The 57,671-nt window shown below is 36.4% G+C and carries 57 protein-coding genes, 3 pseudogenes and 1 riboswitch (1 of these 61 running past the window's edge); of the genes and pseudogenes, 22 read left to right on the plus strand and 38 right to left on the minus strand.

The window, feature by feature from the left end; translation table 11 throughout:
* Window positions 1–17 precede the first annotated feature (17 nt).
* The 5 genes and pseudogenes from CLV62_RS11485 to CLV62_RS11500 all read right to left on the minus strand — a co-directional run bounded on the left by CLV62_RS11485 (window position 18) and on the right by CLV62_RS11500 (window position 1,471).
* On the minus strand, window positions 18–428 hold the full coding sequence (locus tag CLV62_RS11485; RefSeq protein ID WP_110310932.1) for a PcfK-like family protein: 411 nt from the start codon (window positions 426–428) through the stop codon (window positions 18–20).
* A gap of 5 nt (window positions 429–433) precedes the next feature.
* Window positions 434–625, minus strand: a pseudogene (locus tag CLV62_RS11490) (fusion protein); the annotation flags it as partial.
* Window positions 626–702: 77 nt separating this feature from the next.
* Entirely contained in the window at window positions 703–828 is a 126-nt protein-coding gene (locus CLV62_RS22165) for a hypothetical protein (protein ID WP_262509959.1), read from the minus strand.
* 66 nt (window positions 829–894) lie between these two features.
* Window positions 895–1,197, minus strand: a complete 303-nt coding sequence (locus CLV62_RS11495; protein WP_110310933.1) for an SLOG family protein — start codon at window positions 1,195–1,197, stop codon at window positions 895–897.
* Window positions 1,198–1,207: 10 nt separating this feature from the next.
* Window positions 1,208–1,471, minus strand: a complete 264-nt coding sequence (locus CLV62_RS11500; RefSeq protein ID WP_146212732.1) for a hypothetical protein — start codon at window positions 1,469–1,471, stop codon at window positions 1,208–1,210.
* A 439-nt stretch (window positions 1,472–1,910) separates the two neighbouring features.
* On the opposite strand from CLV62_RS11500, the gene CLV62_RS11510 reads away from it, so the two are divergent.
* The 4 genes from CLV62_RS11510 to CLV62_RS22255 all read left to right on the plus strand — a co-directional run bounded on the left by CLV62_RS11510 (window position 1,911) and on the right by CLV62_RS22255 (window position 6,940).
* Window positions 1,911–2,771 (plus strand): hypothetical protein, encoded by an 861-nt coding sequence (locus tag CLV62_RS11510; protein ID WP_110310936.1) that lies wholly within the window; start codon window positions 1,911–1,913, stop codon window positions 2,769–2,771.
* A gap of 45 nt (window positions 2,772–2,816) precedes the next feature.
* A riboswitch (cobalamin riboswitch) is annotated at window positions 2,817–3,024 on the plus strand.
* Between the two features lie 305 nt (window positions 3,025–3,329).
* The gene (locus CLV62_RS11515; protein WP_110310937.1) at window positions 3,330–4,871 is read left to right on the plus strand and encodes an acyl-CoA carboxylase subunit beta; all 1,542 of its coding nucleotides are present in this window, start codon (window positions 3,330–3,332) and stop codon (window positions 4,869–4,871) included.
* A gap of 17 nt (window positions 4,872–4,888) precedes the next feature.
* Window positions 4,889–6,391, plus strand: coding sequence for an acetyl-CoA carboxylase biotin carboxylase subunit (locus CLV62_RS11520; protein WP_110310938.1), 1,503 nt, complete (start codon window positions 4,889–4,891; stop codon window positions 6,389–6,391).
* Between the two features lie 12 nt (window positions 6,392–6,403).
* A complete protein-coding gene (locus CLV62_RS22255; protein WP_110310939.1) occupies window positions 6,404–6,940 on the plus strand; it encodes an acetyl-CoA carboxylase biotin carboxyl carrier protein subunit in 537 nt (178 codons plus the stop codon).
* 86 nt (window positions 6,941–7,026) lie between these two features.
* Here CLV62_RS22255 and CLV62_RS11530 read toward each other — a convergent pair whose 3' ends face one another.
* From CLV62_RS11530 to CLV62_RS11565, 8 genes are all read right to left on the minus strand, one after another.
* Window positions 7,027–7,902, minus strand: coding sequence for an aldo/keto reductase (locus tag CLV62_RS11530; RefSeq protein ID WP_110310940.1), 876 nt, complete (start codon window positions 7,900–7,902; stop codon window positions 7,027–7,029).
* 72 nt (window positions 7,903–7,974) lie between these two features.
* Window positions 7,975–8,571 (minus strand): MarC family protein, encoded by a 597-nt coding sequence (locus tag CLV62_RS11535; RefSeq protein WP_394337204.1) that lies wholly within the window; start codon window positions 8,569–8,571, stop codon window positions 7,975–7,977.
* A 70-nt stretch (window positions 8,572–8,641) separates the two neighbouring features.
* Window positions 8,642–9,091, minus strand: coding sequence for a hypothetical protein (locus CLV62_RS11540; protein ID WP_110310942.1), 450 nt, complete (start codon window positions 9,089–9,091; stop codon window positions 8,642–8,644).
* A gap of 95 nt (window positions 9,092–9,186) precedes the next feature.
* A complete protein-coding gene (gene rfbD, locus CLV62_RS11545; RefSeq protein ID WP_110310943.1) occupies window positions 9,187–10,140 on the minus strand; it encodes a dTDP-4-dehydrorhamnose reductase in 954 nt (317 codons plus the stop codon).
* Between the two features lie 61 nt (window positions 10,141–10,201).
* Window positions 10,202–10,744 carry a DUF4924 family protein gene (locus CLV62_RS11550; RefSeq protein WP_110310944.1) on the minus strand — a complete coding sequence of 181 codons (543 nt, stop codon included), beginning with the start codon at window positions 10,742–10,744 and terminating at the stop codon, window positions 10,202–10,204.
* 113 nt (window positions 10,745–10,857) lie between these two features.
* Window positions 10,858–11,751, minus strand: a complete 894-nt coding sequence (locus CLV62_RS11555; protein ID WP_110310945.1) for a glycosyltransferase family 2 protein — start codon at window positions 11,749–11,751, stop codon at window positions 10,858–10,860.
* On the minus strand, window positions 11,748–12,296 hold the full coding sequence (locus CLV62_RS11560; RefSeq protein WP_110310946.1) for an RsmD family RNA methyltransferase: 549 nt from the start codon (window positions 12,294–12,296) through the stop codon (window positions 11,748–11,750). The genes CLV62_RS11555 and CLV62_RS11560 overlap by 4 nt, the downstream gene beginning before the upstream one ends.
* The gene (locus tag CLV62_RS11565) at window positions 12,293–13,117 is read right to left on the minus strand and encodes a DUF3822 family protein (RefSeq protein WP_110310947.1); all 825 of its coding nucleotides are present in this window, start codon (window positions 13,115–13,117) and stop codon (window positions 12,293–12,295) included. Before CLV62_RS11565 ends, CLV62_RS11560 begins: the two co-directional genes overlap by 4 nt.
* 310 nt (window positions 13,118–13,427) lie before the next feature.
* On the opposite strand from CLV62_RS11565, the gene CLV62_RS11570 reads away from it, so the two are divergent.
* The 11 genes from CLV62_RS11570 to CLV62_RS11620 all read left to right on the plus strand — a co-directional run bounded on the left by CLV62_RS11570 (window position 13,428) and on the right by CLV62_RS11620 (window position 23,023).
* The gene (locus CLV62_RS11570; RefSeq protein WP_110310948.1) at window positions 13,428–14,843 is read left to right on the plus strand and encodes an ATP-dependent DNA helicase; all 1,416 of its coding nucleotides are present in this window, start codon (window positions 13,428–13,430) and stop codon (window positions 14,841–14,843) included.
* Between the two features lie 179 nt (window positions 14,844–15,022).
* Window positions 15,023–15,571: an RNA polymerase sigma factor gene (locus tag CLV62_RS11575; RefSeq protein WP_110310949.1), complete on the plus strand. Its 549-nt coding sequence runs from the start codon at window positions 15,023–15,025 to the stop codon at window positions 15,569–15,571.
* Window positions 15,568–16,893 (plus strand): porin family protein, encoded by a 1,326-nt coding sequence (locus CLV62_RS11580; protein ID WP_110310950.1) that lies wholly within the window; start codon window positions 15,568–15,570, stop codon window positions 16,891–16,893. Before CLV62_RS11575 ends, CLV62_RS11580 begins: the two co-directional genes overlap by 4 nt.
* A gap of 127 nt (window positions 16,894–17,020) precedes the next feature.
* Complete coding sequence (locus CLV62_RS11585; protein WP_110310951.1) at window positions 17,021–17,806, plus strand: hypothetical protein; 786 nt, start codon at window positions 17,021–17,023, stop codon at window positions 17,804–17,806.
* Between the two features lie 362 nt (window positions 17,807–18,168).
* Window positions 18,169–18,624 carry a 50S ribosomal protein L13 gene (gene rplM, locus CLV62_RS11590; protein ID WP_110310952.1) on the plus strand — a complete coding sequence of 152 codons (456 nt, stop codon included), beginning with the start codon at window positions 18,169–18,171 and terminating at the stop codon, window positions 18,622–18,624.
* Window positions 18,625–18,629: 5 nt separating this feature from the next.
* On the plus strand, window positions 18,630–19,016 hold the full coding sequence (gene rpsI, locus CLV62_RS11595) for a 30S ribosomal protein S9 (RefSeq protein WP_050710317.1): 387 nt from the start codon (window positions 18,630–18,632) through the stop codon (window positions 19,014–19,016).
* A 193-nt stretch (window positions 19,017–19,209) separates the two neighbouring features.
* On the plus strand, window positions 19,210–20,052 hold the full coding sequence (gene rpsB / locus CLV62_RS11600) for a 30S ribosomal protein S2 (protein ID WP_110311027.1): 843 nt from the start codon (window positions 19,210–19,212) through the stop codon (window positions 20,050–20,052).
* Between the two features lie 195 nt (window positions 20,053–20,247).
* Window positions 20,248–21,072: a translation elongation factor Ts gene (gene tsf / locus CLV62_RS11605; protein WP_110310953.1), complete on the plus strand. Its 825-nt coding sequence runs from the start codon at window positions 20,248–20,250 to the stop codon at window positions 21,070–21,072.
* A gap of 93 nt (window positions 21,073–21,165) precedes the next feature.
* On the plus strand, window positions 21,166–21,633 hold the full coding sequence (locus CLV62_RS11610) for a hypothetical protein (RefSeq protein ID WP_110310954.1): 468 nt from the start codon (window positions 21,166–21,168) through the stop codon (window positions 21,631–21,633).
* 1 nt (window position 21,634) lies between these two features.
* A complete protein-coding gene (gene pdxH / locus CLV62_RS11615) occupies window positions 21,635–22,273 on the plus strand; it encodes a pyridoxamine 5'-phosphate oxidase (protein ID WP_110310955.1) in 639 nt (212 codons plus the stop codon).
* 156 nt (window positions 22,274–22,429) lie between these two features.
* Window positions 22,430–23,023: an RNA polymerase sigma factor gene (locus tag CLV62_RS11620; protein WP_110310956.1), complete on the plus strand. Its 594-nt coding sequence runs from the start codon at window positions 22,430–22,432 to the stop codon at window positions 23,021–23,023.
* Here CLV62_RS11620 and dinB read toward each other — a convergent pair.
* From dinB to CLV62_RS11640, 4 genes are all read right to left on the minus strand, one after another.
* Window positions 23,004–24,104: a DNA polymerase IV gene (gene dinB, locus CLV62_RS11625; RefSeq protein WP_110310957.1), complete on the minus strand. Its 1,101-nt coding sequence runs from the start codon at window positions 24,102–24,104 to the stop codon at window positions 23,004–23,006. The genes CLV62_RS11620 and dinB overlap by 20 nt on opposite strands.
* A gap of 132 nt (window positions 24,105–24,236) precedes the next feature.
* On the minus strand, window positions 24,237–24,650 hold the full coding sequence (locus CLV62_RS11630; protein ID WP_110310958.1) for a DUF2752 domain-containing protein: 414 nt from the start codon (window positions 24,648–24,650) through the stop codon (window positions 24,237–24,239).
* Window positions 24,607–24,978 (minus strand): TM2 domain-containing protein, encoded by a 372-nt coding sequence (locus CLV62_RS11635; RefSeq protein ID WP_110310959.1) that lies wholly within the window; start codon window positions 24,976–24,978, stop codon window positions 24,607–24,609. Before CLV62_RS11635 ends, CLV62_RS11630 begins: the two co-directional genes overlap by 44 nt.
* A 55-nt stretch (window positions 24,979–25,033) precedes the next feature.
* Entirely contained in the window at window positions 25,034–25,375 is a 342-nt protein-coding gene (locus CLV62_RS11640) for a TM2 domain-containing protein (RefSeq protein ID WP_050710309.1), read from the minus strand.
* A 223-nt stretch (window positions 25,376–25,598) separates the two neighbouring features.
* On the opposite strand from CLV62_RS11640, the gene CLV62_RS11645 reads away from it, so the two are divergent.
* Entirely contained in the window at window positions 25,599–28,214 is a 2,616-nt protein-coding gene (locus CLV62_RS11645; protein WP_110310960.1) for a valine--tRNA ligase, read from the plus strand.
* 75 nt (window positions 28,215–28,289) lie between these two features.
* Here CLV62_RS11645 and CLV62_RS11650 read toward each other — a convergent pair whose 3' ends face one another.
* The 5 genes from CLV62_RS11650 to CLV62_RS11670 all read right to left on the minus strand — a co-directional run bounded on the left by CLV62_RS11650 (window position 28,290) and on the right by CLV62_RS11670 (window position 33,911).
* Complete coding sequence (locus CLV62_RS11650) at window positions 28,290–29,225, minus strand: glycosyltransferase family 2 protein (RefSeq protein WP_110310961.1); 936 nt, start codon at window positions 29,223–29,225, stop codon at window positions 28,290–28,292.
* Complete coding sequence (locus tag CLV62_RS11655; RefSeq protein ID WP_110310962.1) at window positions 29,218–30,258, minus strand: glycosyltransferase; 1,041 nt, start codon at window positions 30,256–30,258, stop codon at window positions 29,218–29,220. The genes CLV62_RS11650 and CLV62_RS11655 overlap by 8 nt, the downstream gene beginning before the upstream one ends.
* 88 nt (window positions 30,259–30,346) lie before the next feature.
* On the minus strand, window positions 30,347–31,030 hold the full coding sequence (locus CLV62_RS11660; protein WP_110310963.1) for an acylneuraminate cytidylyltransferase family protein: 684 nt from the start codon (window positions 31,028–31,030) through the stop codon (window positions 30,347–30,349).
* Between the two features lie 74 nt (window positions 31,031–31,104).
* Complete coding sequence (locus tag CLV62_RS11665; RefSeq protein ID WP_110310964.1) at window positions 31,105–32,664, minus strand: aldolase catalytic domain-containing protein; 1,560 nt, start codon at window positions 32,662–32,664, stop codon at window positions 31,105–31,107.
* Window positions 32,661–33,911 carry a hypothetical protein gene (locus tag CLV62_RS11670; RefSeq protein WP_110310965.1) on the minus strand — a complete coding sequence of 417 codons (1,251 nt, stop codon included), beginning with the start codon at window positions 33,909–33,911 and terminating at the stop codon, window positions 32,661–32,663. Before CLV62_RS11670 ends, CLV62_RS11665 begins: the two co-directional genes overlap by 4 nt.
* A 533-nt stretch (window positions 33,912–34,444) precedes the next feature.
* Between CLV62_RS11670 and CLV62_RS11675 the strand changes: the two genes are divergently transcribed.
* The gene (locus tag CLV62_RS11675) at window positions 34,445–35,080 is read left to right on the plus strand and encodes a hypothetical protein (protein ID WP_110310966.1); all 636 of its coding nucleotides are present in this window, start codon (window positions 34,445–34,447) and stop codon (window positions 35,078–35,080) included.
* Between the two features lie 10 nt (window positions 35,081–35,090).
* On the opposite strand, the gene CLV62_RS11680 is transcribed toward CLV62_RS11675, so the two are convergent.
* Together CLV62_RS11680 and CLV62_RS11685 are read right to left on the minus strand one after the other, a co-directional pair.
* Window positions 35,091–36,353, minus strand: a complete 1,263-nt coding sequence (locus tag CLV62_RS11680; protein ID WP_110310967.1) for a metallophosphoesterase family protein — start codon at window positions 36,351–36,353, stop codon at window positions 35,091–35,093.
* A 16-nt stretch (window positions 36,354–36,369) separates the two neighbouring features.
* Window positions 36,370–36,609 (minus strand): hypothetical protein, encoded by a 240-nt coding sequence (locus CLV62_RS11685; protein WP_110310968.1) that lies wholly within the window; start codon window positions 36,607–36,609, stop codon window positions 36,370–36,372.
* Between the two features lie 359 nt (window positions 36,610–36,968).
* On the opposite strand from CLV62_RS11685, the gene CLV62_RS11690 reads away from it, so the two are divergent.
* Together CLV62_RS11690 and CLV62_RS11695 are read left to right on the plus strand one after the other, a co-directional pair.
* Window positions 36,969–38,519, plus strand: a complete 1,551-nt coding sequence (locus CLV62_RS11690) for a glycoside hydrolase family 10 protein (RefSeq protein WP_110310969.1) — start codon at window positions 36,969–36,971, stop codon at window positions 38,517–38,519.
* Between the two features lie 93 nt (window positions 38,520–38,612).
* A pseudogene (locus CLV62_RS11695) lies at window positions 38,613–39,764 on the plus strand (THUMP domain-containing class I SAM-dependent RNA methyltransferase); the annotation flags it as partial.
* Window positions 39,765–40,081: 317 nt separating this feature from the next.
* Here CLV62_RS11695 and CLV62_RS22365 read toward each other — a convergent pair.
* The 4 genes and pseudogenes from CLV62_RS22365 to CLV62_RS11715 form a co-directional block, all read right to left on the minus strand.
* Window positions 40,082–40,765, minus strand: a pseudogene (locus CLV62_RS22365) (AbiH family protein); the annotation flags it as partial.
* On the minus strand, window positions 40,690–40,950 hold the full coding sequence (locus CLV62_RS21940; protein ID WP_146212733.1) for an AbiH family protein: 261 nt from the start codon (window positions 40,948–40,950) through the stop codon (window positions 40,690–40,692). The pseudogene CLV62_RS22365 and the gene CLV62_RS21940, both read right to left, overlap by 76 nt.
* A gap of 106 nt (window positions 40,951–41,056) precedes the next feature.
* Window positions 41,057–41,962 carry a sugar phosphate nucleotidyltransferase gene (locus CLV62_RS11710; RefSeq protein WP_110310971.1) on the minus strand — a complete coding sequence of 302 codons (906 nt, stop codon included), beginning with the start codon at window positions 41,960–41,962 and terminating at the stop codon, window positions 41,057–41,059.
* Window positions 41,963–42,116: 154 nt separating this feature from the next.
* Window positions 42,117–44,240 carry a Tex family protein gene (locus CLV62_RS11715; protein WP_110310972.1) on the minus strand — a complete coding sequence of 708 codons (2,124 nt, stop codon included), beginning with the start codon at window positions 44,238–44,240 and terminating at the stop codon, window positions 42,117–42,119.
* A 247-nt stretch (window positions 44,241–44,487) separates the two neighbouring features.
* Between CLV62_RS11715 and fldA the strand changes: the two genes are divergently transcribed.
* Both fldA and CLV62_RS11725 read left to right on the plus strand, forming a co-directional pair.
* On the plus strand, window positions 44,488–44,988 hold the full coding sequence (fldA, locus tag CLV62_RS11720) for a flavodoxin FldA (protein ID WP_110310973.1): 501 nt from the start codon (window positions 44,488–44,490) through the stop codon (window positions 44,986–44,988).
* Window positions 44,989–45,122: 134 nt separating this feature from the next.
* Window positions 45,123–45,464, plus strand: coding sequence for a DUF2023 family protein (locus tag CLV62_RS11725; protein WP_110310974.1), 342 nt, complete (start codon window positions 45,123–45,125; stop codon window positions 45,462–45,464).
* Window positions 45,465–45,564: 100 nt separating this feature from the next.
* Here CLV62_RS11725 and CLV62_RS11730 read toward each other — a convergent pair whose 3' ends face one another.
* The 6 genes from CLV62_RS11730 to CLV62_RS11755 all read right to left on the minus strand — a co-directional run bounded on the left by CLV62_RS11730 (window position 45,565) and on the right by CLV62_RS11755 (window position 52,527).
* Window positions 45,565–46,065, minus strand: coding sequence for a hypothetical protein (locus tag CLV62_RS11730; protein ID WP_110310975.1), 501 nt, complete (start codon window positions 46,063–46,065; stop codon window positions 45,565–45,567).
* A 92-nt stretch (window positions 46,066–46,157) separates the two neighbouring features.
* The gene (locus tag CLV62_RS11735; protein WP_110310976.1) at window positions 46,158–46,868 is read right to left on the minus strand and encodes a hypothetical protein; all 711 of its coding nucleotides are present in this window, start codon (window positions 46,866–46,868) and stop codon (window positions 46,158–46,160) included.
* Between the two features lie 96 nt (window positions 46,869–46,964).
* The gene (locus CLV62_RS11740; RefSeq protein WP_110310977.1) at window positions 46,965–48,017 is read right to left on the minus strand and encodes a CDP-glycerol glycerophosphotransferase family protein; all 1,053 of its coding nucleotides are present in this window, start codon (window positions 48,015–48,017) and stop codon (window positions 46,965–46,967) included.
* Between the two features lie 10 nt (window positions 48,018–48,027).
* Window positions 48,028–48,759, minus strand: coding sequence for a phosphocholine cytidylyltransferase family protein (locus CLV62_RS11745; RefSeq protein ID WP_110310978.1), 732 nt, complete (start codon window positions 48,757–48,759; stop codon window positions 48,028–48,030).
* Window positions 48,756–49,829 carry a pyridoxal phosphate-dependent aminotransferase gene (locus CLV62_RS11750; RefSeq protein ID WP_110310979.1) on the minus strand — a complete coding sequence of 358 codons (1,074 nt, stop codon included), beginning with the start codon at window positions 49,827–49,829 and terminating at the stop codon, window positions 48,756–48,758. The genes CLV62_RS11745 and CLV62_RS11750 overlap by 4 nt, the downstream gene beginning before the upstream one ends.
* Window positions 49,830–50,160: 331 nt before the next feature.
* Window positions 50,161–52,527, minus strand: coding sequence for a glycoside hydrolase family 3 N-terminal domain-containing protein (locus tag CLV62_RS11755; RefSeq protein WP_221409242.1), 2,367 nt, complete (start codon window positions 52,525–52,527; stop codon window positions 50,161–50,163).
* A gap of 182 nt (window positions 52,528–52,709) precedes the next feature.
* Here CLV62_RS11755 and CLV62_RS11760 point away from each other — a divergent pair, with 182 nt between their 5' ends.
* The gene (locus CLV62_RS11760) at window positions 52,710–53,255 is read left to right on the plus strand and encodes a hypothetical protein (protein ID WP_110310981.1); all 546 of its coding nucleotides are present in this window, start codon (window positions 52,710–52,712) and stop codon (window positions 53,253–53,255) included.
* Window positions 53,256–53,341: 86 nt separating this feature from the next.
* On the opposite strand, the gene CLV62_RS11765 is transcribed toward CLV62_RS11760, so the two are convergent.
* From CLV62_RS11765 to CLV62_RS11780, 4 genes are all read right to left on the minus strand, one after another.
* Window positions 53,342–54,463, minus strand: a complete 1,122-nt coding sequence (locus CLV62_RS11765; RefSeq protein WP_110310982.1) for a TlpA disulfide reductase family protein — start codon at window positions 54,461–54,463, stop codon at window positions 53,342–53,344.
* 31 nt (window positions 54,464–54,494) lie between these two features.
* The gene (locus tag CLV62_RS11770) at window positions 54,495–55,607 is read right to left on the minus strand and encodes a TlpA disulfide reductase family protein (protein WP_110310983.1); all 1,113 of its coding nucleotides are present in this window, start codon (window positions 55,605–55,607) and stop codon (window positions 54,495–54,497) included.
* 436 nt (window positions 55,608–56,043) lie between these two features.
* On the minus strand, window positions 56,044–57,147 hold the full coding sequence (locus CLV62_RS11775) for a TlpA disulfide reductase family protein (RefSeq protein ID WP_110310984.1): 1,104 nt from the start codon (window positions 57,145–57,147) through the stop codon (window positions 56,044–56,046).
* Window positions 57,148–57,357: 210 nt separating this feature from the next.
* A protein-coding gene (locus CLV62_RS11780) for a cryptochrome/photolyase family protein (protein WP_110310985.1) crosses the window boundary here: on the minus strand, window positions 57,358–57,671 show its 3' portion. 1,000 nt of this gene lie beyond the right edge of the window; 314 of the gene's 1,314 nt are visible here — the last part of the coding sequence; the start codon falls outside the window, past its right edge; it ends in the stop codon at window positions 57,358–57,360.

A 57,671-nucleotide genomic window follows, 5' to 3' on the forward strand; every position in this document is an offset into this window, starting at 1 on the left:
TTCATATTGCGGTCATTTTAAAAGTCAAATAGACTTGGTTGGTTATTCATTTCTACTCGTTTGGCTTTCTTCTTGGGTTGCATCGCTCGGTTATAGGCTTCGTTATGTGCTTTTTGGATAGCTTCTTGCCGTGCCTCTTCCTTTTCCTCTACTGTCAGTTCTACCACATGGTTTACAGTAATTTGAGCATGAATAGGATTGCCTACCTCTATATTATCTGTCGTATAATAATCTTCGGCTATTGAAAATATCTCATTATCGTGGAAGCCATTACAACCACTTTTTTGAACTTGGTTCAAAATAAAGAGACAACATTGGTCAATGTCCTTATCGGGGTTAGCAAAGGATTGGGCGAATAATGTATTTGTTTCGGCTTTTTGCTCTAAGTGTGTCAATATGGTTCTTGTAAAATAGGCTGTTGATTTCATAACTGTTATTTGTTTAGGTTTAATACTGTGTTTAGTTCGTCTCTCTTGGTCTTGGAAAATATCCACCCAGCTTGCTTCTCATCATTGTGGCTCAATCGTGGATTGAATTTGCCACCCATAGCTTTGAGTAAATCTTTGATTTCTTTGGTGTCTCCGAAAAGGGCGATTGCTTTCTCTGAATAATCCACTATCTCAAATTGGAGGTTATCGGATTTTAATTCTGTATCGGTGTTTGTTCGTGCGAATAATGAATATAATTTAGTCATGGTACGTATTATTTGATGTTATATAAATTAATTACAGGTATTGAACTGGCTTTTGTCCTGCGGACAGTGTAAGCCGTTCCGCTTCTGTATGCTCCATCGTGGTAAGCAATAAGCAATGATGAATTGTTTATCATGTAGTCGTTACGGCGGAGGAAACAACTGTCAAAGTATTTATCTGAAAGAGTGATATTTACTGTGGCTCATTCTGTTATGTCCGCAAAGCGTTGTTTATCTTGTTCATCGAACCCTCTGTGATGCCCTGCATATGGAACGACACAAAAGAGTTGTATGTCGGAATATATCTTTTGTAATTCCAATACTGCTTCTGCTGCCAACAAATCGAAGCCTTGTGCCATGCCAACAAAGAATGTCTGATACTTTTTACTGTATAGCTCTATGAGAATAGTTGCTAATTCTTCTTTTAACAATGCTGTATCTTGGTTCATTTTGCGATGCCCTGTAAAGGCTACGGAGGTGTTTTTGTCTATATTTATGATATTCATGGTGTAAGTTTTAAAGGATAAATGCTATTATAATGGCTATAACTGCTACAAGGAAAATGATAGAGAGTAATGAAAATATCACTTTGATAGACAAACGGATGATTTTAAGCACGCTACGGATAAGTATATATATTCCCACCACGGACACTACTGATACTCCTATTTTGCACACACACCACACGCAAACACCCAACAGAGCTATTCTACAAACCAATATTATGTTAATTCCGGCAGGAGCGTCATTTTGTTTCATTATTTGTTTTTCGTTTCTCATAATCATGACTTTTTTTTCTTCTGCGGCATCCGACAGGTCGGTCATTTTGTTTCATAGAGCAACAAGAGGTATTGTGATTTTTGACAGGGATATTTTTTAGGGATAAATACGCTCGCCCAAAGGGAAAGAGGAAGATTTTCACGAAAAATGCGAAGCGGAATATTCCTGACAAAAACACCATCATATCTTTGCTCGATGAACAAATGACCGACTTCAGGATAAAGGAAGAATTGAGGAATGATTATTGGAGAAATGAAAAAAAAATGCAAGATTCAATTATTTCAAAAAATATGGTTCTCAAACCATAAAAAGTAACAAAAGTGACAGTTTTTTACGAGTCCTTTTTTCCTTGTCTACCTGTTCACTGATCCTTACATAAATAGATAAAATAATTCAACAACTGATTCGCATTATTACTTAAAATAACTTTAGTAACACAATGAAAAAAATAATAGTATTGGTATTGGCATGTGTCTTGGTAATAGCCTGTAAAGAGACCTCAAAAACGGAGAACGGAAATAATATTCAGATAACAGGAGATACTCTGGTTGGAAAAGACAATATTGCGAGTCCTGATTCCATACATAATATGGAGTGGATAGATGAGGAGCTTTATCCTAAAAGCAAGGATTTACCTTTGTTCGTATTATCGACAGGTATTTTTCATGGAGATGAAACGTCTCCCGAAATGATAAATAAAGGATGGTTTGGTATTTTTCAGGATAGGGGGCGATATTATATTGCACCTACCACTCTTAGTATTCAAAAAACTTTTGATGTTATATCGGATGAAGAAGGAGATGAGAACAACTCTTCGAAATGGACAGGATGGGAGGTGAAGACTTCACATATTGATACTTCTTTGGTCTTGATAAGTAGTTCGCCTCGTTTATCATCTCATGAGATAAATACAATACCATTAGACAAAGATTTTATTGATCCGAACGAGAAAATGACATTTGCATATAATGGTTCATCTTATACACTGTATTCAACAGGCGATTTAAAACCTGCTGAGTACAATAAAGATGAAATGATTATAAGTAAATATAAACTATATATCAAAGGATATAAAGACGGAAAAGAACTAAATCAATTATTGGCATCTACCTCTACTTTTGAAGATGCTATATTTAGGGTACTGTTAATAGGTGATATTGATAATGATGGATTTCCTGATCTAGTACTGAATACAAGTTACCATTATAACCTTTATAGACCAACGGTTTATCTGTCGTCATTTGCCGATAAAAATCAATTGGTAAAGGTGGTTGCTTTGCATGAAAGTGTGGGATGCTAAAATAAAAACACACTAAGAAAAGATATAGATAAAATAAATCGCTTATATTTGTTTCATCGTTTTGGTGTTATTCGGTCACTTTGCTGAAAGAATAATGAAAAGGGAATCCTGTGAAAATCGGGAACAGACCCGCTGCTGTAAACTTCATAAAGAGTCTCTAAATAACACTCTATACCACTGTTTCTTAATGCGAACGGGAAGGATATTTAGGGATGAAGTAAGTCAGAAGACCTGCCAAAATATATAAATTCGGATGCTTTCGGGAAACAAGGCAAAGAATCTTGACCATAGATGTTTACAATTAGTAAATATTTAGTCGGTTTTTTTACATATTGTTATTTTATTAATAAGAAGAGAATTATGTTTTTTCTTTTTTATAACTTGTGCCGCTAATTTTAGATAAAACAGGGTGAAGCTAAGGTGTGAGATGTTTTATTGATAGAAGATTAATGATATTAGTAGATAAAAGAATTTAATGATATATTTAGGATTATAACAATTGATCGTTGTTATACTTGCCAAAGTATTAAATAGGTCTTAGACCTTTATAGTAATAAAATGAGAAAAATTTACGAACAGTTTGTAGCCCGCGAAAACTTGCTAAATAAGCAGTATGATGAGGCGTACTATAAGAAACAACATCAAAGAGGGAAGTTAACCGCCCGCGAACGTATTCTATTATTGTTTGACGAAGGAACATTCGAAGAAACGGATGCTTATACACCTCCCGCAACAGCATCTTTCGGCAAAACCGTAGAAGCTTTCGGTGACGGTGTCGTTACAGGATTTGGTTCTGTAAACGGGCGTTTGGTATACGCTTTCTCTCAGGATTTTAGTGTGCTTGGAGGTTCTCTGGGAACGGTACATGCCGCTAAAATTGTGAAAATACAGGATATGGCCCTTAAAACAGGAGCACCTGTAGTCGGTCTGATTGACTCGGGTGGAGCACGTATTCAGGAAGGCGTAAGCAGTTTGAATGGTTATGCCGATATTTTCAAAAGAAACGTAATGTCGTCGGGAGTAATCCCTCAGATTTCGGTAATAATGGGACCTGCTGCCGGTGGTGCAGTGTATTCTCCTGCTCTTACCGATTTTATATTTATGACGGCAGATACCAGCTATATGTTTGTAACAGGTCCTAATGTCGTAAAAGAAGTTCTGAATGAAACAGTATCTACCGAAGATCTAGGTGGAGCATCTGTTCACGGGACTAAATCGGGTGTTGCAGACTTTGTTTACAATGACGATGAAAATACAATTTTAGGAGTAAAGAAGCTACTGTCTTATTTACCATCCAATAATATGGAAAATCCTCCGCTGATACAATCGGAAGATCCTGTCAGTAGGGTAGAGGAGAGCTTGAGGAATATTGTACCCGATGATCCCGATAAACCTTATGATGTAAAAGATATCGTAAGACTGATTGTCGACAAAGGTGAATTTCTTGAAGTTGCCGAAAACCATGCAGCCAATATATTTACAGCATTTGCCCGTCTGGATGGTCAGGTGGTAGGTATTGTAGCCAATCAACCTAAAGTGATGGCTGGAACATTGGATATTGATTCATCTATAAAAGCGGCTCGTTTTATTAATATTTGCGATTCGTTTAATATACCTATTATAACACTGGAAGACGTTCCCGGATTTTTACCCGGAACCGATCAGGAGCACGATGGTATTATCCGTCATGGAGCAAAACTATTATATGCTTATACTTATGCAACAGTACCTAAGATTACCGTAATCTTACGTAAAGCTTACGGTGGTGCATACATTGTAATGAATAGTAAGGGTATTGGCGGTGATTTTAGTTTTGCTTGGCCTACAGCCGAAATTGCGGTAATGGGACCCGATGGAGCCATTGCCATCCTTTACAGAAAAGAATTGAAAGAATCTGAAAATCCGACAGTACTTAAAAAAGAACTGACTCAGAAATACCGTGAAGAAGTTACCAATCCTTACATTGCAGATGAAAAAGGGTTTGTAGATGAGGTTATTGATCCCGCTCTGACTCGTCACAAAATAATCAGGTCTTTAAAAACTCTGGAAAGAAAAACCGAGTATAAGCCAAAACGCAAACATGGTAATATGCCTCTTTAATTTGGATAAGAATCAAGATGAAACAAAAGAATAAGATAAAATCAATATTAATAGCCAACCGTGGAGAGATAGCTATTCGTATAGCTAAAACCGCTAAAATAATGGGGGTTACGGCTGTAGGTATTCGTACACTTAAAGAACCTAATGCACTTTATTTATCGGCTGTTGACAAAGTGGTCGATTTCCCCGATATAGATAACGGTGGTATTCCTGAATTTCTGGATATAGAATCATTGGTGTTATTAGCCAAAAGAAATAATATAGATGCCATTCATCCCGGATATGGTTACCTGTCTGAAAATGCACAATTTGCAACACGCTGTACTGAAGAAGGTATTATATTCATAGGGCCTTCGCCACGTGTTATTCAGAACATGGGTGATAAGGTAATTGCCAAAGAAATAGCTGCAAAGAATAATGTTCCCATGTTGGGAGGTAGTAACGGAAGCGTTGATACACTTGAGGACGCTTTGGATGTTGCCGAAAAAATAGGATTCCCACTTATCATAAAGGCTTCTGCCGGAGGTGGTGGACGTGGTATGCGTGTAGTTTACAAGAAATCGGAAATGAAACGGATGTATTTCTCTGCGTCATCCGAGGCGCAGAATGCATTTAATAATCCATCGGTATTTATCGAACGCTTTTTGGAGAACCCTAAACATATTGAATTCCAAATAGTAGGTGATTCACACGGAAATGTAATCCATCTGGGAGAGCGTGAATGTTCTGTACAACGCAAACACCAGAAGTTATTAGAGGAAGCTCCATCACCGGCCCTTTCCGAAGAACTTCGTGAGAAAATGGCAACTGCTGCTGTTTCTCTAGCAAAAGGTGCAGGATATGTAAGCTTGGGAACGGTTGAGTTTCTGCTTGATAAACAAGGCAACTTCTTCTTTATGGAGATGAATACCCGAGTACAGGTAGAACATCCTGTTACGGAAATGATAACAGGTCTTGATTTGATAGAATTGCAGATACGTATAGCTAATGGTGAAAAATTACCCATTACTCAAAGTGATGTGAAGCTAAACGGATGGGCTATAGAGTGTCGTATTAATGCCGAAGATGTACAATCGGGATTTTCACCCTGTACAGGAATCATTAAAGGATTAAGAACTCCCGAAGGCGAAGGTATAAGAGTGGATAAAGGAGTTGTAACAGGCTCTGAAATTACTCCCTATTTCGATTCGATGGTTGCCAAATTAATTGTACATGCAAAAGACCGTCCGACGGTTATCGAAAATACATTGAAGGCGTTGAATGATTTTCATATTAAGGGAATCAAAACAACCATTCCATTCTGTAAAGCTGTTCTTCATAATGAAGTTTTCAGAGGAGGAAGTTTCGATACTTCATTCATTGAAAAAGATATGGATTCTCTGGTTCATCACGAAAAAGACGAGGCTCTATTTGGTGCTCTATTAGCGATAACTAATCATCGTAACGAGAATGAGCCAATCAAAGAAGAAAAGCAGGTATTGGATATGTGGTCTTTGAGAAATAGAATTAATAATATGTAATCAGGAATGATAATGAACAAGCAAAATACAACTCAAAAACAACTGGTTGCTCTCGATTTAGATAATTCTAAAGAGTATGAGTTTCTTATTGGAGACAATGATACATACACAATTGGGGATAAAGAACTAAATGCTCATTTGGAAGAAACTCCCGACGGATTTACTTTTATGAATGTCAACGGAGTGAGTTACCCCGTAGAAATAGTTGCTCAGAAGCAAAATGAATATGAGATTCTGATCAATGGTATCAGTTATTGCTTTTCTGTCGAAACTCCATTCTCATTGCAAAGAAGAAAAATATTGAGTTCGCAGGCAAACGAGTCCAGTACTATTTTACTTAAAGCGCCTATGCCCGGTAAAATATTGGATGTGCTGGTGAAAACCGGTGACACTGTAAAAGCCGGAGATACATTAGTGATCTTGGAAGCCATGAAGATGCAAAATGCAATCTTAGCAAGCACCAAAGCGATTGTTAAGAAAGTAGTCGTGAAAGTAGGCGATACTACCAGCAAAAGCGATCTGTTGATAGAATTGGAAAAAGATAATTAAAAAGCTACCGATCTTATATAAGAATAAAGCACGAATCAGAGATTCGTGCTTTATTGTTTTAGGATATAAAGACCCAATATGAATATTTACTCCCACTCAGGAAACTGACTGGTGTTCAAGTCTAATTTAGAGATTTGCTGCATATCAGAGGCATCAAGCTCGAAGTCAAAGATATTTATATTTTCTATCATGTGTTCTTTGCTCGATGTTCTGGGAATGGCTACTATCCCCCTTTGTATAAGCCATCGCAATGTAACTTGTGCAATACTTTTATTGTATTTTTTTCCAATCGCAGCTAGTGTCTGGTTACTGAAAAATCCGTTACGACCTTCAGCGAAAGGAGACCATGCTTCCACCTGTACACCCAATTTTTCATTGGCAGCCTGAGCTTCGTGTTGCTGAAAAAATACATTGGTTTCTATTTGATTGACCATAGGTTTAATCTTAGCATACGCAATCAAATCGGTAAGTTGGTCAGGCTCAAAATTACTTACTCCAATGGCTTTGATTTTACCTGCTTCGTAAAGTTCTTCCATAGCTTTCCAGGTACCTTTTATATCACCTCTTGGGCGGTGAATAAGATAGAGGTCTATATAGTCTAAACCTAATTTATTCATAGATTCCTCAAAAGCCTTTTTAGTATTTTCATATCCCATGTCGCTAACCCAAACCTTCGTTGTCACAAAAAGTTCTTCTCTTTTAATACCACTCTTTTTGATTCCCTTTCCTACAGCTTCTTCATTTCCATAAATTCTACCTGTATCTAAAAGACGGTAACCGACAGAAATAGCTTGTGCCACGCATCTTTCACCTATCGAGTCTGTAAGATATAAAGTCCCGAATCCGAGAATTGGCATTGAAACTCCATTACTAAGAGTTTGCTCTGGTACCGACCGACCAATCTGAGAGTAAATACTAATGGATAAAATACTGAATATACAGAGTATTAAATATTTCTTCATACACTTTAAATATTAGTTTATGTAACAATTATAGTCTTAATCTGTAAGGTTGCGGGAGAGTTTGTATTTATCTTATTGAGAAAACGATTGCAGTAAAATGTGCAGATTAGACGTAAATAGTTTTACTGCAATTCCCATAAGGATAATACCGAAGAATTTACGCATAACATATACTCCGCCTACACCAAGAAGTCGCTTTACAAATTTTAGATTTTTCAGAACCAAGAATACGATTATCATATTAAAAAGAAGTCCGATAATGATATTGCTGACCTGAAATTCGGCTCGCATGGATAATAATGCCGTAAATGTACCCGGACCTGCAATCAGAGGAAATACGATGGGTACTAAAGTGGTAGACCCCGGAGGAGCATCATTTCTGAAAACTTCTATCCCAAAAATCATTTCTACAGATATAATAAAGATAACTAATGCTCCTGCGATAGCAAACGAAGATACATCGACATTAAATAAATGTAATATAAGTTCACCAACAAAAAGAAAAGCAGTCATTATAACAAACGAATATACGGCTGCCTGTTTAGGGTTTACATCTTCCCCCTTTTGTTGAAAGTTGAGGAAAATAGGAACTGACCCTAAAACGTCAATCAGTGCAAATAATACAACAAAGACACTTAGTATCTGAGTGAAACTTATACCCATGGTAATTCAATTTAAATACAAAAATATATCATAATAATCATCTTATTTTATCTTTTAAGGATAAAGCACTTGGAGTTTATTTAGTTTCTATTAGAATTATTCCATTAAGAGCTCTTGTCCCATATATAGCTGCAGTAGACGGGATATCTCCAGATAGCACTGTGATTTTCGTTGTCTGACCGTATTCTATATTATTTAGATCTTTTAGATAACGTGCTTGATTATCAACTACTATCAGAGGAAATTTAGAGTGGGCAGTTTTTTCGTCAATGCTCAATTCTTCTCTCATTCTTTTTTCAATGTAAATATAAAGAGATGATTTGGGAGTATTCTCAGGCAAGAATTCATCTTCTCTAATAACTGTGCTATTCCTGCGTAGACTCGATTCTGAGTGTTTGTGATATTTGAGTTGGTTGGACTCTATGTTTAATGTCGAATCCTTGCTATTAGTTGAGGTTTCGATTGTTTCTTTACAGTTTCCAATAAGAGGAATTAAGGCGAAAAACAATATTATAAGATATCTCATATATGATCTGGATTAGGGTAAATCAGAGGAGAGTGCAATATAATAAAAAAGGTTACACGAATGGTGCAACCTTTATATTTATTTATGCTGTAATTTTACTTAATTAGTTCATTTACGCAAATTTTAAGACTGTCTTCCCATTGAGGAGTTTCTACTTCGAAAGTGGTCTTTATTTTAGTTTTATCTAAGACACTGTATTGAGGACGACTTGCTCTCGTTGGATATTGATCAGTAGTTATAGGGCTTACTTTGCAGCTTGTAATACCTGCATATTTATGAATAGCCACAGTGAAATCGTACCAGGAAGTAACCCCTTCGTTTGTATAATGATATATACCTGCTTTGAAGTGATTGTATGACTCGCTATGATCTAATACCTTTACGATGGCTTTTGCTAAATCAGCAGCATTAGTAGGGCTACCTGTCTGATCGGCTACTACATTCAGAGTATCTTTTTCTTTACCTAGCTTAATCATTGTCTTAACAAAGTTGTTACCGTAAATAGAGTACAACCATGCTGTGCGGATAACTATCGAGTCGGGACACACTTCAAGTAAAGCGGCTTCACCTTCTTGTTTCGATTTTCCGTATACCGATTTTGGATTTACCGGATCGGTTTCCAGATAAGGGCGATTTCCTGTGCCGTCAAATACATAGTCGGTAGATGTATGAATAACCTTAGCTTCATTGTTAGTTGCTGCGATACCCAGATTGCGTGCTGCATCTTTATTTATTTTATAACACAACTCAACATCATCTTCCGCCTTGTCTACAGCTGTATAAGCTGCACAATTGACAATGTATTTGATATTGTTGTCTTTTACAAATTGCTCAACAGCTTGTAGGTTTGTAATGTCTAATTCGGCAACATCAGTAAAAATAAAATTAAGATTCGCTTCATGATCTGCGGTTGCACGTTTAAGCTCGCTCCCTAACTGACCGTTAGCACCTGTAACCAATACGTTTTTGGGAACTAATTGAAATACGAATATATTTTTTGCTGATTTGTCTTCATCGTCAGCTTGTTTGTTTCCTGAAAAAAATGCCATTATCGCTAGTTTTTATTGTTGTTTCTATTTTTATAATTGATAGCAGAAAGAATCGGAGACCTTATAGTTCCAATTTACCTTCTTTATCCAGGTGGTACCTGTTCGATAACATCCTTAGAAAAGAGCTTATCTGGGATATTGCAGCTTGCGTCTCTCCCGAAATTTCCTTTTGCTGCAAGCGCAACAATAAGAATCCGTATAAAGCAGAGAAACAAGTTTCCAGTTCAGGGATACTTTTATCTTCTGATTTTGCTCTCAACTCTACAATGAATGGTAAGGTTTTGTAATAGCTTGAGATATATTCGGGTTCTTTGGGCGATTTAAGTAGTCTTAGATGAAGGTCGGTCAGGTCGATAATTACATTCTTATTGATTTGAAGATGCCCTTTTTCGGTAATACCTTCCAATTTCATCATTTCTGTTAAACCTTCGTACCAGTCTGTTATTTCTTTTCTTATTTTAGCAGGCTGTTCAAACTTATCTATGATATTTTCTTGAATAGAGTTAATATCCAGTTTGTGTGCTCTGATAATATCTTCTACCTGCCACATATATAGCAGATACTCAGCAATATTTTCGGTCTTCTTTTTTTTCGCTATGAGCATTCTTTTTCGATTAAGTAAGATATTTAAGTAATTTCGACTATCTGTTGCTACATCTTAGATTGTAGCAGCCTCGGGTTATTACATCAGCCAAAGCAATAAAAAACTCTGAGAGCTTATCGTTTTGAATAATTACAAAGATAACCGAGTTTATACAGATCGAGAATAAATAAGCTGGGTTTCTTTCCTAAAAGATTCTTAATGAAGCTGTTTTTTAGTAATCTGAATAAAGCTGAAACGGCTCCTGTTAGTTTGAAATAATCAATTCTATTCTTCATTTTTAGTAGTTTGAGAGTATTCTCTAAATCAGCTTTACGTCCTCTTTCTTTTTGTAGTAAGTATAAGTTTCTAAGGGCTGACTCTGTTCTTTTTAAAAACTCTTCATTTGAAATAAGGCCTGTATGAATAAGCGGATTATTAACCTGAGTGATATGATGTCCTTGTTTTATTATCTCGGTATGAAATACAACGTCCTCATATCCGTATTCTTCTATGTTTTCATCAAAGGGGTGGAGTAATACAACCCGCTTATCTATCATGAAATTGAAAGTCGAAAAATATTCATCCGGATTTACCTTTCGTTTTTCTATCGGGATTGCTTCTCTATGAACCCCGAAAAGCCAACGTAATGAATACTGATTGTCTTTACAAGATAAGTATTCGCATCCGCCATAACACACTATGCCCGGAGAGCGCATTTTTATGTAAGTCGATATATAATGTGGCGAGCAGACCTGAGCGTCATTATCAACATAAATAAGATAAGGATGTGCTGCTTTTTGAGGGAAAAGATTACGGATCTTCGCCCTGCTGATATTAACAGGAAGTTCTTTGTAATGTATATTATCCAGTTTCGATAATTCTCTGTTGACAGTTTGAAAAGATAAGTCCGAAGCATCATCAATCAGCAGTATCTCATACGGAGCATCCAAAGCCTCGCATTGCAGATGCAGCTCTGTTACCAGATTTGTAACATCAGTATTATATATCGGGATACATATTGAGATCATTCAACGCCTTCCTCATTTTCGAATATCGAAAAGTTGACACTTCCATACACTCTTCTCTCTTTAAATAAAGGAGCTGATGAGAAGTCATCCGATTTTGAATGTTCCATCACGAATACACCTCCCGGTTTGAGGAGATTCTTTTCAAAAATAAGCTTAGGTACTTCTTTGAGGAAAGGGAGGTCATAGGGTGGATCGGCAAATATAAAATCGAACTGATCTTTAGAAATGTCCAGGAATTTAAAAACATCCATCTTGAATATTCTTAATTCCTTGGCATCAAGTAATTTTTGAGTCTTTTCTATAAATAAATAATTGGGAGCTAGCTTTTCTACGCATGTAACCTGAGGGCATCCTCTCGATACAAGTTCGAAGCTAATGCTACCGGTTCCTCCAAATAGATCCAATGCTTTTACATCTTCCCAATCTATCGAGTTGCTTAGTATGTTGAATAAATTTTCTTTCGCAAAATCAGTTGTCGGTCTTGCTTTAAAGTTTTTAGGGAGGTCTAATCTACGTCCTTTATATCGTCCGCTAACAATTCTCATATAGTTGCTAATATTAATAAATCAAGGGGGGCCCTTCTGCTGTCAGCACCCATAAATTCTACTTCACTTGGTACTCCGACTGTTTCTATACGTTTAATATAATCGCGAAGAAGCGGAACAACAAATTGATCCGAGCCTGCAAAATTTTCGAGTATATACAGATAATCCTGATTCTGGTCAAAGTTAGATTTATCCCAGATATTCAGAATGAAATAGATCAGATTGTGTCCATTCTCATGTTGAAAAGTAATTGCATGAAGTAAATTGGATGCCGAGTCATAACACAGTACATCCAGAAATTCGTTATGGAAATTAAGGTACATTTTCGAACGCTTTTCAGCTATTCTATTTTTACCGTCAATATATTTCATCAACAAGTTAGAATGGTGAAAGAAAGTAGGATTATATAAGCTGCGCATCAGAAATTTATAAATCTCTTTATCGGCATTAAAAATTGTAATGTTTTCCTGAATCGGATCGGGACTAATCAGAACTTGTTCTACCTGTTCCTGATGTGTAAAGTTATATAATGCTTCCTTTTTGTTCTTTTCAAATAAGTAATGCGGGGCAATATCGTATTCCCTCGAAACAAAGACTACATTTGTTTGCTTGAAAACCTGTGTCAGAAAATTATAATCGAAGATAATACGTTGAATACTGCTAAGCCTGTCCGATTCGTTCGAAAAAGAAGTTTCCCGATAACAATAATTACCTCCCATACGTGGCTCGTGTATAGAGAACGCTAAACCATTGGGTGTTATACGAATTGTCAGAATGTATTTTTCTGATTTTCCGAGATCAATATTGTCAGGTAAAAACATAAGTAAATCAAAGTATTTAATGATATATTTTCGAGTTATAACAGGCTATAGCTGTTAAATTTGCCAAAGCAATAAATAGGTCTGAGACCTTAATATCTTATTTAATGTTTACAAATTTAGAAAAAGAAACTTTATGTACTATTTTTATACCCTGTTTAAATTTCTGGAAATGATCGTAAAGAATCATGAGAGAGAAACGTAGGGTAGTATAATTATACTCCCAATCGAAACAATGGGTGAAACTTTCTCACTCCCACGTATGCTGTCTGCTAATTTTAAATAGGCTCTTATTTCTAAATAACCTCATACAATGTCTCTAAATAGTTTTTTTCTCGAACAGATCAAAAAGAATTTCCAATTTGAACCGACCAGTGAGCAGGCATCTGCTTTGGATCTGATAACTGATTTCCTGTTTTCGCGAACCTCGGATAGTATTTTTCTGCTCAAAGGATATGCAGGAACCGGTAAATCTTCATTAATCGGGGCTTTGGTAAAAACGATGACTGATTTTGAGCAAAAAACGGTCTTGCTGGCTCCTACCGGACGTGCCGCGAAAGTTTTTTCGAGCTATTCCAGCCATCCGGCATTTACTATCCATAAAAAAATATACAGGCAAAAACGCTTCTCAGGCGAAGCTTCGGGTTATGTTCCTATGGATAATCTACACAAAGATACTTTATTTATTGTAGATGAGGCGTCGATGATAAGTAATGATGGTATCGATTCTTTTAGTTTTGGTTCGGGGCGGCTTTTGGATGATTTGATTCATTATGTATATGGTGGTGAAAATTGCCGCTTATTACTTTTGGGCGATGAGGCTCAGTTACCCCCTGTAATGCAGGAAACCAGTCCTGCATTACAGGCGGACCTATTGCAGGGATATGGGCTTGAAGTGTCGAGTACTACTATGACTCAGATTGTACGGCAAGCCGAGAATTCGGGTATACTATTTAATGCTACTCATATACGAAATGCTTTATTGGAAAATACGACTGAATTATTTCCTAAATTGAAACTGGATGGATTTGATGATATCCGTAAGGTTTCAGGGGAAGAACTGATCGATGAAATATCGGCAGCTTATGATAGGGATGGTATCGAAGAAACGATGATTGTATCACGTTCTAACAAAAGAGCTAATATATATAATGAGGGGGTTCGAAACAGAATATTGTATAGGGAAGAAGAATTGTCGTCGGGAGATATGCTCATGGTCACTAAAAATAATTACTTTTGGACTGAGAATATTGAACAGATTGACTTTTTGGCGAATGGCGAATTACTCGAAATTCTAAGGGTCAGACGTACACAAGAGATATATGGTTTCCGATTCTGTGATGTCTTGGTTAAGCATCCCGACTATGACATGGAATTGGAAATTAAGATATTAATAGATACCTTACATTCTGATGCAACCGGATTATCTCAGGAAAAAAATGCAGAGCTATTCTATAATATATTGGAAGATTATGGGGATGTTACAACAAAGAATGGCAAAATGCAGAAAATGAAAGTCGATCCTTTTTATAATGCGGTGCAGGTAAAGTATGGATATGCTGTTACTTGTCATAAAGCACAAGGCGGAGAGTGGGCAAATATCTTTCTTGATATAGGATATATAACCGAAGAACATTTGGGTGTAAATTTTTATCGGTGGTTATATACTGCCTTAACTCGTGCCTCGAAACGACTTTATTTGGTAAATTTGCCGGATGAATTTTTATAAGTAGCAAATAGGCATTTACAGAAGCCATTCAATAATGGCTGAAAATTGTATTTGTTCTTTGCCAAAATAAATAGGTCTCGACTTTAATTCTTAATATTTTGTTAATTAAATTAAAATACAACAGAAGAAAGCAACATTCTGACGTTGTATTCATCTAATAATTGAACCTAAAAATCCGGATGGAAGAGTTGCAGCTAATAGAGGGATGCAAGAAACATGATCGTAGGTCACAGCAAATCGTTTACCAACGGTATGCCCGTGTGATGTATGGTATATGTCTGCGGTATTCGTCGGATGCGGATTCTGCACAGGATTTATTACATGACGGGTTCATAAAAGTTTTCGCACATATTCCTTCGTATGAAGGGAAAGGCTCCTTTGAAGGGTGGATGAAAAGGGTTTTTATAAATCTGGCATTGGAGACCATTCGTAAGGATAAGATTAAAAAACAATACTCGGAAGATATTGAAAATCTGTCTGATATTGATGAAATAAGGGATGATTCGGAAGATGACACGGCAAAGATTTCGGAAACGGAATTAATGAAAATGATACAGGAGTTACCTCAAGGTTATAGATCGGTTTTCAACTTATATGCAATAGAAGAGTATTCTCATAAAGAAATAAGTGAAGCTCTGGGGATAGCCGAAGGAACATCCCGTTCCCAATACATCAGAGCCAGATTGTTATTACAAGAAAAGGTTAAAGCATACTTAAAAAGACAATGAAACCGGATAAAGATCACATAAAGGATATTTTTTCCTCAAAGCTGAAAGGCTTTGAGCCGGATCTTCCTCCGTCGTTATGGGAGAAGATCGAGGCAGATCTGCCCGTGGCTCCGGTGGTGAGAAAATCACCTGCCAGAATATTTCGTCATACCATTTTTACTTGGACGGCAGTAGCAGCCGCTGTGGTTTTGCTCGCATTACTTTTTGTGCCGCAGGAGCATGATTCAGGCAGCATTGCCGGATTACCGGATACTAATACGACAAAAACGAATGCCCCTGTAGAGCAACCAAAAGTTGCGAATTCCGACAAGTCAGGTGTATCTGATAATGTTGTAGAATCTGCTCAAAAGCACTCCTCGTATAGTCTGTTAGCTGAATCGAAAACGACGAAAACTGAAGTCGCTTCCGTAAAAGAAACCTTCCCTGAGAAAACGATGCCAGAAAAAGAAACAGTTACCATTGCTCCTGTAAATAAAAGCTCGGAGGTAGTAGATAATAATACATATGTTGCAGAAGAAAAGAGCACTGAAAACTTTGAACCTAAAGATGCTGATTTCGATCGGGACTTAAAAGCCCGCATAGCTGCTTTTGAGGCAGAAGGTGAGAAAACTAGAAATATACTGGCAGACAATAATATTCCTGTAAAAACTAAAAAAAGTGAGTCTGAGCCAAAGGGGATAGCCTTAGGCATTGGAGGAGGTAGCGGACTTTCCAGATCAGATGAAATGACAAATTCTCTTCGTTATGCCAATGCTTCTTCTGATGGACCTCTATCTCTCAGTATGCAGAAAAAAGAAAAATTGAAGATGGAGCATAACCAACCTATTTCTTTTGGAATAGCGGTCAATAAAAAAATTACAAATAGAATTTCAATAGAGAGTGGAATTGTCTATACCTATATTTCGGCGAGAATAAAAGAAGACCCTAATATGGAGTTTAAGCAAAACGATTTGCAATATTTCCATTATTTGGGTATTCCTCTATCTGTAAATTATAAATTAGGAGAATGGAAGAAGGTAGAATTCTATGCTTCAGCGGGAGGGATGATTCAAAAAGATATTTACGGCAGATTGAACAGCGATAGCAGTATCGATGGTTTGATCAATTTCGAAAAGTCTTCTAAACGTAAAATTTCTCAGGAAAGACCTCAGTTTTCGGTAATGGGTCTGTTAGGTATAAGTTATCCTTTATACAATAAACTGGCTGCTTATACGAGTTTCGGAGGAGCATATTATTTTGATGCAGGAAACCAGTATCAAACTATATTTTCAGATAAGAAATGGCTCTTTAATCTCAATTTGGGGTTGAAATTTGGCTTTTAAGGTCTCAGGCCTTTTTATAGCTTTAGTAAGTGTAATAATCAGATATATATGTAATTGTAATATGTGGCAATAAATATTTAGTGCTACTTAATATCTAACTAAATAGAAACAATAGAAATAATTAATTATGAAAAAGACTTTTTTATATTTGTGTGTAGTGGCTGTATTGGCCGTCGTTTTTTCTTCCTGTCTGGGAGATAATGAATCTACAACTTCGGCGACAAAAACGTTTACTGTAATAAAGAAAAGCGATAGTGGTGGAGTATTGTATGCAGTTATTTACATTAATGGAAGGGCTTATATAACAGGAGAGGGGCTAACGGGTGTGAGTGCTGAGGATGCAGCACTGATTTCTTATAAGGTGAACCTGAATTATGTGGGTGGCTCTAATATTGCGCAAGCCGATTATATTACGGTAAATGAAGTGTATCCTAAGGGATCGCAGAAGTCTGTTGAAAGACATGCTATGGATACCACAGTGAATAATAGTCCTTTTAAATCTGTAGCTATAGAGGTGGCGGATCAAAATATGCTTTTCTCAAACAGATGGTTGTTCCAATTTTCGGCAGAGGTGAAAGGTGATCAAAATTTTGATGTGATCTTTTCTTATAATAAGGATGATCAGAAAGATAAAGACGGAAAAGAGTTACCTGCAAATACAGCTATTGTAGATGTTGTTTTAGTGAAAACAGGTGTTGCCGGAGACGGTGCGGCTCCAAAAACTGTAGAGAAGCCAGTTGTTGTTAATTTTACTGATTTTAGAGGAGCTATTACTCCTACAATAATTCCTTCAGAGGGAGTGATTGTGAAATTGTGGTTTAGATATATCTACATAAATCCTTCAACTAAGGTAAAAGATGTAAATTATTGGAACCCGGGAGTTGGCTTGGGCTTTTGGAATGAAACAAACTAATTTGAAGAATAAATAGAGTGTGTTCTATAAATAAAAGGAGGATTTCCAAATTTGGAAATCCTCCTTTTATTTATAGAAATAGCTTAGATTAAAAGAACTTGCCTCAAGAATCACTATCAAAAATAGTGAAAATATAGAGCAAGCTATGAGACACGTTTTTTTATTCTTTCTTTTTTCGGATAATTAATCGTATTTTTTTGATAATTCGCAGGAAATCTGTACCTTTGCGAGCCGATTATTATAAATGTGAATATAAATATTTGATATATAGCTGGTTATTTACTTAAATAAGTGTCCTTAGTAAATAAGTAAAACCAATGTTGTCAAATAAAAGTCATTAACCAAATTAAAAAATAAAGAAAGTGGATACTTTAAGTTATAAGACCATTTCTGCAAACAAAGCAACTGCTAAAAAAGAATGGGTTGTGATTGATGCATCAGGTCAAACTTTAGGCCGTTTGGCTTCAAAGGTGGCTATGCTTTTGAGAGGAAAGTACAAGCCAAGCTTTACTCCCCATGTTGATTGTGGAGATAATGTTATCGTTATTAATGCTGATAAAGTAGTTCTTACAGGTAACAAATGGACTGATCGTGTGTATTTGAGATATACAGGTTATCCGGGCGGACAACGTGCAACAACTCCTCAGGTATTGATGAGCAAAGGAGCTGATCGCTTAATGCATAAGGTTGTAAAAGGTATGTTACCTAAGAATAAATTAGGTGCGGCTGTATTGAAGAACCTTTATGTGTATGGTGGAACAGAGCACAAGCATGATGCTCAACAGCCAAAAGTAATAGATATTAACACTCTTAAATAATAACAATGGAAGTAATAAATGCAATTGGAAGACGTAAAGCTGCAGTAGCTCGCGTATACCTAAGCGAAGGAACTGGGAAAATTGTTATCAACAAAAGAGAACTAGCAAATTATTTTCCATCAACAATTCTTCAATATGTTGTAAACCAACCTCTAAATAAATTAGGTGTTGCTGAAAAATATGACATCAAGATTAATTTGAATGGTGGCGGATACAAAGGTCAGGCAGAAGCTGCTCGTCTGGGTATTGCTCGTGCTCTAGTGAAGATCAACGCTGATGATAAACCTGCTCTAAGAGCTGAAGGGTTTATGACTCGTGATCCACGTGTTGTTGAACGTAAAAAACCGGGACAACCTAAAGCAAGAAAGAAATTTCAATTCTCAAAACGTTAATTTGGATATGGCTTTCTCCCTCGGGCATTTGCTTTTGGTTGCATAAGTTCATAGGGGAGGATAGAAATATAGGCGTAGATGATACGTCGGTCAAAAGTTACGTTTAGTATCTAAATTGGCGGGACTTCTCAACAAAGAGCTACCCGGCAGTTCAATTACAGAAAAAGAAAGTAAACGCATTAAAAAAACAAAAATGGCAAAATTAGAATTTGACCAATTATTAGAAGCTGGTGTACACTTCGGACACTTAAAAAGAAAGTGGAACCCGGCAATGGCTCCTTATATTTTCATGGAGCGTAATGGCATTCACATTATCGACCTTTACAAATCAATAGCAAAAGCGGACGAAGCTGCTGCTGCTTTGAAACAAATAGCAAGATCAGGTAAAAAAATCTTATTCGTAGCAACTAAAAAGCAGGCGAAAGAAGTTGTAGCTGATTTGGCACTATCTATAAATATGCCTTACGTTATCGAGCGTTGGCCAGGAGGTATGTTAACCAACTTCCCAACTATTCGTAAAGCAGTAAAAAAAATGTCGACTATCGACAAAATGATTAAAGACGGTACGTTTGATACTCTTTCTAAGAGAGAAAAACTTCAAGTTGTTCGTCAACGTGCAAAATTGGAGAAAACGTTAGGTTCTATCCAAGATCTTACACGTTTGCCAGCCGCTTTGTTTATCGTAGACGTATTGAAAGAACATATTGCAGTAAAAGAAGCTCAACGTTTGGGTATTCCTGTATTTGCTATGGTAGATACAAACTCAAATCCTGCTGATATTGACTTTGTTATTCCTGCAAATGACGATGCTTCTAAATCTATCGAAGTAATTCTTTCTCACCTTTGCGATTCTATCAAAGAAGGTTTGGAAGAAAGAAAAGTAGAAAAAGCAGATAGTACTGCTGCTGAAGCACAAGAAGAAGGTGCAAGAAAAGACCGCAAAAGAACTACAGCTAAAAAAGAACGTACATCTAAAGATGATGACGAAGCTTTGAAAGCTGCTGTTACAAGCAAATTCGTTAAAGACGAAGAATAATAATTATACTAAAGGTTAAGAGTAAGTGCTAAGGGATAAGTCTTTTGGGCTGACTCTTGACCTTTTGCTTTTTTAAGAAAAAGCAAGTATTTAATGTCGTATTTGAAAGTTACAACTGTCAGTTGATATTATACTTGCCAAAGTAATAAAAAGGTCTTAAACCTAGAATATTAATAATCAAAAAAATATAAAGATATGGCAGTTACTATGGCTGATATCCAAAACCTTCGTAAGAGAACAGGTGCGGGTATGATGGATTGTAAAAGTGCATTGACAGAAGCAGAAGGTGATATCGAAAAAGCAATCGAAGTAATCCGTAAAAAAGGACAAGCTTTTGCTGCAAAACGTGGTGATCGTGAAGCTTCTGAAGGATGTGTACTTGCTGGTACGAATAATGATTTTGCTGCAATTGTTGCAGTAAGATGTGAAACTGATTTTGTTGCAATCAACTCTGAGTTTGTTGGTATGACTACTTCTATCTTAGATGTGGCATTAGCAAATAAACCTGCTGATTTGGATGCATTAAATAATCTGGAAATCGGAGGTCGTAAGATTGCTGATGTGGTTGTAGACCGCATGGGTATAACCGGAGAAAAAATGGAGATTGGCGCATATGAAACTATTATTGCTCCAACTGTAATTGCTTATGTTCACCCGGGTAATAAATTGGCAACTATTGTAGGTTTCAATAAAGCAAATGTAGATGCTCAGGTAGGAAAAGATGTTGCTATGCAAATTGCAGCAATGAATCCAGTTGCTTTGAAAGCTGAGCATGTATCGGAAGAGATCAGACAAAGAGAATTGAATCTTGCAAAAGAAAAAGCTCTGGAAGCAGGTAAGCCTGAAAATCTTATCGAAAAAATAGCTGAAGGTGCATTGACTAAGTTCTACAAAGAATTTACTCTTCTTCAACAAGAATTCATCAAGAATCCAAAACAAAATATTGAACAATATCTTCAATCTGTAGATAAAGAATTGACAGTAACTGAATTCAAACGTATTACTTTGAATGCAGAGTAATTAATTGATTTCAATATTATATAGTATATGAAAGCCGTACTCAACTTGAGTATGGCTTTTTTCTTTATACTCTTTAGCTGAAAAGACAATAATATGAAAAAACAATATTTTTCAAAGCGAAGACCTAAAATTTACGCTCTGATCTGTTTCATAAGCGGATTAGTTCTTCTGTTTGCCTTGGTTGCCGTTTCGGTCTCGTTATCGCTATTGTTTTCACTAAAGTTTTTTCTGGAAATACTGGATGAATTTATTGTTTTCTTTATCATAGCTTTCTTTTTAGTAATAGCTTGCGGGAATAATTCAATTTCATTCTTTCGAAAAAAGCAAATGGTGGTGGCAGAAGTTGATGGAAATGGAATGTATTATCGTACCGGATGTAACAGAATAAAGTATATATACTTTGTTGAAATAAAAGATATATATTTGAATGTAGATAAGAAGGTTGAAATTTTGTACAAGAATGGGCGAATTTTAACTGTATCGATGGAAATTACGGATGATGAGAAAATGGAATTTATCTCCCTTGTAAAGAAGAATCTAATAAAGAAAAGTTTTAAATAATATGATTAATATTTTTGATTTACGAAGAGATTTTACTCTAAAGACTTTAGATGAAAAGGATGTTTTGTTAAATCCGATAGCACAGTTTGAAGTCTGGTTCAAAGAGGCTATAGAAGCGGAAACCTTAGAGCCAAATGCAATGAATCTGGCAACAGTCGGCTTGGATATGAAGCCTTCTTCAAGAGTTGTTTTGCTAAAACAGATAAGAAGCGAAGGTTTTGTCTTTTTTACAAATTATGAGAGCCGAAAAGCAAAACAAATGAATGAAAATCCAAATTGTGCTTTATCTTTTATCTGGAACGAATTGGAGAGGCAGGTGCGTATAGAAGGTCGTGTGGAGAAGATACTGCCGGAAGAGTCTGACCTTTACTTTGAGAGGCGTCCTGTAGCCAGTAAATTAGGAGCATGGTCTTCTCCTCAGAGTGAAATAATACCTGATAGGGAATATTTAGAGGGCTTGGTTGCTGACTTTGAGCATCGGTTTTCAGCTGGAGAAATATCAAGACCGGATAATTGGGGTGGGTATCTTGTTCGTCCCGTATTAGTCGAATTCTGGCAAGGGCGCTCAAATCGTTTGCATGACAGAATTCAGTATATATATGAAAATAATGATTGGCAAATAAACAGACTGGCTCCCTAATTAAAAAAGTAACCTGAAAAGTTAAAATATCCTTTGTAAAATTGATACTAAAGATTTGCATATGTGAGATAAATATTATTAATTTGTATTAATTATAAACCAAAGACACAAAGCCTATCGAAAAATCATTACTCATAGTAACTTAGACATATAGTAATGGATGTATTAAAGAACATGACTGATGAAGAGTTGGTTATTTCTTATTCGATTGGTAATAATCTTGCTTTTGATGAACTTCTTATTCGTCATCAAAAGAACGTATATAATTATATATACTTCATAATAAGAAATAGAGAAATGGCTGAAGATGTTTTTCAGGAAACATTTATCAAGGCCATCACAACCATAAAGCAAGGTCGGTATACAGAAAATGGCAAATTCAGAGCTTGGATAATGCGTATAGCTCATAATCTGGTGATAGATTATTTCAGACAAGAAAGAAATGAGAATACGGTGTCTAATGATGAAACTGAGATTGATTTGTTGAATAATGCAAATCTGTGCGAAGGAACAATCGAAGATCAGCTTGTGTATGGACAGATTCTGCAAGATGTGAAAAAGCTGATACATTTTTTACCCGAAAGTCAACGTGAGGTTTTGGAGATGAGGTACTATCAGGGACTTAGCTTCAAGGAGATTTCGGAGCAGACCGGAATAAGCATTAATACCGCTTTGGGCAGAATGCGTTATGCTATATTGAATATACGTAAAATGGCCGAAGAGAATGGTATCATTCTTTCGGTGGGTTAAGATCTTCCCAGTCCTTAAATTCTAAAGATAATTGTATAGCATTGTTTCCAATGATGCTATCTGGGTTTTTTATACTTAGACCTAGTAAGCGTACTTTTCCTGATATATCTAAATCCTTCATTAACTCGAATCCGACTCTATATAAGGTGTCGTAGTCTGTGACCATTGAGAGTAAAGTCCGACTTCTGGTTATTATCCTGAAATCAGCATATTTTGCCTTTAATGTAATAGTACGTCCGAAAAATTCACTTCTTGTTATCCTTTCTATTACATCTTTAGCGATCTCGTCAAGCTCCAGAGCCAGTTCTTCAAAAGAGTCAATATCTCTTCCGAAGGTGTTTTCTGATCCTACTGATTTTCGCTCCCTGTTGGGTTCTACACCTCTTTCATCTATAGCTCTTGCATTAAGATAGTACATGTGTCCGGCTTTTCCGAAAAGAGAGACCAGTTCGCCTTCACTTTTAGCTTTAAGGTCAGCTCCGTTTTTAATATTTAATTCATGCATCTTTTGTGCTGTAACTTTTCCTACACCGAAGAAGCGCTCTATTGGAAGATTTTCAACAAAGATTTCAGCATCTTTAGGTCTTATTATAAATAATCCATTTGGCTTTTTGTAATCAGAAGCAATCTTTGCCAAGAATTTATTGTAAGAAATCCCTGCGGAAGCAGTGAGAGATGTCTCTTCGTATATTTTCTTTCTTATTTCTTTAGCTATTTGTGTTGCATAAAGTATTCCTTTGTGGTTCTCGGTTACGTCAAGAAAAGCTTCGTCAAGCGATAAGGGCTCAACAAGATCAGTGTATTCTAGAAAAATATCCATAATCTGATTGGATACAGATTTATAAACATCAAACCGGGCAGGAACAAATATAAGGTGGGGACATTTTCGCGATGCTGTTTTGGATGGCATTGCAGATCTTACGCCGTATTTACGTGCCTCATAGCTGGCAGCGGCTACTACACCTCTGTCCCCGGCATATCCTACTGCCAGAGGCTTGCCTCTATATGCTTCATTGTCTCTTTGCTCAATTGAAGCATAGAAGGCGTCCATATCTATGTGAATGATTTTCCTCACATACAAATTTAGTGAAATAGAGAGGAAAAACGAGAATAGCGGGTTGTATTAACTGTTGTAAAGTATTGACTGATATTTTTATGGAGGTAATTGGTTGTAATTGATGTGATTACTTGGGAGAGGAAAAGGCCTGAGACCTTATATTCCTCTCTGAATATTGATATACCAACTAAATAGGGTTAAAATGAGAAACAGGAGATAGACTTTCCATGTTATCAGGCTGTTAATCTTGGATATGAAGACTTCTTTGCCTCTTATTGTATCAGTTAATAAACAGATAAGGCTGATGACGATAAAGATTGTCAAGGGCATCCCCAATATGTGATAATGGAATGATTGAATGAAGTTTCCGTTAAAAAGGGCTAAGGTTGCGCGACCTAGTCCACATCCGGGACATGGTATTCCTGTAAGATTCTTGAAAACGCAAATAGTGCTATTATGCTCGTGATTTTGATAAAGATCCATGAGCAAAAGGGAAGCATAAGCTAGTGCGATTACCAGAGTATATTTAAAGCTCTGTGGTAGTTGTTTTATGGGCGATGTTATTCGCATATTGTATGAATAGATCGTAATTGTACTCTTTAGTCAGGTTTCCTATAATAAACCAGTCTATAATAGTCCAAATAAAACATCCGCCAAAAGTAACCAGTTTGATAATACCTAGAAAAACATCGTCTATCATCATCCTGTCAATGCCTAGACATCCGACCATAACGGATAGGCAGATAACCATCGACGGATCTTTATAATTCATTGAAGTTGCGATGATAGATTCCTGAGGAGTCATTTCCTCCAGTCTGGTTTTAATAACGGATAAGCGATGGTTTGGAAACTTACTCTGATTATTAACAACAAAAAGAATTATCTCGTTTTGAGTCATAGTATACTGAAAAAAAAAGCTCTCATTTTAAATAAAAGAGAGCTTTTGCATTTGTTTAGACTCCAAGAGCTTGCGTGAATAAATTGAAATTGTATTCTCTTGCTTTATCTTGTATTAAGAACCAGTCTACAATTGTCCATACACAACATCCACCAGCAGTAAGTAGTTTTAATACACCTAAACCAGTTTCGCCTAGCATAAATCTGTCTATACCTAGAGGACCAGCCAAAAGAGATATTATAAGCATGGTTGTTGGGTCTTTATAATCCAAAGATAAAGCTAATTGAAATTTGCTGTCATCTAATTGGCTTAGTTTATTGGAAATTAAAGAAAGTTGGCTTGTTGAAAATTTCTTTCCATTTGTAGCCAAAAACATATCAATTTTGTTTTGATCCATTGGGTGTTTTTTTGTTAGTTATTTTATTAAAATTAAGGCAAAAGTATTCATAATAAACGGACTATGCAATAGGCTAAAAACCATTCTGTTTTTTTGTATAATAATGTTATAATACAGTTTCTTATGGTGCTAATGCATGGTAGGGATGATTTAATCTTTTGGTAAGCATTCATATCTGCAAACATTTTCGTATTTTCGCAGTTCGAAAAATATTTTTTTAATTATGGAAATTGCAAGTAAGTACAATCCTGCGGAAGTAGAGGATAAATGGTATGAGTATTGGATGAAAAATAATCTTTTTCATTCTGAACCAGACAGTCGCGAGCCGTTTACTGTCGTCATTCCTCCTCCTAATGTCACAGGTGTTCTGCATATGGGACACATGTTGAACAATTCTATACAGGATATACTAGTCCGTCGTGCACGCATGATGGGTAAAAATGCTTGCTGGGTTCCGGGAACAGACCATGCTTCTATTGCTACTGAGGCTAAAGTGGTAGGCAGATTAGCTTCGCAGGGAATTAATAAAAGAGACCTTACTCGTGATGAGTTTTTGAAACATGCTTGGGAATGGACTGACGAACATGGTGGAATAATCCTCGAACAATTACGTAAACTTGGAGCTTCGTGCGATTGGGATCGGACTTGTTTTACACTGGATGAGAAACGTTCGGAAAGCGTATTCAAAGTATTTGCAGACCTTTATCGCAAAGGTTTAGTATATCGCGGAGTTCGCATGGTCAATTGGGATCCTGCTGCAAAAACTGCTCTGTCGGACGAAGAGGTTATACATAAAGAAGAAAACAGTAAATTATATTACTTAAAATATGAGGTTGAAGGCGAAGATGGTTTTGCTGTTGTTGCAACTACACGTCCTGAAACTATTTTTGGAGACGTTGCTGTTTGTATCAATCCGAATGATGAGAAAACAGCGCATCTGAAAGGTAAGAAGGTTATAGTTCCAATTGTAAACCGTGTTGTTCCTATCATCGAGGATGATTATGTAGATATGGAGTTTGGAACGGGATTTCTGAAAGTTACTCCTGCCCATGATGTAAATGACTATATGTTGGGTGAGAAACATAATTTGGAAGCTCTCGATATTTTCAATGACGATGGTTCACTCAACGCACATGGACTTCAATACGAAGGTCTGGACAGATTTGATGTCCGCAAGAAGATCGAAAAAGATTTGGAAGAAGCAGGACTTTTGGAAAAAGCGGAAGCTTATACCAATAAAGTAGGTTTCTCGGAGCGTACCAATGTACCCATCGAACCAAAGCTATCCATGCAGTGGTTTTTAAAGATGGAAGATTTGGCAAAACCGGCTCTTGATGCTGTTGAAGACGATACAATAAAATTCTATCCGGCACGCTATAAAAATACATACCGTTATTGGATGGAGAACATCAAAGATTGGTGTATAAGCCGTCAACTTTGGTGGGGACATCGTATCCCTGCATACTATTTGCCCGAAGGTGGCTATGTAGTAGCAGAGACTCCCGAACTGGCTTTGATTGAAGCTCAAAAAAAGAATCCAAGCTTAACGATGGAAGATCTTCGCCAAGATGAAGACTGTCTGGATACTTGGTTCTCTTCATGGTTATGGCCTATATCGGTATTTGATGGCATAAATCATCCTGATAATAAGGATATAGAGTATTATTATCCTACGAGCGATTTGGTAACAGGTCCGGATATTATCTTCTTTTGGGTAGCCCGTATGATAATGTCGGGTTATGAATATCGCAAGAAACCATGTTTTCAGAATGTATACTTTACAGGAATTGTTCGCGACAAGCAAGGTCGTAAGATGTCTAAACAATTAGGAAACTCTCCTGACCCTATTGAGCTGATGGCTAAGTATGGAGCAGATGGGGTACGTATGGGCTTACTGCTTACGGCTCCTGCAGGAAATGATATTCCTTTTGATGAAGCTCTTTGCGAACAAGGACGTAACTTTAATAGTAAAATATGGAATGCTTTCCGCCTTGTAAAAGGGTGGGAGGTTGATAACTCAATAGAGCAACCCGAAGCAGCAACTATTGCCGTGAAATGGTTTGATGATGTATTGTCGAAAACAATTGCAGAAGTAGATGAGCTGTTTGCTAAATACCGTTTGTCGGAAGCTCTAATGCTTGTTTATAAATTGTTCTGGGACGAGTTCTCATCGTGGTATTTGGAAGTAATTAAACCTGCTTACCAAAAACCGATCGATGCGAAAACCTATCAGCAGACACTTGGTTTCTTCGATTCGCTATTAAGAATATTGCATCCATTTATGCCTTTCATCACAGAGGAATTATGGCAAGCTCTTTCAGAAAGAAAAGATGGAGAAAGCATAATGATTGCGTCTATGCCTGCTGCTAAAATAGTAGATAGCGATCTTCTGAATTCATTTGAGAAGGTTAAAGAAATTGTTTCGGGTATCCGTACCATCAGATTACAGAAAAATATAGCTAATAAAGATCCGTTGGAATTAGAGATTATGGGAGATCATGATGACTCACTTAATTCTGTTATTTCTAAAATGGGTAATATCTCAGAGATCAGGAAGACATCGGATAAAAATCCATTGGCAATATCTTTCCTTGTAGGAACCACAGAATTTGCTGTACCTATGGGTAACAATATTGATGTGGAAGCCGAGATTGCAAAACTTGAAGCTGATCTTGTTTATCAACAAGGTTTCTTGAATTCGGTTATGAAGAAACTGAGTAACGAAAAGTTTGTAGCTAATGCAAAAGCTGATGTCGTAGATGCAGAACGTAAAAAACAAGCGGATGCTGAAAGTAAGATCAAAACCATTGAAGAAACGATTCAAAGCTTAAAGAAATAAGGTTACGACCTTATACTATACCTATAGAAAAAGAGCTCTACCAACGGTAGAGCTCTTTTTTATTTAAGATATGCATTAAGCAGTTGTTTCTGTTTCTTTAGCTATATATATAGGACGCTTTTTTGTTTCCAAATAAGTTTTCGATAAGTACTGTCCGAGTATTCCCAAGCAAAGCAATTGAATACCTCCAATAAAGAATATGGCACATATCAAAGACGGATAACCGGGAACGGGATCGCCCCACAGTAAAGTCTTGGTGATAATCATACAAATCCAAACGAGTGATATAAGGAAGAATACAAATCCAAATACAGAGGCTATAGCCAAGGGACGAGTAGAGAAAGCTATAATACCTTCGAGTGAGTAAAAGAATAGCCCCCAGAACGACCATTTTGTCTCTCCGGCTACACGTTCTACATTTTCATAAGCAATCCATTTGGTATTGAATCCTACCCATCCAAAAATACCTTTCGAGAATCTGTTGTATTCTCCTACCTGCAAGATTGAATTTACCATTGCACGAGACATCAATCTGAAATCTCTGGCTCCGTCTACAATTTCGGTATCCGATATTTTATTGATCAGCTGATAGAATTGTTTGGCGAAAAATGAACGTATGATAGGTTCGCCCTTACGGTCTTCTCTACGGGTTGCAACACAATCAAAATCTTCAGTTTTAAGAGATTCATACATCTCAACCAGTAAATGTGGTGGATCTTGAAGGTCGGCATCCAACATGGCAACATAGTCGCCTGTTGCAGCCTCAAGTCCAGCGTATATAGCTGCTTCTTTGCCGAAGTTTCGAGAGAATGAGACATAACGTACTCTGTCATCTTTTTTTCTAAGTTCTTTGATAACTTGTAGCGTTTTATCTTTAGAGCCATCATTCACAAAAATGAACTCGAAATCTTGTCCATTCATTTGTTGAGCTACTTTTACTAGTTCTTCGTATAAATATGGAAGAGCCTGTTCTTCGTTGTAGCAGGGAACAATTGCTGATATTTTATCCATTTATAACTTTGTTTTTGTATAAAATTAGAGTGTTGAAGAGGTTGAGCAAAAGAATGAGGCGATATTTAATCATTCCGATTATTAAATCTCCTTTTAATCCTGATTTCTCTCTCTGTATATCTTTTATAGACAATCTGGTGTTCGGATTGTTTATTATTGTTTTAATATTTTTATATCGCTTGAAGAAGCTGTTCGTATTATTTGTAAAATACTCATTATTAATAGAGGTAACAGCTCTTAATGTGTAATCGTTTTTAATCCTCTTATTGGCTTCTGTTATAAACGGATCAGATTTTACGTGAGTATATGCTTTCTTAAGGTCATCAAGAAATATTAATTCTTGTTGCCAACGGATAGGATCGTATCTGTTAGACAGAGATTCATCGTTTACCTGATAATGATAGAGAACAGAATCTATAAAGAACATTCTGTTTGAATGCAACATCGCTGTGATGGTGAATAGTCGGTCTTCGCATCTCCTCAATTCTTTATTGAAGCGGATATGATTTTTCTCGATAACCTTTCTTCTGAATAGATGAATCCAAAGAACTCCGAGGATAAACATACCTCCGAATTTCTCTGATCCAACCATTGGTAATACGATTTCTTGCTCAAATCTTTCCCCTGAATATTCTCCTTTAAAAGGCAGTTGATTCAATATCTCACTTTTCCGGTATGCATTGAATCTAAGTATATCTATGCTGTTATTATCCAGATAAGGTATAAGAGTTTCGTATGTGTTTAGCTCTATGTAATCATCGGGGTCTACAAAGCTTATATAATCTCCTGTTGCGATATCTAATCCTGCATTACGGGCAGATGAAACTCCTCCGTTTGCTTGATGTATCACATTTATGCGAGGGTCATTCTGTGCATAAGCATTACAAATATCTCCCGAAGAATCCGTTGATCCATCATTTATAAGAATAATGTCTAAAGCGGTGTAGGTCTGATTCACAACGGAATCAAGGCAACGCCCCAGAAATTGTTCCATATTATAGATCGGGATTATTATAGAGATAGTAGGAGTCATAAGTTACATTCAATAATATCGTTGTATGTTTACTTGTAGTGGCAGACTTGTATATCTGTCCGAGTTACTACATAATTACTAAAAAGGTCTATGACCTTAGTTTTTTATAAATAGCTTCTGCTATAAAGAAATCTTCTTCCCAATCGATGTCGAAAGAATCTATATCATTATTCTCAAATAAGAATGGTTTCTTTCCGATTCTGTCTTCAAGATTTCTGTATATATCTATATCTGCCAGAAATATCCCGCTATTGATTTCGTAAAGCGGCTCAATAGTTTGGGTTCTTGGCCATTTCTCTTTGTTGCGGTTATAATTTACAGCACCTTCTTTATTCCAGATGAAAGTTCGCAAGGCAGTGACTGACATTAGAGAATCATGATCGCCCTTACTTAGAGCATTTTTATAGGCATCGATTGCTTCTTCATATATTTTACCATCAATGAAGGGTGATGTTACATGAGTCCACAAGACAGCTCCTTCTGTGATGATAGTAGGTACATATTTTACCAGATCATCAGTAGATGTGCTTGATGTTGCCAGATGCTCAGGTCGTCTGTCTATTCTTATTTTATCGCTTGATACTGTTTCGGCTAGTTGAATTACCTCTTCATCATTAGTAGACAAAACAATAGAGTCAATAGCATTACAAGCTACCAGTTGTTGTAATTTTATCTTTAATAGTCCACCCTCAATACCTGCAAAAGTGCGAGTGTTCTTATGAGGAACTCTTTCGCTGCCTGCCCTACATGGAAGAAAAACTGATATTTTCATTTAATAAAACATTATTTAGTTATAACTAACTGTCGTATTTATATTTATGAAAGCAATAACACGGTCTGAAACCTTTAATCTATTAATAATCGGTATACCGATAAATTTTTCACTCCTTGATATTTTGTAGCAGTTATGGTTGCTACCTCTATATCGGGTCTTTTATCTACAATCTGTGAAAGCAGATATTCGTTTTCGGAAGTGAGTAGTCTTTCATTTTCATTTATCAAGCCATCATAGCCGTCATATCCTGCAATATATACAGTTGTTGCAGATAATTCTATTGCTGTTTGCAATGCCAATGCTGTATGCGAATCTTGATAAAGTGGAGAGAATGTTACTTCTTTAAGCTCGAAGCTCTTGTCTATTAGCTGTTGAGGAATATAAGTTCCCATTTTTCGAGGGTAAGAAGGTAGAACACACGAAATTTTATTCAGATCGAAGTCTGCAAATACTTTCTCTAAACGGTGTCCTTCGTTTCCTACTAAGCAGAAAAACTGAGGAATATCTATGTCATTATAATAACCTGCATTTTTGCTGCTTGCATGAATGATGCAGATGCTTTTGTCTTCTTGTTTCTTTATAAACTGTTTTATTGCGGTCGCACAATTGGCTCCACTTGGACCTCCTCCTATAATAAGCACAGTGTCGAAATGTGATTTGTCAGAATTGAAGATAGGAAGTTTTAGGTTGTCTCCTTTTTTATCCTTCATATTATGCAATGCCTGCAAGATACTATTGATAGAGTAAAAGCGACGAGTAACCCAATCCATCACATCCTTTTGTGGTAGTGAATTGAAACCCGAAACCATATAAGGAAGGTTGGTTCCCCAACCATATTCTTCTTTTAAACGTTCAAAATCGGCAACAGTAGTACTTAGGCTGTTGAAATCTAACGATACACCTTCTTTTGAGGAGAAGTAAGATAGTAGCAGTTCGGTTTTCATATTACCTGCACCTCGTCCCATTCCCGTAATAGTAGTATCAATAAGTTCGCATCCAGCTTTTATGGCTGCCAGTGTATTGGCAAATGCCAATTCGGTATTGTTATGACCATGAAAACCAATTTTACATTGCAGTACCGATCTTAGGTGTCGGGTTATGGTTTCTACTTCTTCCGGGAATATACTTCCATAAGAATCAACCATAGAGAAGCTATCAACTTTACCATTTAATGAGGCTACATCTGTCATGAAATCAGGATACTCAGTCATCCATTTGGATACGTACATTACGTTGAATCCCATTTCGAATCCCATTTCTTTGATGCGAGCAGCAGTTTCTCCTGCACGTTTTATATTGGCAGGGTCAACAGCCATTCTTACAATGTCTATTGTTCCTTTGCAAGAAGATAAGAGCTTTTCAAGATCATCTATCTTAACTTCTTTCTCATTCAACATAATGCCTATTTTCTTCGAAGGCATATGCTGACGAGCGTATTTCAATATATAATCGGGGCAGTAATTATACTCCCCTTTATATCCATCCTGAACTAAAGATCTGTACCCGATTTCAATATACGAAACAGGCAGTTTCTCCATTGCCTGAAAATAATTAAGAGTCAGGTTTTCATTAAAATCCCAATTGGTGTAATATCCTCCATCCCTAAGGGTACAGTCTACTATATCTATCATGATAGTTGCGGATTAAATACATACTTAATAATATCTTTCATTTCCTGTCTGACCTCTTCCTCCGGTTTTTGGCTAAACTCATCTAGTTTAGTTTCGAACTCCGGTAGGTTTACAAATTTGTCGTCCATACCGATAAATTCTTCATTTTCTGATTCAGACCATCGTAAGGAAATCTTACCTAAAGCCAACGATTCGTAATAAGCAGTTGTATTAACAGCAATCGTAAAGTTGACCATATCTGATCTTAGCACTTCTTGTACCGAATGTTCCCGTCCAAGGAAAATCATATTGTCGGAAATGCTGGCAAACGATTTATGTTCCACATCCATCAAAAAAGGGTGCTTCTTTATATAGAACAGTATTTTATTATTATGGTTCTTATTAAATTCTTTGAGTAAAGAAAGTAGCCTGTCATTAGATGGAATGTAAATAGCCCGTCCCAGTAAAACCAGACATTTGGTAAAGGATTGATCTACGTGCCCAATCGTTACATCCTTGTATTTAGGGTTTCCCATCAATATTAATCTTGATTGGTCTATCCCCTTTGAAGTCAGATAATCGACCGTCGATTGTCCCCAACACAAAAGCTTGTCGGCTATCATATTGCCGAAATTGATATAGTCGAAAGGAATCATTAGTTTGAAATCGCAAAAAATTCCATGCTGCATCGATATGGTTTCTATCCCTCTGTTTTTGAAGTAAAGGGTAAGTAAGCTTTCTTCCTTATAAGCTGCATTGAAACAAATATATCTTTTGATGTTTTCGGGACATTGTGCCTTTTCCAATGCATTTATCTGGTTAAACAGCTTGGTCAATAAGCCTACTAAAAACAGCTTAGTCATAAAAGATTCGCCAATTGAGCGACCAAAAATGAGTTTAAATGCTTTAGCCAAGTGCTTGAAATATGAAAAACTGAGGAAGGATATTTTCTTATTGGGAAGGGCGGACAGTTTAACAATTGAAGAATCGGGATAAATGGACTTTACCGAATTTGCTAAGTCTTGATAATCGTCTCTATCTATAAGAAATGATATAACAGAAGATGATTTAGTATCAAGAACTTTGCTTAAGTCTTTAATCTGTGTGCTGATGTAAAACTCTTTAAATACCTCTCTTGCCGAAATAGCATCGTCACTAAACAGGAATGTGAAATAGCCCGGAACCAGAAGCTTTACATTATACCCTTTGTATGTATAATTTAACTTCTCAAGTAAAGACTTATATCGATTATAATACGTTTTATCCATGTAAGTTTATAATAACAATGAGTGGCGAGACTTTGTTTCTTTATTCGTTTTTAGGTAACTCTTTTTTATTTTAAGGTCTCAGACCTGTTTAATGTTTCGGTAAGTGTAATATCTATAGTTTGTTACAACTTGAAAATACATCATTAAATACTTTCATTTACTAAAGAATACATGTAAAGTACAAAGTTAATCAAATCACATTATATAAGATACATATCTGTAAAAAATAAGAATCAGCAGAAAAGTTATTTTATCTGTTTATGTAACCAGTTATCAGTGAACGCACGAACAATTAATAAGGAAAAATAAAACTCGTGAAAAATGTCTTACTTTTGTCACCTTATGAGAAATGTGATATGTTTAGTTTATTCGATTTTAGCATTTACTGTTATTTACATATCTTTACGATGAGTTATTTTGACTGAGTAACTGAAAGTCTTTAATTTTACAAGCCTCTGCTCCGTTTACTTGTCAACTACTTTTATTAAAACAATAAAAAGGTCTGAGACCTTTAAATAAAACACCGGAAAACTATGGTTTTTTTTAAAGAATTACTGATGCTTATGCCGATATCTGTACAAGATACTTATCTCAAAAGTAAATATGATAATCAATTATCAAAATGGGAAAAAGAAGGCAGACCTATACCGGTTCCACATATCGTAAAACAAAATGTAATAAATGCATATAAAAAAAGATATAGCATAGAAACATTATTTGAAACAGGAACATATTTAGGAGATATGGTATGGGCACAGAGAAATAATTTTAAAAAGATCTATTCAATTGAGTTAAGCGAAAAGTTAAGTTTAAAAGCTCAAAAAAGATTTAAAAAATATTCTTATATAAACATATTACAAGGCGATAGTGGTAAGGTGTTACATACCTTAACCTGCAAAATGAATGAGAAAGCTATATTTTGGCTTGATGGTCATTATTCCGGCGGTATAACTGCAAAAGGCGATTCAGAGTGTCCTATCTATGGAGAGCTGTCTGCTATATTTAAATCGGAACAAGAGCATGTATTATTGATCGATGATGCACGCTCTTTTACAGGAGAAGGAGACTATCCGACAATAGAAGCGCTGTCGGGATTTGTCGAAAAATATTATCCGAGCAGTTCAATTGATGTAAAAGAAGATATAATAAGAATCGAATTGAAAAAGTAGAGTCTTAGGACTAGAAGATGATTTCTACATTATTATCAGCCGGATAAAAATCTAATTCGATATTATCAGCAGGAACAGGAACTGACGAATCCAGTTCTTTAGACAATTGTTTGATCGTTTTTCTTAAATCTTCGTCTACTACTTCGTCTCCGGCAAGATGCATCACGAATATTTTCCCGATCATATCAGCCATTAATGATAAAGTAGTATCGGGTAGCTGCAAGCCTATCGAGCGTATTTTGCCGATAGCAATTGCACGACCACGTTCTTGCATTATGGTCTTATTCTGTTCTGCCAGTTTTGAATTATCGGGGATAGATGTAATATTCTTTGTTGATATTTTCATTCCTTTTTTATTCAATTCAATAAAGCGATAAGGGAATGGATAAGCGCAAAGAGAGCCTGTTTCTATATCATAAATCTTATTGCCTGCCGGTGATCGGTATTCTGTTATATCGTTGGCGTGAAAATGTCCTGTAAATATTGCTTTCATACCTAAATCTGCAAATAGAGGAGAAAGGCGTTGCCAATCGTTGATTACATAATCTTTGAAAAAGGTTGCCTGAAACATAATATGTTCTACCAATCCGTGGTGCATCATACTCACCACCTGAATGTTTTTCTGCTTGGCTTCGTTCATTACCTCTATAATCCACCGTTCAGTTGCAGGCGATATTTGCCCCGATGAGATTGTTGATGTGGTATATTCTTTATATCGGCATCCATCGATTGCTAATAGCCAGATATCATTACTTAACTGAGCTACATAGCTGAGTGATGCGGTATCTCGTTTTAATGCTCTGTTGTAACCACAGTCGCTATAAATGTGTCTGAACTCCATAGGGGTAACACTTTCGACGGGGTATGTCTTATCACCTTCGTAACGTACCGGATTGGGAACATTTACATCGTGATTTCCGGGAACGACAAAAACTCTTACGCCTTTATCAATAAGCGGTTGAAGTTTTTTGACAAAATCAATATGGCTTTGCTTTTCCCCGTCTTTAGTCATATCTCCCGGAATAAGCAATATTTCTATATCACTCTTTAAATAGTCGGCTAACACTTGATCTAAGATCTGAGGTACGTCAAGTATCGCTTTTCCGCCTGAGTTCACTGCATTCTTAATTGCAGAACCATTATCCATCAATTGCTCCGATAAGTAGTGAGGATCGCTTATTACCCCTATCTTGAGGCTTTGGGGGTCTTGGGCGCACGAAGTGAAACTCCATCCGAAGAAAAGTATTATAGAGAATATAATATGGTATCTCATTGTTTTCAGAGTTGCTTTAATAGGTAATGTAAGTATTCTGAAGCATTTGGTATGTTCTTTGTTTTGTTTTTTCGTAGATTACGTATCCGCAGACACTTACTACAATGGACAGAATGATCAGGTATGCCCCCCTTCCTATCAATTTCTTATTACGGTGATATATACCAAAAGCAAGGACAATAACTCCTACTATAGCTAAAGCGATTAAGATATATCTTGCGATAATTATTATTTCAGTAATCTGTTCCGGCATCATAATTATGGAAATTGTAATGTTCAAGTTTTACAAAAGTAGCAAAACGGATATAATATCAGGCTTGCTTAACTAAAGTTAAATGCTTATTGTCTTTACATTGTTCATTTATCAGAGAAATAAAAGTTTGTCAGCCTTTAAAAAGCTATAAATAATATGGGTCAATTAAGTTAAGTAAAAGAAAGTATTTAATGATATACTTTGGGTTTATAACAGGCTTTGGTTGTTTTGCTTACCAAAGTAATAAATAGTTCTGCGAACTTAAGATTTAGATTATCTTTTGTTTACTGCCCAAAAGCTTTAGTCTTCGCATTAATTATTCTATTTTTGCAAAACAAAATTTAAAATATCAAAAACAAGTGATGAAAAGGTATTTCAGATATCAATATTTATTGACTGTTTTGCTGGTAGGGCTTATCTTATCTTCGTGTGGAAGCAAGAAAACGGTAACCAGCTCGGCAGATCTCCAATATCCCAAAAGAGAATTTAGAGGTGCGTGGATTCAAACCGCATGGCAGGGTCAATATAAGTCTATGAACAGTACGCAGATGAAGGCTTATTTTACCGATGTGTTGGACAAATTCCAGACAGCGGGTATCAATGCAGTCATCTTTCAGGTACGCCCTCAGGCAGATGCCTTTTATTATTCGGAGCTGGAACCTTGGAGTAGCTTTCTTACAGGAACCCAAGGTAAACCAATGGCTGACGGATTCGATCCGCTTGCTTTCTTAGTCGAAGAATGTCACAAACGTAATATGGAACTGCATGCATGGTTAAATCCTTATCGTGTATCACTTTCCGAAAATCAGGTATTGATAAAGAATCATATGTATTATCAGTATCCCGATCGTTTTGTAAAATACGGAACACAAATTTTCTTCGATCCGGGAATTCCGGCAAACAGAGATTTTATTTGTCAAGTAGTAAAAGATATTGTAAAACGATACAATGTGGATGCTATCCATATGGATGACTATTTTTATCCATATCCTATTGCCGGAAAACCATTTCCGGATGACCGTAGTTTTGCAACCTATGGCGCGTCTCAGGGATTCGATCAGGCACATCGTGACGATTGGCGTCGCAACAATGTAAATTCACTGATTAAAGAAATCAAAGAAACCATCATAGTGACAAAACCTTGGGTACGTTTCGGTATCAGTCCTTTCGGCATATACCGTAACAAAAGAAGTACTCCCAATGGAACGGGAAGTAATACAACCGGATTGCAAAACTATGATGACTTATATGCTGATGTGAAACTGTGGGTGAAGAATGGTTGGATTGACTATAATATGCCTCAGATTTATTGGGAAATAGGTCATAAAGCTGCCGATTATGCAACACTTGTTGAATGGTGGGCAAATAATAATTTTGAACAGCCCTTATATATCGGGCAGGATGTAAAACGGACTATGGATGCTGTAATGCCTTCGGGCGATAATCAGTTGGCTGAAAAGATGAGACTGTCGAGAAGCTACAAAGCCGTAAATGGTAACTGTTTTTGGTATGGTCAAAATATAGTGGAGAATTATAGAGGTGTTACCAGCAGTTTGATAGCTAACTATCATAAATACCCATCGCTTATACCTGCTTATACACACATGTATAGAGGTACACCCAAGAAGGTGAAGAATGTGAAGGAGAAATACACAGAGGCTGCTCATCTTTTGGTTTGGGACAGAGATGGCGAAAAGGGAGATCCTCTAGCAGGTACTTACTTTGTGGTTTACAGATTTGCACAAGGACAATCTGAGAATTTAGAGGATGCCCGAAACATTGTAGGTATTACACGCGACACAAAATACCCACTACCTTATGAAGGAGGAAAGAAGAAATACAAGTATGTTGTGACCGCAGTTGATGCTTTTCATAACGAGTCGAAAGGTGTTGCTAAGAAACTATCATTGTAACGGGAAGCTTTTTTGAGCCATTGTTATTTTGATACGTAAATTGAAGTTATTTAAAAATAGAAATAGAATTAGATGAGTAGGAATACTTTTGAAATGGTTGCTAAAACAATGTCGGGACTCGAAGAAGTCTTGGCAGAGGAATTAACCGCCTTAGGTGCTGATAATCTTCAGATCGGGCGGAGAATGGTCTCGTTTACAGGCGATCAGATGTTGATGTACAAAGCAAATATACATTGTCGTACAGCTTTGAGGATATTGAAGCCACTGTTCAAGTTCAAAGCAAAAAATGCCGATGAGGTATACGAAGAGATCAAGAAATTCAAATGGGATGATTTCCTTTCAGAGAAAAATACCTTTGTGATAGACGAAGTGGTCTATTCATCGTTGTTTACCCATTCTAAATTTGTGGCTTACCGTGTAAAAGATGGTATTGCAGACTATTTTATACAGAAAACGGGCAAACGTCCATCGGTGAGTATTACCAACCCTGATATCTTTATCAATGTACATATTTCGGAAAATCAATGTACAGTATCACTGGATAGTTCAGGGGAATCTCTTCACAAAAGAGGATACAGGGTAGCTCAAACCGAAGCTCCATTGAACGAAGTATTGGCTGCAGGAATGATTCTTAAAACCGGATGGAGAGGCGAATGTGATTTTGTTGATCCTATGTGTGGATCGGGAACATTGCTTATCGAAGCTGCCATGATTGCGATGAATATACCTCCGGGTATTTATCGTCCAGGTTTTGCATTCGAGAAATGGCCTGATTTTAATCAAGATCTATTCGATACCATTTATCAGGATGATAGTAACGAGAGAGAATTCAAGCACAAGATTTACGGTTCAGACATCTTGAAGAGTGCTATTGCTATTTCGACCGAGAATATTAAAAGTGCAGGAGTTGCCAAATATATAGAGCTTAAAGCAATGCCTTTTCAGCAATACAAAGAAGCTCCCTCCGAAAAAGGTATTCTGGTAACGAATCCTCCTTATGGAGAGCGTATCAAATCGGATGACTTATATGGTATGTACGAAATGATAGGTGAAAGATTGAAGCACGTATTCGTAGGATATACTGCTTGGATACTTAGTTATAGAAAAGACTGCTTTGATAAGATAGGCTTGAAGCCATCAAAGAAAGTACCTCTTATAAATGGTTCTTTGGAATGTGAATTTAGAAGATACGATCTGTTTGCAGGTAAAAAATATGATAAGAAAAATAAGGAAGAAGAACAAGGGTAAAGTAAAAAAGAGAGGTGAAAACCTCTCTTTTTGTTAATTAATCGAATTCGGGGCAGAAACATTTGGTTTTCTTTTTCTTTTTCTGACACGTCTCGTAGCATTTTTGAGAAGTTCGTTAAATCTGAAATCTCATCAAATTGAGGAGTACTATCGCTGCTTGTAAAATCGACAAGTAGTGTTCTAAAACGTTCGTCATCATTCATAATCCTATCGATATTTACTTGCGTTTCAAAATAAGACTCGTATTCTTTGTAGTAAAATATACGAATAGAACGATCTCCTTGATCCATGTCTTTATTTATATTCTTATGATTTAGAATCTGCTTCAAAATTAATTTGTCAGAGAAACCACATGAATGTCCTAGTATTGAGAGGTAAATATTTTCATGGATATTTAGATATTTAGAAAGTTGATGTTCATTATCAGTTCGTTTATACAATTGCTTTTTTATATTCCGAAGATATTCCTTGTCGTTTTTTCCTAATAAATCGCGAGACTCTTCGTGACTGGCAGCATAGCCGAAAATAATAGGGTTATTCTCATTTTCTAATTCACCGTGTATGTGAATGATTTTGCTATTGCTAGTTTCTTTTTGATACAATTTTTCGATTGTATGTGTGTAATTGAAGTTTAATATGAGCGTGCTTGGAGCATCTATATTAGAGAAAAATTCTTGATAGCTTTCAATTGGTTTAGCTTCTTTTTCTTGTTCAATTAAATATTCTTCAAGGTATTTTTTTAGAAACTCAAAATGGTAATTTAATTGTTTTGGATTTTGAAAATAAGAATGTTTACTATTTTCTATATTTAGTAGCTCGAAATACTTAACTTCAATATCACACCAATTATTTAGAGATGAGTGACAAACTAATGAAGAGATCAACTGATTTTTGAACGTGAGGTTCTCGTGTTTTTGACCACTCAGGCTGGTATTGTAATCAGAATCGTAGTTATTCCAATAATTTTGGTCATCAAGTAAGTATCTAAAGAACTGAATGGTGCTAAAATTTCATCTTTTAGAATAGAATAATTACTGATATAATTCGGTAGTTTAAATAAGTCTTTATAGCATTCTCTGTCTTTACAGTGACTATTTACCATATGTTCAATAAAGTGATTGTAGCTAGTTCTCAATCCGTGTGCCAGATCAAATCCGTTTCCTATAATAATAAGGTTATTCATCGTAGTTATTGATACTTAAATTTGTGCGTCAAATATACAAATATTTGTAAATAAAAACAGAGAAGCAAAAGCCTCTCTGTTCTATTATTTAATGTATTCTGCAATCTTATTTCCAAAGAGGAGTAGGGTACTCGCCGCTATCGGCAAGACCTTGAAGCTTGTCAACTACCGATTGACGATCTTCAGCGTAAGTTACACCAAACCATTTAGAAGTAGTATCTAATATTTTTACATCGGCAGTTTTATTTTTGATCAAATGATCTACCATAAGAGGAATAAAATATTCAGACTTCAGGTTATCTTGATTTTTCTTTAAGAAATCTACGAAGAAATCTTCCGAATATTGGAAATACTCAGGAGTGAATCCCCACATATTCATAGATACGGGAGTGTTTTCTTCCAATTCATGCCATTCGTTTTCACCCTCTTTATACTGAATCTTACCATCTTTACGTTCGATGTGAGTACGTTCGGTAACAGTAGTCAAGAAACCTTTATCGTCACTCGCACAAACACCACGAGCAACCGATCCACTTTCAGAAAGTGTATTACACAAACGGTATCCTACCATGCAATAATGGTTTCTGCTTCCTTCCAGATCGGTAAGGAATTTAGCCAAAGTTGCAAATCCGTCGCGACCATAGAAGTCATCGGCATTGATTACTGCGAAAGGTTCGTTGATAACGTCTTTACCCATCAATACGGCATGATTAGTTCCCCATGGTTTAACACGGTCGGGACTTACAGTAAAACCTTCGGGAAGATTATCCAGTTCTTGGAAAACGATTTCTACCGGAATATGTTTGTTGTATTTAGATGCAACTTTATCTACGAATTCTTTTTCGAAAGATTTACGAATCACAAATACCAGTTTACCGAATCCACTTTTTACGGCATCATAGATAGAATAATCCATGATTGTTTCGCCACTAGGACCCAATCCATCTAATTGTTTAAGACCTCCGTAACGGCTACCCATACCGGCAGCAAGCACAAATAATGTAGGTTTCATTCTAATGTATTTTATGTTATAATATTATAAGGTTTATAACGTCAAAGTTAAGTTTTTATTTGTTTAGGCAAAAGAAAGTATCGAATGATATATTTAGAAATATAGCAGGCTATAGATATTCTGTTTGCCAAAGCTATAAAAAGAATAAGAGATCTTAATCGAGTCCTTTCATCGATAAAGCTACTCGTTTTCTATCAGCGTCAACCGATAATACTTTCACTTGAACGTACTGATGTAGGGATACAATCTCGGTAGGGTCAGATACAAACCTGTCTGCTAATTCTGAAATGTGTACCAAGCCATTTTCTTTAATGCCTACATCAACAAAACATCCGAAATTGGTAACGTTAGTAACTATACCAGGTAGAACCATGCCTTCTCTTAAATCTGCAATGGTCTTGATTGTAGGATCAAATTCAAAAGCCTGAATTCCTTTTCGTGGGTCACGTCCCGGTTTATCTAATTCTTCAATAATATCGTTGAGAGTAGGTAAACCTACTTTATCATTCACGTATTTATTTAGATTTAGATTCTTTTTCAGTTCCTTGTTTTCGATCAACTCTTTTACGTTGCAACCTAAATCTTTAGCCATAGTTTCTACTACGACATAACTTTCTGGGTGTACAGCCGAATTATCAAGAGGGTTCTCTCCATCGGCAATTCGTAAGAATCCAGCACATTGTTCAAAAGCTTTCTCACCCATTCGAGGAACCTTAAGCAATTGTTTGCGGGTTTTGAATGCTCCGTTTTCGGCTCTGTAATTTACAATGTTTTGGGCTAGGGTAGGACCTAATCCCGATATATAAGTGAGTAAATGTTTACTTGCAGTATTTACATTTACACCAACCATGTTTACGCAACTTTCGACCGTTAAGTCAAGCGATCGTTTCAACTTCGTTTGATCTACATCGTGTTGATATTGACCTACACCTATTGATTTAGGGTCTATCTTGACCAACTCTGCTAAAGGATCCATCAAACGGCGACCAATAGATATGGCTCCACGAACTGTTACATCGTATTCCGGAAATTCTTCCCTTGCAATTTTAGATGCAGAATAAATAGATGCACCGTTCTCGCTAACTACGAATACTTGTACTTCCTTCTCGTAGCGAATCTTTGTAATGAAATGTTCTGTCTCACGGCTGGCAGTTCCGTTACCTATGGCAATAGCATCAATTTTGTAAGTCGATACCATTTGCGAAATCTTTCCTGCTGCTTTAGACGATTCGTTTTGAGGTGGATGTGGATATATTGTTTCATTATGCAAGAGGTTGCCCTGTGCATCAAGACAAACTACCTTACAACCTGTTCTATATCCGGGGTCTATACCAAGTACTCTTTTTTGTCCGAGGGGAGCAGCTAAAAGCAGTTGACGTAAGTTTTCAACAAATACACGTATGGCTTCTTCGTCTGCAACATCTTTCGACATGGTAGCGAATTCTGTTTCTATGGATGGCTTAAGTAATCGTTTATAAGCATCTTTGACAGCAACTTCTACATATTCGGATGCTTCTGTAACTCCTTTTACGAATTTACGGTTGAGGCGTTCCAAAGCGTCTTCTTCTAGAGGTGCAATATTTATTCTGAGGAATCCTTCTGCTTCACCACGTCGCATAGCAAGTATGCGGTGAGATGAACAGCGGCTCAATCGTTCTTCCAGATCAAAATAGTCTCTGTATTTGTCGCCTTCTGTTTCTTTGCCTTTAACTACTTTAGATGTCACGAAGGCATCGCGTTGAAAAAGATTACGTATTGTATTACGCGCAGCTTCGTCTTCGCTTACCCATTCAGCAATAATATCGCAAGCACCATTTATCGCTTCTTTTGTATCTTGCACATCTCCTTTTACAAAAGCGAGAGCTTTAGATTCTACATCAAATTTCTGTTGCAACATCAAAGCTTGAGCCAATCCTTCCAGCCCTTTTTTACGAGCTATTTCTGCACGTGTTTGGCGTTTAGGTTTGTAGGGTAGATAAATATCTTCTAGCTCGGTTGAATTCCAGCAATTTTCTATTCTCGATTTCAGTTCGGGAGTTAGTTTCTCCTGCTCTTCTATCGTTTTTAAAATGGTTTCTTTTCGCTTTGTAAGGTCTATCAGTTTATCGTATTGCTCTTTAATATCGGCAATCTGAATTTCGTCTAATCCTCCAGTTACTTCTTTCCGGTAACGACTGATAAATGGGATGGTAGCTCCATCGTTAAGTAAGGCTATTGTCTTTTCTATTTGGCTCTCTCTAATATTCAGAGCCGATGATATTAGCTTATTAATGGTCATATAGTCAGTATAAATATTTTATTGCAAATCTACTTCCTGCCTCATCTAAGGCTATCTATTTACTAGTTAAAATAGATTAACAGGATTCGTTTGTATATCAATTGCTTATTAGCGTCCGGTACTTATTAATAATGAGTATTTTATAAAAATATCCCTATTTTATGGTATTGTGTATACTCTAAAAGCCTGCTTTCTTTGTATTATTCAAAATCAATAAAATTAATTCTAAATACAAAAGAATAAAGACATGGCAAAGATAGGTATATACTATGGTTCTACAACCGGTAACACTCAAGATTTAGCAGAGCGTTTAGCAAAAGCTTTAGACGTAGCATCAGCAGATGTGCATGATGTAGCATCAGCTTCGGCAGACTTTAGAGCTTATGATGTGGTTCTGTTCGGAGGATCAACAATGGGTATGGGTGATTTTCAAGATGATTGGGAATCTTATATCGACGATGTCAAGAATGCAGACCTTAATGGTAAAAAAGTAGCTTTATTCGGCTGTGGAGACTCTTCTTCTTATAGCGACACTTTTGGTGATGCTCTAGGTAAAATTTATGAAGTGATAAAAAATAAAGGATGCGAAGTAATAGGTCGCGTATCTATCGAAGGTTATACTTTTGATAGCTCTGAGGCTATTGTTGACGGACAGTTTGTTGGATTACTTATCGATGAGGATAATGAATCTAATCTTACCGATCAGCGTGTTGCTTTATGGTTAGAAGATTTAAGAAAAGTAATTTGAGGTCGTTGACCTTAAGTCTTTGAAAGTGTAATTTTAATGGCATGTTTCTAAACCTGCTATAGTTGTTATACTTGCCAAAGCAATAGAAAGGTCTGAGACCTCAATATATGTTCCTTACCTCATAATTCTCAATTATGTTAGTATTTAATCATCATATTTACGAATTCAAAAAAGGAGTCAGAGACATGGTACTCTGTACACTTTCCGGGAAACTGGAGGAGAAAGTAAAGGCTAAACTCGAAAGAAATGAGATTAGTTATATGATACAGAAATTGAAGAATGGTAATATAAATGTCTTTTTTGGAAAGAAAGAGTGTCTCGTAGTAGTGGACAAGCTATGTAAAGATAAGTCTTTAGACCAATTATCGGCAGAAGAAGATTTTATGATCGGTACTCTGCTTGGATATAGTGTAAGTGAACAATGCAGACGTTATTGCAAAAGAAAAAAAGAAATAAACGTCATATTCAGTTTATAGTGAATCATTTCTATTGATAGTTTTTTAGTTGATCATTAAATGCCCTAAGCTGTGATAGCTTGGGGCATTATATTTTGGATTGTCAGTTCAAAAGGAAATATTATTCATTCATACTGTATGTGAAATATGCAACTGCTAAGGATATTAAAAAGGATAGGCCTCCCAGAACTAATGCCAATTTAGGTAAGCAAGTGTTCGTTTTTAGGTATCTTATGTTTGCAGCTAGCTCTTCTTGTTTCGCAGGTGATAAATTTATATTTTCCTGTAGAGATTTTATCTCTAAATCTAATCTTTGAATTTCTTTTTGCTCCTTATCTGCTTCCTGCTGTTGCAAACCTAATATTACCTTATAGTAATTATCATCAATGAACTTCCTTGTTTGGTCATTCGCAACTATAGCTTCATGTATAAAATCATGGATTGTTACAGCATTATAATTAATTAAAGCAAATAAAATTCTGGTCCACTGATTTGGGTCTTCATTAGGTTTTTTATGCCGTCTACACTCATTAATAATTTCGAATATTGGTAATTGTTTATTTTGCTGTAATCTTTTGAGAATTGTGTCAATAATAGTAAGATCTTTTTGTTCTAGTTTCATTGTTAGTGTTATATATAATTAAATGTTTGCAATAGTGAGTGTATTGAAAAATACCAAAATACATCGTGGTTAAGGATATTCTTCTAGTCAATTTATACAAGAATAAAGTTCTCACCTAGAGAAGATTCTTCCATCGAAGCATACGAATAGTGCTTAGGTAAGAACCAGGATACGTATGCCATAACAGTATTAAAATGTTCTCTATCTTTAAATTTGTCAGGAGTCAGATTAAATACAAGCTGCTGAGAAAATTCTTCACCCTTAGGACGGTTTAGTAATGCTATTTTAGCATCAGTTATTTGTAGACTCTCGAAAAACATACGAAGAATAGCTCTTGTTTGAACAGGTATTATATATTCGGATGGTTGTCCTACTAACACTTTCTCTTCTTTGGCTATAACCTCATCAGATTTTTGCATATCCCAATTGTCGGATTTTGTATAGAACTCATTTTTTAGATGATAGTTTACAATATCTCCGTATGAGAATACCCAATCAGGATTTCCTTTCTCAGGGTTTATTACAACTCCAAAACCTTGCTCTAAAAGAAAGTCAGGAATCATATTCTTTATCACATAGCATTGAAATTGTTTATTCGGTTCTGGAGTATTTAACACAAAATAAGGAAAACCATCAGGACCACTTATAATTTGTGGGTCGCTGCATGCAAAACTTGCATCAGCAACATTTTCGAAGAACTTTTCTCTCCAATTTTCGTCACGCAATTCTCCTTCAACCTTAAATAATTCGTTTAAAATTGTAGTCTTCTCCAAATCTCCGTAATATGGCTCTTTCTCGGTCATATGTGATAGTGTATTATATATTATTGGTATTTCTAGATTTATTTAGAATAGACTTCGAACTAATTACTTAGCTTAGCAATAGAAAAGTCTAGAATCTTATTTTCGCTTGATTTTGCCAAACTTTTTAATAGATTGGTATTTTCTCCAAAGATTGAGCTTTCGTTCTTTAGGAACACCATGTTGAGTAATATAATCTTCAACAGCAGCAAACATTCGTTCAGCTACTTTTCCGTCCAGATAAGGATCGTAGTTGTTTATAATCCATTGGCGTTTCTCTTTATACTCATCGCTGGTTTGTACAGTTTCAAAAGCTTCGCTTAGGAGATCAATATTATCCAGATCGAGCCAGTATTTATCCTTAGCCACATTCTTATATGTAATCACCGGCTTATCTAACAGTAGAAATTCGTATACTGCTGATGAGGTATCACTAATCATAATATCGGAAGCCAAAATGTATTTGGTGATATTATGGTCGTCTATCCAGATGATGTTTTCAACTTCGTTAGCTAATTGCTTATATTCTTCAACCCATTCTTGTTTTGTTAGAGGATGGAACTTGAGAAGTATAACAACATCTTTTTCTTTAGCTAATGTTTTGAGGCTTTCTTTTATAAAAGGAAGTGAGGTAAGCGATGGCGAAAAAGTAGGTGCATATAAAACGACCTTGCTTTTTTTATTGTCAGCTAATAACTGTTGTTTATAATCGTCAAAAGTATGTAGGTTGTTGAAAATCCAGTCCTGACGAGTCCAGCCGGTTTCGACTACTTCAAAATCTTTATATTTAGCAGCTAATTTCTTAAAGGGTTCGGTGAAAAAAGGTCCTTGTGTGAGGTACATATCCAAGTAGCGGCGAATAACCCAATGATCTTTTTTCTCGGCAGCATACCCATGAAATATTTCGGCTTTTACTCCCGATAAATAGTATGGTACGATATTTCCGGGAACGAAAACTGCTTCGGGGAAAAATTCGTAAGTTTCTTGTATCGAATTTGTCCATCTAACCTCATCTTTAAGAGAGAAGTCAGGGATGTTTCGAGCATCCACAAACCAAAGAACTTCGTGTTGCTGGCTTTTGTTTGCCTCATCCTGCAAGGGAGCAAGAATACTTACTGCGTATTTATGCTCACAAAAAAGAACGATTTTCATACCTGTCTTCTTATAATAAGTGTGAGGGAAGCTTCTTACATGCAGTCTCGAAATCCTCCACGGTATCAAGTTCCATCGAAAATATATTAGTAGTGTCTACAATATACATATCGGCTCCTTTTTCTATAATATTTTCGAAAGCTGCTTCGTAGAATATGCCTGACTGATTTTTGTTAAGAATCATATCATCCATTTCATCAAAAAGAAGTTTGACTAATGGTGCTGAGAATTTCTCAATTCCTACCGATTCACCAACTGCATCTTTAATGGAACAGACTTTACTTATTTCTTTTATTCTATTGGTGTCATCTACAATTACCTTTATCTCTTCATCGCCCAATTCGTGAGAATTAAGAGCTAAACAGTTTTTGTGTGGAGATTCTAATAAGGCGGTAATGATTGGTGAATCAAATAGAATGTCACTATCAAGCAGCATAATATCCTGACCCTTCACTGCCTCTTTAGTCATCCAAAGAGAATATATATTGTTTGTAGAAGCATATTTTTCATTGAATATATACTCTACTTGTAGTTTTGGATAGTTGACAGAGATGTAATCTTCGATCATTTCTTTTAAATATCCGGTTACAACTACAAACTCTTTAAATCCGTTCGAAATTAGAGAATCTATGGTGCGTCCTAATAAGCATTTACTACCTACTTCGAGCAAGCATTTAGGAGTATTATTAGTAAGAGGTCGCAGGCGTGAGGCTATGCCGGCTGCCAGAATAACTGCTTTCATTTAAGATTTGTATTAAGAGCAACTCTTCGTATTATTTCTACAACTTGTTTATTGATGGGTGTTGTTCCCAAGGTTATACGCATATGAGTGCGCAAGCCTTCTTCGTTCATGAATTTTACAACGATGTTGTCTTTCTTGAATTCGTCTTGAAGCTTCTCTTTTAGTTCAGTAGGATATTTTACTAATACAAAATTGGCATCCGAATTGTATACCTTAAAGCCTTCAATCGGATTTAAGCCTGTTTTATATAATTCTTTATCCTGCTGCATTTTCTCAGCATTGGCATTGTAGTATTCAGTAGATTGAAGTGCTGCAATACCCAGTTTCTCGGTTAGTTTGTTATATCCCAGATACATTGTGCTGAAATTAGTGAATTTTTTAAGACCATCGCCCATAAATCCATATCCCAAACGCAAACCGGGAAGTCCGTAAAACTTAGAGAATGTACGGATAATAAGCAAATTAGGAAACTCTTTTATCAGTTTCGAAATATATGTAATATCTTTATTTGCAAAAGATGTATATGCTTCATCAATAACTACAATCGTATCTTTGCCTAGGCTCGAAATTATATCCTTCATTTCATCTACTGAAAGAGAATTTCCAGTAGGGTTATTGGGGCTAGCCAATAAGACGATATCGGGGTTTTCGGCTTCCGCTATTTTCTTTATTTCCGGAATATTATATTTAAAATCATATCCATCTTCGTAAAGAGGATACATTATTGTTTTGCCGTTTACTTCATCTGCAATAGATTTATAGTACCACCACGAAAATGTTGGTATAAGTATCTTACGTTGCTGATGTCCTTGACTAAGAAAGCAATGAATAATACCTTTCAGAATATCTTCTCCACCATATCCTAATACTACATTTTGCTCGGCAACATTATACATGTCTCCGATGTATTGAGATAGCTCGCTTTTTATTCCATGTTGAAAACAGCGGGTGTAGGTACATAAATCCTGAGGATTGAATTCTTTCAGAACTTTTGCTACAAGTGGAGATACTTCGTAGCTGTACTCGTTTCGGTCAAGGTATATTAAACCTTTTGTTTCTGAATTACTCATAAGTCATAATTAATGAAACACTGTAAGTCCTAGTACTAGACTGACCTCAAGGCATACAAACCTTAATTCTGTTGAAGGAATACAGGGGCTAGCCAAAGTGTTTTTAAATTTGCTTGCAAAGGTATTAAAATAACATGACAAAAATTGAGTGTTTAGTGTTACTAATATAAAAATACTTTTCCGGCTAATGATTTGCGATATATAGATGAACCGTATTTATCAGTAGATTTTCCCTTTGGTGTTTGGGTGTTTCTTCTAACCGAAAGATAAAAAGAGGAGAACTTATTTCTAAAAAATAAGCTCTCCTCTTTTAAGTTATAGAGCTGTTATGTTATAATGCTGCTATTTCGAAACGTTCTTTTAATTTGATATCCTGAGACGATGCTCCTATTCTTACCTCAAAGAATCCGGGTTCCACAACAAATTCGTTATGCCTGTTCCATAATCCTAAATCCTGAGGAGTAAGAGTGAACTTAACCTCTTTCGCTTCTCCCGGTTTTAGACTGATACGCTCAAATCCCCGAAGCATTTGAGTGTAAGTCGTAACGCTGCTTACCTCGTCATTCAGATAAAGCTGTACCACTTCGTCTCCCTCAACTTTGCCTGTATTAGTAATTTTTACAGAGACTTCTACATCCGAAAGAAGTCCTGTTTTAGTAGGAGATACTTTCAGATCTGAATATTCAAAAGTTGTATAACTTAACCCATACCCAAATGGGTACAATGCGCCCGATACACGTACCGGTCCGTTGGTGTCAGAACCCGGTTTGAATGGAAATGCAAAAGGAATCTGCCCTACGGATTTAGGATAAGTAACCGCTAATTTTCCTCCCGGATTATAATCACCGAAAAGAACCTCAGCTAATGCAGTACCCGTAAATTCACCGGGGAATGAAGCTTGTATAATACCCGGGATATATTTGTTAGCCCAGTTAATAGAAACTGCACGCCCATCTATCAACAATAGTATAACAGGCTTTCCGGTTGCATAAACAGCTTTCAGTAAAGCTTCCTGATATCCGGCCAAATCGAGATTGGAACGAGAGTAGTATTCTCTGACAGTTTTCTCAGAACCTCCCAGAACTACAATGGCAACATCCGATTCCTGTGCTGCTTTTACAGCCTTGTCTATCATTTGTTGGTCTTCTATAGATATAGGTTCTTTAATAATCTCGCTTTCAGGGAAATTCTTATCGATTATATCACACCCTTTCTCATAAGCTATCCGGGTATTTGGCAGTAGAGCCTGTAATCCTTCCCTTACTGTTATAATAGCAGGATTAGCAGGTCCATAGCGGCAGATAAAATCCTTACGCTCGTCAGCATTCGGACCAATCAATGCTATTTTCTTGATATCCTTACTAAGGGGTAATATGTTATTCTCATTTTTAAGAAGAACTACCGATTGTCGGGCAGCTTCAAGAGATATTTGCCTATGCTCGGGTGAGGCAACAATTTTGTCTGCCACTTTCTTGTCTCCCGTATATGGGTTATCGAATAATCCCAATATAAACTTTACACGAAGTATATCTCTTACTCTCGAATCTATAGTTTGTTGAGATACTTTACCTTGTTTAATAGCTTCCCTTAATGGAAGTGTAAAATCAGACGGAGGCGTAAAATTAGTCCGTATATTCAATCCCGCATTCACAACCTCAGCTGCGGCATCCACTGCATCTTTCGCGACTTTGTGTTTGCTGTAAAGGTATTCAACAGCTTCGCTATCCGAAACTACATATCCCTTGAAGCCCCATTCCTGACGAAGTATTTCAGTTAAGAAATGATAGTTGCCTGTGATAGGTATTCCATCATAATCGTTGTAAGAACTCATCACTCCTAATGCTCCTGCTTCCTGAAACGCCACTCTGAAGGGCTCAAGAAATAAGGTTCTCATTTCTCGTGGAGCCACATGCGGATCGGTACGGGTTTCCTCATCACGTCCACCAACCGGTATGCTATATACCGCAAAATGTTTTGGTGTTGCAACAAGCCCGTGACTTTGTAATCCGGTAATCATTCTTTTGCCTAATTGACTTACTAAGTATGGATCTTCACCATAACATTCTACCACTCTGCCCCAACGTGGGTCTTGAGCAATATCCAGAATAGGCGAGTATATATTTGTATAACCCAAAGCCTTAGCTTCCACAGCTGTCACTTCGGCTATTTTGCTGATGAGGTCTTTGTTCCATGTCGCCCCTTGTCCGCTTTGTGCAGGAAAGAGCGTTGCCTGATAATGACAAAGCCCTCGAATACCTTCATTTGTAAAGTCAACGGGAATACCTAAACGAGTGTCTTCCACAAACCAGCGTTGAACGGTATTTATAGCATCCACATGCTTGGAGAATGGAAAAGCATATTCAGCTTTAAAACTTCCTAAACCATTGTGTTGTTCATCAATATTGCCTATTCCGTCTTTCCATATTTCCGATTTCCATTGAGGTGTTGGTAAAGCATCTTTTAAAACTCTGCCCGACCCATAAAGAGTAGCCATCTGAGCCGTTTTCTCGTCAATTGACATTTGCTTTAAGAGATCATCGGTTCTCTCGTTAATCGAAGCATTGGGATTCTCGTATACATCCATTTTGCCATTTTTATTGAAATCGATCCATCCTTTTTGATAAATTGATTTCTGAGCAAAAGCCGAGGATGTAATACCAAGAAAGGCAATTGTTGCTAAGATTTTCGTCTTATTCATAATTTCCATGATAGAGGAGGTGTTTTTTATAATTCCCAAAAAGGTTATCTAATTAAACAAAGATAGAAAAAGTAGACCGGAAATCTTACCTTTGCTGCTTACATATTAACAAAGAAAAACTTCCTGGGAGGTTTGGATGTTCTATAATACAATAAATGTTTTACTATACTTAATCAGCAACAATGAAGAAAAAGAATATTATATTTCCGGCGTTCTGTGTATTGGTTGTTTGTCTTTTGTTTTCCTGTAAAAGCGATAATATATATGACGAGATGCCTGCAGGTAAAGAACTGACCGTGGCTTACGAGAAATTGCTAAAGCAAAATAAACTAGCGAAAGATTCTACAGAGTGTTTTCTGGAAATAGGATCTAACTTTGTTATATATCCGGATAATAAGGTAGAACAGAATCAGGCTGCTGTTTATATTATTGTCGAACGGAGAGGGAAAGGTCTGTATAAATATATCTATAATATGACCAGCGACAAATTTGACTCCTATAACATAAGTCCGGCTGACTCTGTAGGAGGGCTCTTTTCTCACCGCATATTCCCATCGTTTGAAGACTTAGATGCGGTTAGAGACAGCTTGTTGAAAAAGTCGGAGATCGCTAATCCTAAAATTGCAAACCTTCGTTTTTATATAAGTGAATCTTCTCGGAAACCTGAGGTTGAAGCTATAGTCGAAGATATTGATAACCCGGGTAATTCCAAAACCATTACTAATTGAGGTGTGAAAACAGTTTACCCCCAATAAAAAAGAACCTGAATCGAATTCCGATTCAGGTTCTTTTTTATTGGGGAAGCCTAATCCTTTTATTTCATTAGCTCAGCTAATTTCGATAATAATTCACTAGCATGTATGTCTTTTGCAATAATCTTGCCTTCCTTATCCAGTAGTACTGTATGAGGAATCCTGTTTACAGCATAAGCAGCACCCAGTTCGGTTTCCCAACCCTTAAGGTCGGATACCTGAGGCCATGTGATGTTTAAATCTTTAATCGCTTTTTGCCATGCCGTTTTATCATGATCCAATGATACACCTACAACTTCGAAGCCTTTGTTTTTGTATTGCTTGTAAGCTTTTACAACTGTGGGCATGTCTTGAATACATGGTCCGCACCACGATGCCCAGAAGTCAATAAGTACATACTTTCCTTTTCCTGCATAATCAGACAATGAAAGTTCTTTACCGTCGGGAGTAGTACCTTTTATATCAATAAATTGTTTTCCTACTTCTGTTCCTTCGAGAGCTTGGAGTCGTTTTTCCAATTTCTGCATTCTAGCGCTTGCTTTAACTTTAGCGTCAAGAGAAGGTAATAATTCTTTTAATTGAGCAGCATCAAACGCGACACCTCTATCTATAAGTATATATACTCCAAGAGGATTTGTGATGTTGGCTTTGGTAAAGGCAAACACTTCTTTTTCCCAACCATTGTATAAAGAATCAAACTTGTTACTTAACTCTTTATCGTATTCAGGAGTTAAAGTTCCAGCCTCTTCAGCTTCTTTACTTAGCTTCGATAATTCGCGATGTTGATCATTAAGGGCATTTCTCTTATTAGAGAATTCTTGATACTTATCATTTAAAGCAGTTCCTTTTACAGTAACCACAAATGCTGTATCGATAGAAACATCAATATTACCAACTTCAATTACCACCGGCGCTGGTCTGTATAAGCCTTCTGTTGCAATAAAACGAAGGACAGGATTTTGTTCGGCTATGCCTCTAAATAAAAAAGTTCCGTTTTTTACAGTTGCTGTATCCACAGATACAAACTCACCTGTATTCTCATCAATTTCCTGTAAGTAGACTTGGATGCTGTCCGATCCACCCGATAGATTGCCGGTAATAATATACTCGGGGACAGGTTTTCCTGTACATGCAGCCATCAGTATAACGATGGATGCAAAGAGCAGAGATGAAATCTTTTTCATAAATATTCAGTAATTTAAAATTAGTATAGGCTTATTTTAATAACTCATTAATCTTGTTGTCAAGTTCTTGCCCTCTCAGGTTCTCAGCTACAATTGTACCGTCTTTGTCTATTAATAGAGTAAAAGGAATACTTCTCACATTATATGGAGCGCTCAATTCACTTTCCCAACCTTTAAGGTCTGACATGTTAGGCCAAGCCATATTCAGGTTTTTGATTGCTGCTGTCCATTTGCTTTTGTCATCATCTAATGATATGCCGACAATCTCGAATCCTTTGCCTTTGTACTTTTGATAAGCTGCCACTACATGAGGCATTTCTTTAATACATGGTCCACACCAAGAAGCCCAGAAATCAACTAAAACCACTTTGCCTTTTCCTGCATAATCCGATATAGCTATAGTTTTTCCTTCGGGAGTTGCACCTTTGATGTCAATAAATTTCTGTCCCACGAAACTACCTTGCTGACCCATGCTTTGTTGAGGTTGGTCCTCCAGACCTAACAGGTTGTTGATAAGCTTTTGATATTCGGGGCTTGCTAATTTCAATAAGTCTTGAACTTGGTCATCATCAAAAAGGTCGATAAACGAAACCAGATAAAATTCACCTATTCTATTCTTTATATTTTCTTTAATGAAATCGTATCCTATCGTGCTCATTTCTTTTTGTAGCACCTGCATTTGGTCGATATATGTTTGACGTTCGTTAGGATCTGCTACCTGAGCAGCCTTAGCGTCTACACTTTCCATTTTTTTAGCAACAACTGCCAGTTTATCGAAGAATACCTGACTCTTTTCATTTAGAGGAGTACCTTTAACTTTAGGAACACTGTCGATATACATATCGATATTCCCTTTTTCGTAAACGAAAGGAATACCATTAGGGGTACCCGGTGCAGCTTCTTTAACTACAATATAGGCAACACCAACTTCGGTTGAATCGTTAAGGATAAATTTGAATGCACCATCTTTTACAACAGTAGAGTCTACCGGCTGAAAAGGAGCATTAAAGTCTTTCATCGTTAATAGATAGACTTGTTTCCCGTCATTGTCGGCATTTGCAAATTTGCCATTCAGTTCACTTTTCTGAGAACATGCTGATAATAGCAATGCTATGGCTGGCAATAAATATAGGAATCTTTTCATGTTAATTGTTTTTATATTTAATATTATGAAATTTTATTTTTGATGGAAATATACCTTAAATAAGTAAAATAGTTAAAGTTGATAAGTAAACAAATTAAGTAACAAAGGTGACCTCTAAACGGCTAAAAAGTGTCACTTCTGTTGTTTCTGTAAATGTCTGTAATCCAGCTGTGAATAATCTAAAAGGTTACAAAGGTAACAAAAGTAACACTTTTTCACGAGCTTTATTTTCTCCTATTCATTCTTGTTAAGTAAATGAAAGTATTTAATGATATACTTCCGGATTATAACAGGCTATTGCTGTTATGCTTACTAAAGCAATAAAAAGGTTTAAGACCTTACTTTACATCTATTTATAGATAAATAGCTCAATTGAATTTCACTGTCGATTCGCATTCATTATTGTTACGTTCCTACCTAAAAAGCTCTGCACTCCTTAGTCTAATAATTCGTGCAGTTTTTCTATCAGTTGATTACCTCTGAGGTTGCTGTCGATTATTTTACCGTCTTTGTCTATCAGTAAAGTGTATGGAATACTGTCAATGCCATATAATTTGGCAGCAGCACTTTTCCAGCCTTTGAGATCCGACATCTGCGGCCAGGTCATATTCAGGCGGTCAATTGCACCCAACCATCTGACTTGCTCCTCATCCATAGATACACCTACAATCTCGAACCCTTTGTCCTTATATTGATTATAGGCCTCTATTACGTGTGGCATTTCTTTGATACATGGTCCGCACCACGATGCCCAGAAGTCTATCAATACAACTTTGTGTTTACCCACATAATCAGACAAAGAAATATTGTTACCCATTGGATCTTTTAATGTAATGTCTTTATATGGAGCACCTGCAACTTTTAGGTTTTTAGCTTCGTAATAGGAAATAACTTGTTGACCTAAATCGCTGTTCCTGAATTCGGGTCTCATCAAAGAGGTCAGCTCCAATACCTGATCGGGTGTTAGAACCTCAAATGAGGATAGAGCTATAAATTCACCCAAGTCATTATTTATATTTTCTTTGGCAAAACTATATCTGCTTTCTTGTAGTTCTTTCATTATTGCCTGACCTTCCTTCATCATTTTTTCCTGATTTCCGGAGGTTTGTAGTAATTGAGAGTACTTCTGAACAACGGTCTCTATCTCATTGTTCAAAGAATCTTGCAAATTAGAAAAATCCTGAAAGCTATTGTTTCGTGGTGTTCCTCCAATTTTGTTTCGTCGAGCTATTGTAAGAGTTATTTCTCCCGGTTCGGTCAGAAAAAAAGCAGGAGCATAACTGATAGGTGCTTCTGTTGATATAAATCTTAATGCGGGTTCTTTGTCTTGAGCTGTTTTGGTAAAGCTAAAACGATTGTCTTTGACGGTTGTACTATCGATATCGATGAATCCGTCACGAGTATAATTCAATTGTTGCAAATAGACTTTTTTACCGTTGTATTGATCGTCTTCGATACTGCCTTTGAGCGTATATGTTGTGTTCTGAGCGCAGATTGCTGTTGATACTAATAAAAATAAACCTAATACTTTTCCGTACATAAATAATTTTATATTAAAGGCTTTAGCTTTTTTGTTATTTGGAATTAAGTGTAAGTGTAATGGATTGTTATAATTAATCGATGTTATAAAAAATCTCACTTTTACTTAATTTATAAACAAAAGTAGACAAAGTATTTGATTCATAAGTAGAACGGTATATATTTTAAGTAATCTTAGATTTCTCAATTCGTTATGGTTTATATAGGGCGTTTACTTTTTCAAAGCATTACTGTATGTTTCGAGTGCTCTCTTTCGTGCAGATTCATGGTTGACAATCGGTGGTATATAATTTAAGGGATCAAAATCAGGGATCCACTTTTTGATATATTCCAAGTGTTTATCAAATTTCTCGGTCTGTAGCTGGGGATTGAATATCCTGAAATAAGGCACGGCATCGCAACCGCTACTCGATGCCCATTGCCATCCCCCGTTATTAGCCGCAAAATCGAAATCGAGAAGCTTATTTGCAAAGTAGGCTTCGCCCCATCTCCAATCGATTAATAAATGTTTGATGAGAAATGAAG

It is taken from the genome of Indolivaga alginatilytica (assembly GCF_003201355.1).
Taxonomy (GTDB): Bacteria; Bacteroidota; Bacteroidia; order Bacteroidales; family Dysgonomonadaceae; genus Dysgonomonas_A; species Dysgonomonas_A alginatilytica.

Coding starts and splice junctions, on each gene's coding strand:
- CLV62_RS11485 (WP_110310932.1), bottom strand. CDS start 428: ATGAAATCAACAGCCTATTTTACAAGAACCATATTGACACACTTAGAG.
- CLV62_RS22165 (WP_262509959.1), bottom strand. CDS start 828: ATGATAAACAATTCATCATTGCTTATTGCTTACCACGATGGAGCATAC.
- CLV62_RS11495 (WP_110310933.1), bottom strand. CDS start 1,197: ATGAATATCATAAATATAGACAAAAACACCTCCGTAGCCTTTACAGGG.
- CLV62_RS11500 (WP_146212732.1), bottom strand. CDS start 1,471: ATGAGAAACGAAAAACAAATAATGAAACAAAATGACGCTCCTGCCGGA.
- CLV62_RS11510 (WP_110310936.1), top strand. CDS start 1,911: ATGAAAAAAATAATAGTATTGGTATTGGCATGTGTCTTGGTAATAGCC.
- CLV62_RS11515 (WP_110310937.1), top strand. CDS start 3,330: ATGAGAAAAATTTACGAACAGTTTGTAGCCCGCGAAAACTTGCTAAAT.
- CLV62_RS11520 (WP_110310938.1), top strand. CDS start 4,889: ATGAAACAAAAGAATAAGATAAAATCAATATTAATAGCCAACCGTGGA.
- CLV62_RS22255 (WP_110310939.1), top strand. CDS start 6,404: ATGAACAAGCAAAATACAACTCAAAAACAACTGGTTGCTCTCGATTTA.
- CLV62_RS11530 (WP_110310940.1), bottom strand. CDS start 7,902: ATGAAGAAATATTTAATACTCTGTATATTCAGTATTTTATCCATTAGT.
- CLV62_RS11540 (WP_110310942.1), bottom strand. CDS start 9,091: ATGAGATATCTTATAATATTGTTTTTCGCCTTAATTCCTCTTATTGGA.
- rfbD (WP_110310943.1), bottom strand. CDS start 10,140: ATGGCATTTTTTTCAGGAAACAAACAAGCTGACGATGAAGACAAATCA.
- CLV62_RS11550 (WP_110310944.1), bottom strand. CDS start 10,744: ATGCTCATAGCGAAAAAAAAGAAGACCGAAAATATTGCTGAGTATCTG.
- CLV62_RS11555 (WP_110310945.1), bottom strand. CDS start 11,751: ATGATCTCAATATGTATCCCGATATATAATACTGATGTTACAAATCTG.
- CLV62_RS11560 (WP_110310946.1), bottom strand. CDS start 12,296: ATGAGAATTGTTAGCGGACGATATAAAGGACGTAGATTAGACCTCCCT.
- CLV62_RS11565 (WP_110310947.1), bottom strand. CDS start 13,117: ATGTTTTTACCTGACAATATTGATCTCGGAAAATCAGAAAAATACATT.
- CLV62_RS11570 (WP_110310948.1), top strand. CDS start 13,428: ATGTCTCTAAATAGTTTTTTTCTCGAACAGATCAAAAAGAATTTCCAA.
- CLV62_RS11575 (WP_110310949.1), top strand. CDS start 15,023: ATGGAAGAGTTGCAGCTAATAGAGGGATGCAAGAAACATGATCGTAGG.
- CLV62_RS11580 (WP_110310950.1), top strand. CDS start 15,568: ATGAAACCGGATAAAGATCACATAAAGGATATTTTTTCCTCAAAGCTG.
- CLV62_RS11585 (WP_110310951.1), top strand. CDS start 17,021: ATGAAAAAGACTTTTTTATATTTGTGTGTAGTGGCTGTATTGGCCGTC.
- rpsI (WP_050710317.1), top strand. CDS start 18,630: ATGGAAGTAATAAATGCAATTGGAAGACGTAAAGCTGCAGTAGCTCGC.
- rpsB (WP_110311027.1), top strand. CDS start 19,210: ATGGCAAAATTAGAATTTGACCAATTATTAGAAGCTGGTGTACACTTC.
- tsf (WP_110310953.1), top strand. CDS start 20,248: ATGGCAGTTACTATGGCTGATATCCAAAACCTTCGTAAGAGAACAGGT.
- CLV62_RS11610 (WP_110310954.1), top strand. CDS start 21,166: ATGAAAAAACAATATTTTTCAAAGCGAAGACCTAAAATTTACGCTCTG.
- pdxH (WP_110310955.1), top strand. CDS start 21,635: ATGATTAATATTTTTGATTTACGAAGAGATTTTACTCTAAAGACTTTA.
- CLV62_RS11620 (WP_110310956.1), top strand. CDS start 22,430: ATGGATGTATTAAAGAACATGACTGATGAAGAGTTGGTTATTTCTTAT.
- CLV62_RS11630 (WP_110310958.1), bottom strand. CDS start 24,650: ATGCGAATAACATCGCCCATAAAACAACTACCACAGAGCTTTAAATAT.
- CLV62_RS11635 (WP_110310959.1), bottom strand. CDS start 24,978: ATGACTCAAAACGAGATAATTCTTTTTGTTGTTAATAATCAGAGTAAG.
- CLV62_RS11640 (WP_050710309.1), bottom strand. CDS start 25,375: ATGGATCAAAACAAAATTGATATGTTTTTGGCTACAAATGGAAAGAAA.
- CLV62_RS11645 (WP_110310960.1), top strand. CDS start 25,599: ATGGAAATTGCAAGTAAGTACAATCCTGCGGAAGTAGAGGATAAATGG.
- CLV62_RS11650 (WP_110310961.1), bottom strand. CDS start 29,225: ATGGATAAAATATCAGCAATTGTTCCCTGCTACAACGAAGAACAGGCT.
- CLV62_RS11655 (WP_110310962.1), bottom strand. CDS start 30,258: ATGACTCCTACTATCTCTATAATAATCCCGATCTATAATATGGAACAA.
- CLV62_RS11660 (WP_110310963.1), bottom strand. CDS start 31,030: ATGAAAATATCAGTTTTTCTTCCATGTAGGGCAGGCAGCGAAAGAGTT.
- CLV62_RS11665 (WP_110310964.1), bottom strand. CDS start 32,664: ATGATAGATATAGTAGACTGTACCCTTAGGGATGGAGGATATTACACC.
- CLV62_RS11670 (WP_110310965.1), bottom strand. CDS start 33,911: ATGGATAAAACGTATTATAATCGATATAAGTCTTTACTTGAGAAGTTA.
- CLV62_RS11675 (WP_110310966.1), top strand. CDS start 34,445: ATGGTTTTTTTTAAAGAATTACTGATGCTTATGCCGATATCTGTACAA.
- CLV62_RS11680 (WP_110310967.1), bottom strand. CDS start 36,353: ATGAGATACCATATTATATTCTCTATAATACTTTTCTTCGGATGGAGT.
- CLV62_RS11685 (WP_110310968.1), bottom strand. CDS start 36,609: ATGATGCCGGAACAGATTACTGAAATAATAATTATCGCAAGATATATC.
- CLV62_RS11690 (WP_110310969.1), top strand. CDS start 36,969: ATGAAAAGGTATTTCAGATATCAATATTTATTGACTGTTTTGCTGGTA.
- CLV62_RS21940 (WP_146212733.1), bottom strand. CDS start 40,950: ATGAATAACCTTATTATTATAGGAAACGGATTTGATCTGGCACACGGA.
- CLV62_RS11710 (WP_110310971.1), bottom strand. CDS start 41,962: ATGAAACCTACATTATTTGTGCTTGCTGCCGGTATGGGTAGCCGTTAC.
- CLV62_RS11715 (WP_110310972.1), bottom strand. CDS start 44,240: ATGACCATTAATAAGCTAATATCATCGGCTCTGAATATTAGAGAGAGC.
- fldA (WP_110310973.1), top strand. CDS start 44,488: ATGGCAAAGATAGGTATATACTATGGTTCTACAACCGGTAACACTCAA.
- CLV62_RS11725 (WP_110310974.1), top strand. CDS start 45,123: ATGTTAGTATTTAATCATCATATTTACGAATTCAAAAAAGGAGTCAGA.
- CLV62_RS11730 (WP_110310975.1), bottom strand. CDS start 46,065: ATGAAACTAGAACAAAAAGATCTTACTATTATTGACACAATTCTCAAA.
- CLV62_RS11735 (WP_110310976.1), bottom strand. CDS start 46,868: ATGACCGAGAAAGAGCCATATTACGGAGATTTGGAGAAGACTACAATT.
- CLV62_RS11740 (WP_110310977.1), bottom strand. CDS start 48,017: ATGAAAATCGTTCTTTTTTGTGAGCATAAATACGCAGTAAGTATTCTT.
- CLV62_RS11745 (WP_110310978.1), bottom strand. CDS start 48,759: ATGAAAGCAGTTATTCTGGCAGCCGGCATAGCCTCACGCCTGCGACCT.
- CLV62_RS11750 (WP_110310979.1), bottom strand. CDS start 49,829: ATGAGTAATTCAGAAACAAAAGGTTTAATATACCTTGACCGAAACGAG.
- CLV62_RS11755 (WP_221409242.1), bottom strand. CDS start 52,527: ATGAATAAGACGAAAATCTTAGCAACAATTGCCTTTCTTGGTATTACA.
- CLV62_RS11760 (WP_110310981.1), top strand. CDS start 52,710: ATGAAGAAAAAGAATATTATATTTCCGGCGTTCTGTGTATTGGTTGTT.
- CLV62_RS11765 (WP_110310982.1), bottom strand. CDS start 54,463: ATGAAAAAGATTTCATCTCTGCTCTTTGCATCCATCGTTATACTGATG.
- CLV62_RS11770 (WP_110310983.1), bottom strand. CDS start 55,607: ATGAAAAGATTCCTATATTTATTGCCAGCCATAGCATTGCTATTATCA.
- CLV62_RS11775 (WP_110310984.1), bottom strand. CDS start 57,147: ATGTACGGAAAAGTATTAGGTTTATTTTTATTAGTATCAACAGCAATC.